This is a genomic window from Pseudomonas sp. Irchel s3f10, from assembly GCF_900187515.1.
In the GTDB taxonomy this organism is placed as follows: domain Bacteria; phylum Pseudomonadota; class Gammaproteobacteria; order Pseudomonadales; family Pseudomonadaceae; genus Aquipseudomonas; species Aquipseudomonas tensinigenes.
The window spans coordinates 286,226-334,532 of sequence record NZ_FYDZ01000007.1 but is presented as its reverse complement, the minus strand read 5'-3'; the positions used below and the strand labels follow the sequence as shown (position 1 = coordinate 334,532).

Annotated in this window: 46 protein-coding genes and 1 pseudogene; 22 read left to right on the top strand and 25 right to left on the bottom strand. The window is 56.0% G+C overall.

The window, feature by feature from the left end; translation table 11 throughout:
- The coding region (locus CKW17_RS17805; RefSeq protein WP_141234576.1) for an IS4 family transposase at positions 1-662 on the top strand (662 nt) is incomplete at its 5' end.
- 45 nt (positions 663-707) lie between these two features.
- Here the strand turns inward: CKW17_RS17805 and CKW17_RS17800 are convergent.
- From CKW17_RS17800 to CKW17_RS17775, 6 genes are all read right to left on the bottom strand, one after another.
- On the bottom strand, positions 708-1,187 hold the full coding sequence (locus CKW17_RS17800; RefSeq protein ID WP_095120818.1) for a helix-turn-helix domain-containing protein: 480 nt from the start codon (positions 1,185-1,187) through the stop codon (positions 708-710).
- 131 nt (positions 1,188-1,318) lie between these two features.
- Positions 1,319-1,591: a type II toxin-antitoxin system RelE/ParE family toxin gene (locus CKW17_RS17795; protein ID WP_095120817.1), complete on the bottom strand. Its 273-nt coding sequence runs from the start codon at positions 1,589-1,591 to the stop codon at positions 1,319-1,321.
- A complete protein-coding gene (locus CKW17_RS17790) occupies positions 1,591-2,034 on the bottom strand; it encodes a hypothetical protein (RefSeq protein WP_095120816.1) in 444 nt (147 codons plus the stop codon). The genes CKW17_RS17795 and CKW17_RS17790 overlap by 1 nt, the downstream gene beginning before the upstream one ends.
- Before the next feature lie 156 nt (positions 2,035-2,190).
- On the bottom strand, positions 2,191-2,490 hold the full coding sequence (locus tag CKW17_RS17785; RefSeq protein ID WP_095120815.1) for a hypothetical protein: 300 nt from the start codon (positions 2,488-2,490) through the stop codon (positions 2,191-2,193).
- Positions 2,491-2,855: 365 nt separating this feature from the next.
- Positions 2,856-3,998, bottom strand: a complete 1,143-nt coding sequence (locus CKW17_RS17780; protein WP_095120814.1) for a hypothetical protein — start codon at positions 3,996-3,998, stop codon at positions 2,856-2,858.
- 108 nt (positions 3,999-4,106) lie between these two features.
- Entirely contained in the window at positions 4,107-4,367 is a 261-nt protein-coding gene (locus CKW17_RS17775; RefSeq protein WP_095120813.1) for a hypothetical protein, read from the bottom strand.
- 303 nt (positions 4,368-4,670) lie between these two features.
- Here CKW17_RS17775 and CKW17_RS17770 point away from each other — a divergent pair, with 303 nt between their 5' ends.
- The 4 genes from CKW17_RS17770 (at position 4,671) to CKW17_RS17755 (ending at position 9,372) form a co-directional block, all read left to right on the top strand.
- Complete coding sequence (locus CKW17_RS17770; RefSeq protein ID WP_095120812.1) at positions 4,671-5,174, top strand: polysaccharide deacetylase; 504 nt, start codon at positions 4,671-4,673, stop codon at positions 5,172-5,174.
- A gap of 182 nt (positions 5,175-5,356) precedes the next feature.
- A complete protein-coding gene (locus CKW17_RS17765) occupies positions 5,357-7,285 on the top strand; it encodes an ATP-dependent DNA helicase RecQ (RefSeq protein ID WP_095120811.1) in 1,929 nt (642 codons plus the stop codon).
- 213 nt (positions 7,286-7,498) lie between these two features.
- Positions 7,499-8,725, top strand: coding sequence for a 3-hydroxyacyl-CoA dehydrogenase (locus CKW17_RS17760; RefSeq protein ID WP_095120810.1), 1,227 nt, complete (start codon positions 7,499-7,501; stop codon positions 8,723-8,725).
- Between the two features lie 221 nt (positions 8,726-8,946).
- Positions 8,947-9,372, top strand: coding sequence for a thioesterase family protein (locus CKW17_RS17755; protein WP_095120809.1), 426 nt, complete (start codon positions 8,947-8,949; stop codon positions 9,370-9,372).
- A gap of 68 nt (positions 9,373-9,440) precedes the next feature.
- On the opposite strand, the gene CKW17_RS17750 is transcribed toward CKW17_RS17755, so the two are convergent.
- The 4 genes from CKW17_RS17750 to CKW17_RS17735 all read right to left on the bottom strand — a co-directional run bounded on the left by CKW17_RS17750 (position 9,441) and on the right by CKW17_RS17735 (position 14,378).
- On the bottom strand, positions 9,441-9,923 hold the full coding sequence (locus CKW17_RS17750) for a glycine zipper domain-containing protein (protein ID WP_095120808.1): 483 nt from the start codon (positions 9,921-9,923) through the stop codon (positions 9,441-9,443).
- A 290-nt stretch (positions 9,924-10,213) separates the two neighbouring features.
- The gene (locus CKW17_RS17745; RefSeq protein WP_095120807.1) at positions 10,214-12,562 is read right to left on the bottom strand and encodes an FdhF/YdeP family oxidoreductase; all 2,349 of its coding nucleotides are present in this window, start codon (positions 12,560-12,562) and stop codon (positions 10,214-10,216) included.
- On the bottom strand, positions 12,559-13,398 hold the full coding sequence (gene fdhD, locus CKW17_RS17740; RefSeq protein WP_095120806.1) for a formate dehydrogenase accessory sulfurtransferase FdhD: 840 nt from the start codon (positions 13,396-13,398) through the stop codon (positions 12,559-12,561). Before fdhD ends, CKW17_RS17745 begins: the two co-directional genes overlap by 4 nt.
- A gap of 92 nt (positions 13,399-13,490) precedes the next feature.
- On the bottom strand, positions 13,491-14,378 hold the full coding sequence (locus tag CKW17_RS17735; RefSeq protein WP_095120805.1) for a LysR family transcriptional regulator: 888 nt from the start codon (positions 14,376-14,378) through the stop codon (positions 13,491-13,493).
- A 138-nt stretch (positions 14,379-14,516) separates the two neighbouring features.
- Between CKW17_RS17735 and lysM the strand changes: the two genes are divergently transcribed.
- Positions 14,517-14,957 (top strand): peptidoglycan-binding protein LysM, encoded by a 441-nt coding sequence (gene lysM / locus CKW17_RS17730; protein ID WP_016986405.1) that lies wholly within the window; start codon positions 14,517-14,519, stop codon positions 14,955-14,957.
- A 100-nt stretch (positions 14,958-15,057) separates the two neighbouring features.
- Here lysM and yrfG read toward each other — a convergent pair whose 3' ends face one another.
- Entirely contained in the window at positions 15,058-15,720 is a 663-nt protein-coding gene (gene yrfG / locus CKW17_RS17725; RefSeq protein WP_095120804.1) for a GMP/IMP nucleotidase, read from the bottom strand.
- 89 nt (positions 15,721-15,809) lie between these two features.
- On the opposite strand from yrfG, the gene nudE reads away from it, so the two are divergent.
- Both nudE and cysQ read left to right on the top strand, forming a co-directional pair.
- Positions 15,810-16,376 (top strand): ADP compounds hydrolase NudE, encoded by a 567-nt coding sequence (nudE, locus tag CKW17_RS17720; RefSeq protein ID WP_034151897.1) that lies wholly within the window; start codon positions 15,810-15,812, stop codon positions 16,374-16,376.
- An 11-nt stretch (positions 16,377-16,387) separates the two neighbouring features.
- A complete protein-coding gene (gene cysQ / locus CKW17_RS17715; protein ID WP_095120803.1) occupies positions 16,388-17,215 on the top strand; it encodes a 3'(2'),5'-bisphosphate nucleotidase CysQ in 828 nt (275 codons plus the stop codon).
- A 205-nt stretch (positions 17,216-17,420) separates the two neighbouring features.
- Here cysQ and CKW17_RS17710 read toward each other — a convergent pair whose 3' ends face one another.
- Genes CKW17_RS17710 through rfbC form a run of 4 tightly spaced genes read right to left on the bottom strand, consistent with a single transcriptional unit; the run spans position 17,421 to position 21,648 of the window.
- On the bottom strand, positions 17,421-17,876 hold the full coding sequence (locus tag CKW17_RS17710) for a YiiD C-terminal domain-containing protein (RefSeq protein ID WP_095120802.1): 456 nt from the start codon (positions 17,874-17,876) through the stop codon (positions 17,421-17,423).
- A complete protein-coding gene (locus tag CKW17_RS17705; protein ID WP_095120801.1) occupies positions 17,873-19,255 on the bottom strand; it encodes a sigma-54 dependent transcriptional regulator in 1,383 nt (460 codons plus the stop codon). Before CKW17_RS17705 ends, CKW17_RS17710 begins: the two co-directional genes overlap by 4 nt.
- Positions 19,252-21,060, bottom strand: coding sequence for an ATP-binding protein (locus CKW17_RS17700; RefSeq protein WP_095120800.1), 1,809 nt, complete (start codon positions 21,058-21,060; stop codon positions 19,252-19,254). The genes CKW17_RS17705 and CKW17_RS17700 overlap by 4 nt, the downstream gene beginning before the upstream one ends.
- 42 nt (positions 21,061-21,102) lie before the next feature.
- Positions 21,103-21,648, bottom strand: coding sequence for a dTDP-4-dehydrorhamnose 3,5-epimerase (rfbC, locus tag CKW17_RS17695; protein WP_095120799.1), 546 nt, complete (start codon positions 21,646-21,648; stop codon positions 21,103-21,105).
- Positions 21,649-21,814: 166 nt separating this feature from the next.
- Between rfbC and CKW17_RS17690 the strand changes: the two genes are divergently transcribed.
- The 4 genes from CKW17_RS17690 to CKW17_RS17675 all read left to right on the top strand — a co-directional run bounded on the left by CKW17_RS17690 (position 21,815) and on the right by CKW17_RS17675 (position 27,470).
- On the top strand, positions 21,815-24,727 hold the full coding sequence (locus CKW17_RS17690; RefSeq protein ID WP_095120798.1) for an aminotransferase: 2,913 nt from the start codon (positions 21,815-21,817) through the stop codon (positions 24,725-24,727).
- 293 nt (positions 24,728-25,020) lie between these two features.
- Positions 25,021-25,899, top strand: coding sequence for an N-carbamoylputrescine amidase (gene aguB / locus CKW17_RS17685; RefSeq protein ID WP_095120797.1), 879 nt, complete (start codon positions 25,021-25,023; stop codon positions 25,897-25,899).
- 5 nt (positions 25,900-25,904) lie between these two features.
- Positions 25,905-27,011: an agmatine deiminase gene (gene aguA, locus CKW17_RS17680; RefSeq protein WP_095120796.1), complete on the top strand. Its 1,107-nt coding sequence runs from the start codon at positions 25,905-25,907 to the stop codon at positions 27,009-27,011.
- A 246-nt stretch (positions 27,012-27,257) separates the two neighbouring features.
- Complete coding sequence (locus CKW17_RS17675) at positions 27,258-27,470, top strand: hypothetical protein (protein WP_016986304.1); 213 nt, start codon at positions 27,258-27,260, stop codon at positions 27,468-27,470.
- A 174-nt stretch (positions 27,471-27,644) separates the two neighbouring features.
- On the opposite strand, the gene CKW17_RS17670 is transcribed toward CKW17_RS17675, so the two are convergent.
- The gene (locus tag CKW17_RS17670; protein WP_095120795.1) at positions 27,645-29,738 is read right to left on the bottom strand and encodes a TonB-dependent siderophore receptor; all 2,094 of its coding nucleotides are present in this window, start codon (positions 29,736-29,738) and stop codon (positions 27,645-27,647) included.
- A 254-nt stretch (positions 29,739-29,992) separates the two neighbouring features.
- Between CKW17_RS17670 and CKW17_RS17665 the strand changes: the two genes are divergently transcribed.
- The 6 genes from CKW17_RS17665 to CKW17_RS17640 all read left to right on the top strand — a co-directional run bounded on the left by CKW17_RS17665 (position 29,993) and on the right by CKW17_RS17640 (position 34,708).
- Entirely contained in the window at positions 29,993-30,661 is a 669-nt protein-coding gene (locus CKW17_RS17665) for a DsbA family protein (protein ID WP_095120794.1), read from the top strand.
- 297 nt (positions 30,662-30,958) lie between these two features.
- Positions 30,959-32,263 (top strand): OprD family porin, encoded by a 1,305-nt coding sequence (locus tag CKW17_RS17660; RefSeq protein ID WP_093430007.1) that lies wholly within the window; start codon positions 30,959-30,961, stop codon positions 32,261-32,263.
- A 232-nt stretch (positions 32,264-32,495) separates the two neighbouring features.
- Entirely contained in the window at positions 32,496-33,242 is a 747-nt protein-coding gene (locus tag CKW17_RS17655; protein WP_095120793.1) for a 2OG-Fe dioxygenase family protein, read from the top strand.
- Positions 33,243-33,321: 79 nt separating this feature from the next.
- Positions 33,322-33,699 carry a GNAT family N-acetyltransferase gene (locus tag CKW17_RS17650; RefSeq protein ID WP_008080517.1) on the top strand — a complete coding sequence of 126 codons (378 nt, stop codon included), beginning with the start codon at positions 33,322-33,324 and terminating at the stop codon, positions 33,697-33,699.
- Positions 33,696-34,412 carry an AzlC family ABC transporter permease gene (locus tag CKW17_RS17645; RefSeq protein WP_095120792.1) on the top strand — a complete coding sequence of 239 codons (717 nt, stop codon included), beginning with the start codon at positions 33,696-33,698 and terminating at the stop codon, positions 34,410-34,412. Before CKW17_RS17650 ends, CKW17_RS17645 begins: the two co-directional genes overlap by 4 nt.
- On the top strand, positions 34,391-34,708 hold the full coding sequence (locus CKW17_RS17640) for an AzlD domain-containing protein (RefSeq protein ID WP_007952614.1): 318 nt from the start codon (positions 34,391-34,393) through the stop codon (positions 34,706-34,708). The genes CKW17_RS17645 and CKW17_RS17640 overlap by 22 nt, the downstream gene beginning before the upstream one ends.
- Here CKW17_RS17640 and CKW17_RS17635 read toward each other — a convergent pair.
- Positions 34,625-35,551: a LysR family transcriptional regulator gene (locus CKW17_RS17635; RefSeq protein ID WP_095120791.1), complete on the bottom strand. Its 927-nt coding sequence runs from the start codon at positions 35,549-35,551 to the stop codon at positions 34,625-34,627. The two genes, CKW17_RS17640 and CKW17_RS17635, sit on opposite strands and share 84 nt — an antisense overlap.
- Before the next feature lie 333 nt (positions 35,552-35,884).
- Between CKW17_RS17635 and CKW17_RS17630 the strand changes: the two genes are divergently transcribed.
- Together CKW17_RS17630 and CKW17_RS17625 are read left to right on the top strand one after the other, a co-directional pair.
- A complete protein-coding gene (locus CKW17_RS17630) occupies positions 35,885-36,292 on the top strand; it encodes an MbcA/ParS/Xre antitoxin family protein (protein WP_095120790.1) in 408 nt (135 codons plus the stop codon).
- 11 nt (positions 36,293-36,303) lie between these two features.
- Entirely contained in the window at positions 36,304-36,969 is a 666-nt protein-coding gene (locus CKW17_RS17625; RefSeq protein WP_095120824.1) for an RES family NAD+ phosphorylase, read from the top strand.
- Positions 36,970-37,012: 43 nt separating this feature from the next.
- On the opposite strand, the gene CKW17_RS17620 is transcribed toward CKW17_RS17625, so the two are convergent.
- Positions 37,013-37,294 (bottom strand): DUF3077 domain-containing protein, encoded by a 282-nt coding sequence (locus tag CKW17_RS17620; protein WP_064388945.1) that lies wholly within the window; start codon positions 37,292-37,294, stop codon positions 37,013-37,015.
- Positions 37,295-37,767: 473 nt separating this feature from the next.
- On the opposite strand from CKW17_RS17620, the pseudogene CKW17_RS17610 reads away from it, so the two are divergent.
- Positions 37,768-37,878, top strand: a pseudogene (locus CKW17_RS17610) (transcriptional regulator); the annotation flags it as partial.
- Positions 37,879-38,539: 661 nt separating this feature from the next.
- On the top strand, positions 38,540-40,279 hold the full coding sequence (locus tag CKW17_RS17605; RefSeq protein WP_095120788.1) for a hypothetical protein: 1,740 nt from the start codon (positions 38,540-38,542) through the stop codon (positions 40,277-40,279).
- 391 nt (positions 40,280-40,670) lie between these two features.
- Here CKW17_RS17605 and CKW17_RS17600 read toward each other — a convergent pair whose 3' ends face one another.
- The 7 genes from CKW17_RS17600 to CKW17_RS17560 all read right to left on the bottom strand — a co-directional run bounded on the left by CKW17_RS17600 (position 40,671) and on the right by CKW17_RS17560 (position 48,171).
- On the bottom strand, positions 40,671-42,587 hold the full coding sequence (locus tag CKW17_RS17600) for an AAA family ATPase (protein ID WP_095120787.1): 1,917 nt from the start codon (positions 42,585-42,587) through the stop codon (positions 40,671-40,673).
- Positions 42,580-43,071 carry an ABC-three component system middle component 5 gene (locus tag CKW17_RS29960; protein ID WP_368943263.1) on the bottom strand — a complete coding sequence of 164 codons (492 nt, stop codon included), beginning with the start codon at positions 43,069-43,071 and terminating at the stop codon, positions 42,580-42,582. Before CKW17_RS29960 ends, CKW17_RS17600 begins: the two co-directional genes overlap by 8 nt.
- Positions 43,071-43,667, bottom strand: a complete 597-nt coding sequence (locus tag CKW17_RS17590; protein WP_218274246.1) for an ABC-three component system protein — start codon at positions 43,665-43,667, stop codon at positions 43,071-43,073. The genes CKW17_RS29960 and CKW17_RS17590 overlap by 1 nt, the downstream gene beginning before the upstream one ends.
- Positions 43,668-43,673: 6 nt before the next feature.
- On the bottom strand, positions 43,674-44,018 hold the full coding sequence (locus CKW17_RS17585; RefSeq protein WP_095120785.1) for a hypothetical protein: 345 nt from the start codon (positions 44,016-44,018) through the stop codon (positions 43,674-43,676).
- Between the two features lie 608 nt (positions 44,019-44,626).
- Positions 44,627-45,607, bottom strand: coding sequence for an integrase domain-containing protein (locus CKW17_RS17575; RefSeq protein ID WP_095120783.1), 981 nt, complete (start codon positions 45,605-45,607; stop codon positions 44,627-44,629).
- Between the two features lie 898 nt (positions 45,608-46,505).
- Positions 46,506-46,835, bottom strand: a complete 330-nt coding sequence (locus CKW17_RS17565) for a hypothetical protein (protein ID WP_038445259.1) — start codon at positions 46,833-46,835, stop codon at positions 46,506-46,508.
- A 1-nt stretch (position 46,836) separates the two neighbouring features.
- Positions 46,837-48,171: an integrase arm-type DNA-binding domain-containing protein gene (locus CKW17_RS17560; protein WP_095120782.1), complete on the bottom strand. Its 1,335-nt coding sequence runs from the start codon at positions 48,169-48,171 to the stop codon at positions 46,837-46,839.
- Positions 48,172-48,307: the final 136 nt, after the last annotated feature.

The window sequence follows — 48,307 nt, the reverse complement described above, 5'->3', positions numbered from 1 at the left end:
CAGGTGTCGAACGCCACTGGCTGATGCCGCTGAAAAAAGGCTCGCAGTACGAGGTGATCCAGCGTTTGGGGCGCCAGGATGCGATTGTTTTGCTGAGCACTTCGCCGCAGGCCCGCAAGCAATGGCCTGGGCTGCCGGAGCGGCTGACCGCGCGACTGCTGAGCAAAACCGTCAAGGGCAAGGTGTGTCAGATTCTGACCTCGATGGCTGACCCACTGCGTTTTCCTTCCGACGAGATCGTTGATCTGTACAGCCAGCGCTGGGAAATCGAATTAGGCTTTCGGGAAATGAAGCAGACGCTGCTCAACAGCAGCTATACGCTGCGTAGCAAGACACCCGAGATGATCGAGCAAGAGTTGTGGGGCGTGTTGTTGGGCTACAACTTGTTGCGCTATCAGATGGTGGAAATGAGTCGCCACTGTCCTGGCATTTACCCGTGCGAAATGAGCTTCACCGCGTGTACCTGGGCGATTCTCGGGTTTATCAACAGCGTCTCGGCCGACCGTTCCGGGAACATCCCCAAGTATTTGGCCGAGCTTCATGCTTCAGCGCCGCACTACGTTCTGCCGCATCGACGTGAGGAGCGCGTTTATCCTCGGGCGATTCGGCTGAAATCGCCGAAGTATCCGATCAAAAATAAAAATGCCAGTCAGCTTAACTGACTGGCATTACCCTTCGGGGCGGCTTTTTTGTGGGCGTTTTTCTTGCTATGTGCCCTGCGAGGGCTTTCGCGTCAGCAATTCAGACAGCGAGTGAGTATTCATTGGGAAGTTCTTGAGTTTGTCTTCACTCACATATGCGGCTTCGATAACGCTCGTGTGTGAAGTCGGTAGTTTTCTTTGTTTTGGAATATCGAGACTCGGTTCACTCGCTGATTTTTTGCCGAGTGAAGTCTTAGAGGAAAGAAGCCTGGAGTCCTGCAGTCGGTAACCGAGTTCATCCGTGGAACCCAGAAGATTCAGATCTTGCTCGAGACCTAGTACGTGCATCACTGACAAGTACGCTCCCATTGTGACGCCTGCACTACCTGCTTCCAGTGAGCGTAATGTCATGACTGACATTCCAGCCCTTTCAGCGACTAGTTTTGCAGTGAGTCTGCGCCTAAGACGGGCCAGTTTCAGGCGCTCACCAAGATCGTTCAAGAGTCGTGCAACCTTCGGAAGTAGCGGCGAGGTTCTCCTGGCCATAAAGCTAAAATTCCTTCACTTTTGGGGTGATAACAACGGAATAATTACAGTTGACCGGGGGGCAAGGAGTTACGTTTACCCTTGGGTCATTCAACCTTCTGAGCGCCCCATCACTCAACTGTCTGACGTGATCACGGCCATTGTTGCCTGGCATGCATCACTCTCAATACTTCCACACATTCGTTTTTGATCGTGTAAACGATGACGTAACTGGGGGTTGCGACGATTTCCCGTGTTCCTTCAACTCTGCCCTTTCTGTACAGCGTTGGACGCTGTCGGGCGAGCTCCCCTTTTGATTCAAATATCTCATCGAGGTCAGCCGCTGCTTCAGGGTTGTCCTGACTAATACGATCCATAATCCGCTCTCGGTCAATATGCGTCTCCGGACGCCAAATCAACTTCATTAGCGTACTCGTTTACGCAGGGCATCACGCTTGGCGGCAAATATTCGGCGGGTTTCTTCATCGCTAATACTAGGTCTTGGATCGTCAATACTGGTCTGAACCTGCCGTTTGAACCATTCGTCATATGCGGCTGCCTCATGCGCTTGTTTCATTGCTTCGGCGCGATCAGGACGAGCGTATGTTTTCATTTGCGATGGGTCATAGCTGGAAGCGTCAACATCGAACTGGCTGATACCCAGTCCTCTCAAATAGGTCACCAGTGTTTCAAGCCGTTTGAACAGGCGCACCTGGCCACTCCGTTGCGCTGTTAGCGTATGTTCTTCATTGCCATGCTGAATTTGAATCGTCCAGCCACCAGGCTTGGCGACGATACTTGTGCTTCTTACAGAGCCGTTTTCAATCAGGCGACTGAGAGTGCTGTGATCAATGGTTTCAGTGGTCATGGAGGCAAACTCTTGGCTGAACAGTGGCGTCCATCGTACGCAATCAATAGTAGTTTGCAAAATTCAACTCCTGGCAGTAGACACCGAGTGTCCAAAATTACGTTCGTTGGTGAGGCAGGCGATTCTTGTCGGAAACACACCTGCCTGAGATTGTTTTCAGGCTGGATCCTTCCAATTGAGCATTCGCTGCTGCGCAACCTGCAGCAGGTCACAGCCATCCTGCGTCAGCAGATAGAGGGCGTGGGTGATGTGGGGGATGTCTTCGACGTCGGCTTGTTTGAAGCTGAGGCAGTAGAGGGTTTTTAGCAGGTCGCTTGAAGCGCGCAGGCGCTGGACGGCGCATTCTAGGATGTCTTGCGGGTTGGCGGCTGTGTCGATGAGTAGAGGCTTGGTGTCGGTGAGGTTGGATTCGAGTGGGCGGTAGCGATCAGGAGTAAGCGGGTTCCATGCTTTCATTGTTCTTCTCTCTATAGGCTTTTCAATAGCCGCCGCCATCATGACCAAACGATGGGAGGCGACTGTGTTCGGGTTGGTCAACCAGAGAGAGAGAACTCCGTGTACGCCGAAGCGTCCCAAACACAGCCGCCATAAAGCATGCCGCACAATAGATGGCGGCAAGCATACAAGGGCATGCGCAGTTTCTCTCTCTCAATTTCAGGTGACCAAACCCGAGTCGCTGATTTGGCAGCGACAGTCACGACTATAGATTTGACTTACCAAGCCGCGATAGGCGGCAAGGGAGTCTGGGTTTGTAGGAATGGGACGAATAGCGGATAGGCCATTACTGTAGGTTTTTTCGTCCGTTCACGCGCCCACGGCCTTCAACCAATAACCCGATACGCCGCCACATCCAGCACACTCGTCGTCAGCCCCGTCGCAGGCGCGTAGATCGTGCCTTTCACCGCCGAGAACGGCACGCCTTTGCTGCCCAGAGACACGTAGCGTTCGCCTTTATCCAGTTCGGTGAAGTAGGTGTAGGAGATATTGTGCATCCGTTTGTACCGGGCTTCATCGCGGACGATGCCGTTGGTGAGGTTTTGCAGGTCGGTCTGGGTCAGGTTGAGGGTTTTGTTCAGTTGTACGCCCCAGCGCTTGAGGCACGTTTCGGCGTAGTGACGGACCACGCGGCCAGGTTCCACCAGGGTTTTCAGGTCGCTTGCGCTGGCAGGCACGCCACCGTCAGCTGTGGCGTTGCCGGCCATGGTCGCGTGGCGGCCGGCCATGGGGTAGACGCTGGTTTTGGTGCCGGTGGCGGTCTGCGGGATCACGCAACTGAAACCCTTGGAGCGTTCATCGCGGGCATAGAAGGCGACATATTCTTTGACGTTGGTGCCGAGTTTGACCCGGTTTTCCTGGAAGTTTCCGATACCCGGAACAGGGTCCAATGCAAAGATGTTCACCGGAATGTTTTTAAGTTGGCTGTCCTTTAACATCGCATTGGCCAGCATGTGGCAACTTATGCCGCCTCGGCTCCAACCCACCAGATTGACGCGGGTGGGAATAATGCCATCTTTGCGGAACGTTCTGATGATCCCTTCCTGTAACTTCTGTTGAGTGATGCTACGGTCGCCGTAGTTGTACTTTCGCCACATCCACGAGCCTTCGACTTTGACATCGTCAATAGGAATACCGGCGGCTTTGAGGCGGTTGTATTCGGCCTCGGTGAGTTGTACGCGCTGCCAGTCGCATTTGCCCTTGATGATATTGATGGCGTGCCGCACGTTTTCTTCCCAGCCTTTGCCGAACAGTGTGCCGGACACGCCGTACTCCTTGGTCTTGGTGAACAGGTCGTCAGCTTGCAGGTTGCCGCTGCCGGGTCCGTCGACGACGATCCATTCGGCGAACTCGCGGCCGGTATGGTTGGCAGCCAGTGTGGAAACCAGTTCGCCGTCCCAGAAGTTTTCATGGGCGGTATCGAACTTGTTGGAGCCAGTGCCGCAAAAAAATATAGTTAAAACTGTCATGGTGTTGCTCTCGTTTATTTGTAAGAGCGAACAAGTTAGTGTGAGTTGCATGTACAAATAAAGAGTGTTGGTGTTTCCGTATTTGTAGAAGAGTTAGTTGTGTGTTGTTTATGATGGTTTTTGTTTGGCGACTTCAAGCAAGTCGCAGCCATCCTGAACAAGCAGATAAAGCGCGTTAACGATGTTGGGAATATCTTTCACGTCAGCCTGTTTGAAACATAGGCAATAGAGCGTTTCCAGCAAATCTCCGGCCGCGCGTAAACGCTGATCGGCGGCATTGATCAGGTCAGTCTGGCTGGAGTGGCTGTCGATAAGCAGCACCGGGTTTTCGCTGTAGCAGGTCTTGAGTGGGCGATAGCGGTTGATCATGGTGAGGCGTGTCCTGTTCGAAGGCGCTGGGGCGGGCCGGCAGAGTGTTTGCAGCCGCGCCGGCCACTATAGAAGGGCGTTTCTCTGTGGGACAAGACAGCCGCAATGGACAGTATTCGTAGGGGTTTTTCCGTGGTTTGAGGAAATGCCCTACGTGTTTTCGCAGCTTTTTCAGGCCAAAACCCTTAGGCGTAATAATTCCTACTTGTTTGTCAGGCGATTCGGGCTAAAGCGCTGTATCGTGCGCGCCAGAATCTGTAGGGCGTTTCCAAACGTCTGACACGCGCTTAAAGGGAATTAGGTATGCACTGGCTACGAATGGCCGCGATTTTATTGCTCGGGCTGAGCACTTACCGTTTGACCATGGCCTCGGACGTTGGCAATGCATGGGTGCTGGATCGTCTCGATCGCACCGATTGGCCGGAGGCACTCATCAGCCAGGCGAGCATGGACACGGCGTCGCGTGGTGAAGTGTTGATGTTCGCCAAAGCGCTGTTGGCCAGCGAAGCGCTGGATGAAGAGGGGCTTGAGCAGCGACTCGGTGTGCCCCACGTGCAGCTGAAGTCGATTCGCCACGTGCGCGACGGCCTCTGGGAGGGATTGCTGAGCACCTATCGCAACGCCAGTCAGAGCTGTGATGAGCAACCGTTCTGCCCGCGTGTGCGCAGCGTCGCTGATCTGCGTCAGTTGGCGGCAGCGTTCACTGGCGACATCAGTCCGGCCCATGCGCTGTGGGCGAGCAAGAGCCAAGGTGTGCATGAGCAGATGCTCAATGAGCAGTTGCGGGTGGCGGTGTTGCGTCCCTGATTTTTTAAGCTTTGTGGTGTGGCGGCTGGCCTCTTCGCGAGCAGGCTCGCTCCCACAGAGTGCCACGGTGTTCGTGGCATCCGCTGTATCATTCCGAATCGATTTGGCCCCGACCTTTTCTCGACTCGCTGCGATCGCCCGCTAGGCTGTTGGCATGGCAGCAGTCAATGGAGTGACAGCGAATGCACAACACCCTGGAACAGGTTTTTGGTTTTCCACAGTTTCGACCCGGACAAGAGACGGCGATCAGCGCGGTGCTGGCCGGGCGTTCGGCGGCGGCGATTTTTCCCACCGGTTCCGGCAAGTCGATTTGTTATCAATTGCCGGCGCTGATGCTGCCGCACCTGACGTTGGTGGTCTCGCCGTTACTGGCGCTGATGCAGGATCAACTGGCCTTCTTGCAGCGTCATGGCATATCCGCAGGCAGCATCGATTCTGCGCAGAGTCGCGATGATGCCAATGACGTGATGGCCCGCGCCCGTTCGGGTGAATTGAAGATTTTGATGATCTCGGTGGAGCGCTTGAAGAACGAGCGCTTTCGCAACTTTTTGCAGCAGGTGCCGATCTCGTTGCTGGTGGTGGACGAGGCGCATTGCATCTCGGAATGGGGCCACAACTTCCGGCCCGATTATCTCAAGCTGCCGGACTATCAGCGCCAGTTCAACATCCCGCAAACTTTGCTGCTGACAGCCACTGCAACGCCGAAAGTCATCGCCGACATGCAGGCCAAATTTTCGATCGCCGCCGCCGATGTGGTGACCACAGGCTTCTATCGGCCCAACCTCAACCTGTTGGTCGAACCGGTGCGCGGCCAGGACAAGCGGCGGCGTCTGGTGGAATGGATGAGTGATCGTCCGGGGCAGCCGAGCATCGTCTACGTGACCTTGCAGAAAACCGCCGAGCACATCGCCGAACACCTTGAGCGCAACGGCATTCAGGCCGAGGCGTATCACGCGGGTTTAGCCCACGACAAACGCGAGGCGATCCAGAAGCGCTTTATGGCTGGGCAGTCCAATTGCATCGTTGCGACGATCGCTTTCGGTATGGGTATCGACAAGAGTGATATCCGCAATGTCGTGCACTTCGACCTGCCCAAATCCATCGAAAACTACAGTCAGGAAATCGGCCGTGCGGGGCGCGACGGGCAGCCGTCGGACTGTCTGGTATTGGCCAATCGCGACAGCCTCAACGTGCTGGAAAACTTCGTCTACGGTGATACGCCGGAGCGTGATGGCATCCGCTATGTGCTCGACGAACTGAAGGCCTCGGTGCCGGAAGGACAGTGGGAGTTTCTGCTCGGGCCATTGGCGGATCAGAGCAATATTCGCTCACTGCCGCTGAAAACATTGCTGGTGCAACTGGAGCTGCGCGGGTTGATCGCGCCGCGCTATGCCTACTACGCCGAATACCGTTTCAAATATCTGCTGGAACCGGAAGCGCTGCTTGAGCGTTTTGACGGTGAGCGCAGGGAGTTCGTAGCCGCGATCATTCAGACCTCGACGCGCGCGCGCACCTGGGCCACGGTGAATTTCGAGGCGATGTATTCGCAATATTCCGCCGAACGCAATCGGGTGGTGAAGGCGCTGGATTACTTTCAGGAAAAGGGCTGGGTCGAGCTGGAAAGCAAGCAGATGACCGAGGTCTACAGCCTGCTGAATAGTGACTTTGACAGCGATGCCCTGAGCGCTGAGCTGCATGACTATTTCACCCGACATGAGCAGGCCGAAGTGGCGCGCATCCACGCGATGCTTGAAGTTTTTGCCACCGAGCGTTGTCTGGGTTATCGCCTGGCCGAGTATTTCGGGGATCGCAATGCGCCTGAGCGGTGTGGGCATTGCTCGGTGTGTCATGGCCAGGTTGCACGGTTGCCGGCACCACCGGAGTTGCCCGCGCTTGTGGATAAAAACTTTGCGGCGTTGTGTGGCGATTTTATCCACAGGCATGAGCAGCACACCGGGGTCATCCCGACAGCGGAGCGGGTAACGCGGTTTCTGTGCGGGATCAGTGTGCCGCTGTTTACCAAGCTCAAGGCGCGAGCGATTCCCGGGTTTGCGGCATTGGAGGAATATCCCTACGCCGAAGTCCGCAACTGGGCGCAAGAGCACCTCTGATCGTTGTAGGAGCTGCCGAAGGCTGCGATCTTTTGATGTTGATTTGTTCAAGATCAAAAGATCGCAGCCTTCGGCAGCTCCTACATTAAGTGTCATCAAGGCGGGGGCTCTATCCATCCGCTGAATGTCGATCATCACGGTAATAAACTTCAAAAACCGTCGTTGGCTGACTATGGTTGAGGTCTGTCTTTGGATCGCCAACAAGAGAACAACATGAGCCAGACATCCTTCGATATTCAGCAGGCCGCGGTGATCGGTGCGGGCACCATGGGCCGGGGCATTGTCATGTGCCTGGCCAACGCCGGTGTGACGGTGCAGTGGGTGGATAACAATCCACAGATGCTTGAGCAGGCACTCGCCACCGTGGCCGAGACTTATGCACATAACGTGCGCCAGGGCCGGATTGATCAGGCCGAGGCGGATGCGCGTCTGGCGCGAGTCAGTGCGGCGGCGGATTATGCGGCGATTCGCAATGTCGATCTGGTGATCGAGGCGGTGTACGAAAATCTTGAGCTGAAGCAGAAGATCTTTCGTGAGCTGGATGGTTTGCTCAAGCCTGAGGCGCTGTTGGCGAGTAATACCTCGGCGCTGGACATCGATGCGATTGCTGCCGCGACAAGGCGCCCGGAGCAAGTGTTGGGCCTGCATTTCTTCAGCCCGGCACACATCATGAAGCTGCTGGAGATCGTGCGCGGCGCGCAGACTTCGCCGGCCGCTCTGGAAGCAGCGCTGGCGCTGGGCCAACGCATGGGCAAGGTCAGCGTGGTGTCGGGCAATTGCCACGGGTTTATCGGCAATCGGATGTTGCATCCGTATGTGCTGGAGGCGCGCAAGATGTTGCTTGAAGGCGCTTATCCACAGCAGGTCGACGCGGCGCTGCAAGGTTTCGGTTTTGCCATGGGGCCGTTCCGCATGTACGACGTGGTCGGCATCGATCTGGAGTGGCGTGCACGCGAGTTGGCCGGCAAGGGGCAGGATGCGCCAGAGGTTCAGGTAGATAACCGTTTGTGCGAGATGGGCCGGTTTGGGCAGAAGTCCGGCAACGGTTATTACCATTACGAACCTGGCAGTCGTCAGGCTGAGCACGATCCTGAGGTCGATGCGCTGGTATTGCAGGTCAGCGAAGGGCTGGGCTTCCAGCGCCGCGAGATTGGTCCGGAGGAGATTCTGGAGCGCAGTTTGCTGGCGTTGGTCAATGAAGGCGCGAAGATTTTGCAGGAAGGCATTGCCGAGTCGGCACACGACATCGATCTGGTGTATCTGAACGGCTACGGCTTCCCGGCGGACAAGGGCGGTCCGATGGCGTGGGCGGATCAGCAAGGGCTGGCGGATATTCATCAGCGCTTGCTGGCGCTGGAGACGCGGCAGGGCGATCAGTGGAAACCGGCGCGGTTGATTGGTGAGTTGGCGGCGCAAGGGAAGGGGTTTGCTCAAGCTTAGTGTTACGGCGAAAATCTATCCCCCTCACCCCAGCCCTCTCCCCCCAAGGGGGCGAGGGGGAAAGGGAGCCGATTTTCGTGTGTTTCAGAATTTGAGTTCGAATCGAAAGCCTCAGGTCGGTGTATTCCGAGAAAACACCTCGGTCAGTCCCCTCTCCCTCTGGGAGAGGGCTAGGGTGAGGGCTAGCGGCCTCACTGAAAAACAGGAGAATCAGCCCAACCATGTCCACCCCTCAGCGCACCGACTATCCGCACTTCCAGCCTATCACCACGCGCTGGCACGACAACGACGCCTATGGTCACGTCAACAACGTCACCTACTACAGCTTCTTCGATACGGCGGTGAACACCTACCTGATACAGGTTGGTGGTCTGGACATCCATGACGGCGAGGTGGTGGGGTTTGTGGTCAGTTCGGCGTGTGATTACTTCGCTTCGATCGCCTTTCCGGACCTGATCGAGATCGGTCTGCGAGTCGGTAAGTTGGGCAACAGTTCAGTGCAATACGAGCTGGCGGTGTTCAAGGTCGGCGAAAGCGAGGCGTGTGCGGCCGGGCGTTTCGTGCATGTGTTCGTTGACCGGGCGAGCAATCTGCCAGTGCCGATTCCTGCCGAACTGCGGCAGGCACTGGAATACCTGGTGGTGTAAACGGCAAAAAAAAATCGCAGCCCTTGGGCTGCGATTTTGCTTTACCGGCCAGCGAGGTGTTTGAGGCCTCAGTCGCGATGGTATTTGTGATGCTTGCGGTGGCCGTAAGCGTGGCCGCGGCCCGGGTGACGGTCGCGGTAATAACCACGGTCACGATCACGACCGCGATCATAATGACGATCATCGTCATCGCTCTTGTTGCCCATGTAGTTGCCCAGCGCGCCACCGGCGCCGCCACCCGCTGCGGAGCCGATCAGGCTGCCGGTGGTGCCGCCCATGCTGCGGCCGACTACGTTACCGCCGGCTGCGCCCAGCGCACCACCGATGGCGGCTTCGCCACGGCTGCGTTTGTCGGCACCAACCGCACTACCACCCGCGCCGCCCAGGGCTGCGCCGATGGTGGAACCTGTATTGCCGCCTAAGGACTGACCGACGACCGAGCCAAGAACCCCGCCCAATGCGCCGCCCACACCTGCTTCGGTGGTGCCGCCTGCGGAAGCAAAACCACTGACCAGGCCAAGGGACAACAAGAGAATCGAGGAGAACTTCATAGATGAGCCTCAAAGGGATGACGGCGCCGATCCTGAGGCTGTGTGACAAGCGTGACAATCGAAATCCGACGAATAACACGACTTGTATACAACTTTGCAAGTTGCTGTTTTTTCACCGGAACTTAACTGTTTTTTGCCGGTCTTTAGCTACTTCGGACAGGCCGTTTTTGTGAAAAAACGGCCTTTTTTGTGGGCGGTTGAAAAGTAGAAGCGAAAAGATCGCAGCCTCCGGCAGCTCCTACAGGAGCCGGTGTAGGAGCTGCCGGAGGCTGCGATCTTTTGATTTTGAATTAAGCAGATTTGGCCATGATCAATCCAGTCTCACTCGCCGCTTCCAACCGAATCGCAATGAACTTCGACGTCGGCGTATGGCTGCCATCCCCGGTGCTCTCCAATGGCACCAGCGGATTCACTTCCGGGTAATAAGCCGCCGCTTGCCCGGCCGGAATATCAAACGCCAACAAAGTGAAGCCTTTCACCCGACGTTCACGACCATCGTCCCATATCGAAACAATGTCAGCCTTCTGCCCCGGACGGAAGCCCAGACGAATGATGTCGGCCTCATTGGCGAACAGCACATCACGCTGGCCCTTCACTCCGCGATAACGGTCGTCGAGACCATAAATCGTCGTGTTGTACTGATCGTGAGAGCGCATCGATTGCAGGATCAGATCCGGCAATTGCCCGGTGGCGCGGGTGCGTTCGTGTACCAGATCTTTCGGCAGCATGTTGGCGCGGAAATTGGCCCGGCCTGATGGCGTGTTCCACTTGCGTGCGCCAGCGCTGTTACCGAGGTAGAAACCGCCCGGGTTCTTGATCTTCTCGTTGAACTCTTTGAAGTTGGGAATGGTGTCGGCGATCAGTTCGCGGATGCGCCCGTAATCGGCCACCAGCCAGTTCCAGTCCACCGGTTTGCTGCCCAGTGTGGCAGCAGCGATACCGGCGATGATCGACGGCTCGGAGCGCATCTGGTTCGACAGTGGCTGCAACTGACCGTTGGAGGCGTGAACCATGCTGAACGAGTCTTCCACGGTGACCGCTTGCGGGCCTTCGGTCTGGATGTCGATGTCGGTACGACCGAGGCACGGCAGGATCAGCGCGTCTTTACCGTGAGCGAGGTGGCTGCGGTTGAGTTTGGTGCTGATCTGCACGGTCAGGTCGCAATTGCTCAGCGCTGCGAACGTGCGCGGGCTGTCCGGCGTGGCTTGGGCGAAGTTGCCGCCCAGACCGATAAAGACCTTCGCACGACCTTCGGCCATCGCATGGATCGCCTCGACCACGTTGTGGCCGTTGTGGCGCGGCACCTTGAACTGGAAGCGTCGCTCCAGCGAGTCAAGGAACGCCACCGGCGGACGCTCGTTGATGCCCATCGTGCGGTCGCCCTGCACGTTACTGTGGCCGCGCACCGGGCACAGGCCGGCGCCCGGTTTGCCGATATTGCCGCGCAGCAGCATCAGGTTGGCGATTTCCTGGATGGTCGGCACCGAATGGCGATGCTGGGTGATACCCATCGCCCAGCACATGATCACGTTCTTGCCCTTGGCGTACATGCGCGCAGCTTGCTCGATTTCTACGAGGGTCAAGCCGGATTGCTCGACGATCTGTTCCCACGGCGTGTCATCGACCACGCCCAAGTACTCGAGGACGTTGGCGCTATGGGCGTTGAGGAAGTCGTGATCGAACACAGCAGGTTCGCCAGCCTTCTGCGCATCGCGCTCCCATTGCAGAAGGAACTTGGCCATGCCGCGCAGCAGCGCCATGTCGCCACCGAGGGCCGGACGGAAATAGGCGGTGTTGGTCGGTTTATCGCCGTTGGTGAGCATTTCAATCGGGTGTTGCGGGTGCTGGAAACGTTCCAGGCCACGCTCTTTCAACGGGTTGATGCACACCACTTGCGCGCCGCGCTTCACCGCTTCACGCAGCGGTTCGAGCATGCGCGGGTGGTTGGTGCCCGGGTTCTGGCCCCAGACGAAAATTGCGTCGGCGTGTTCGAAATCGTCGAAAGTCACGGTGCCTTTGCCGACGCCGACACTTTGCGCCAACGCCACACCGCTGGCCTCGTGGCACATGTTCGAGCAGTCAGGGAAGTTGTTGGTGCCGTAGGCGCGCACGAACAGCTGGTACAGATACGCCGCCTCGTTGCTGGCGCGACCCGAGGTGTAGAACTCGGCCAGATCCGGGCTCGGCAGGCTTTGCAGGTGCTTGGCGATCAGCGTGTAGGCGTCGTCCCAGCTGATCGGCTTGTAGCGATCGGTTTCGGCGTCGTAGACCATCGGCTCGGTCAGGCGGCCCTGATATTCCAGCCAGTAATCGCTCTGCTCCAGCAAGGAGGTCACGCTGTGTTTGGCGAAGAACTTGGCGTCGACACGACGCTTGGTGGCTTCCCAGTTAACCGCTTTCGCGCCGTTTTCGCAGAACTTGACCATGCCGCTTTCCGGCGAATCACCCCACGCGCAACCCGGGCAGTCGAAGCCGCCGTTCTGGTTGGTCTTGAGCATCATGCGCAGGTTTTTCAGCGCGTTGTCGCTGGTCAACCAGGCCTGAGCCACACTGATCAGGGCACCCCAGCCGCCGGCGGCGCCTTTGTATGGCTTGTAGCGCGGGACAGGTTTCTGGTCGGCTTGATGATGTTGGCTCACGCTTGATTCTCCATCGCGGGGCTATACACCCGCGGCGCACTTTTCTGCGGCAGGTGGATGAGATTGAGGTTGTGTCGACGGGCCCATTGCACGGCAAGGCCCGTGGGCGCGGACAGGCTGACTAAAGTCTGGATGCCGGCGCGCAAGACTTTCTGGATCAATTCGAGGCTGCAACGGCTGGTGACAATCGCCAGGCCGCCGTCTGTGGATATCTTTTGCCGGATCAGTCCGCCGATCAGCTTGTCGAGGGCGTTGTGCCGGCCGATGTCTTCGCGGCCGAGCAGCAATTCGCCGCAGGCATTCATGAACACCGCCGCGTGCACCGCACCGCAGTACTGGCCCAAGGGTTGAAATGCACTGATGCGCTGACGCAAACCGTCGAGCCATTCAATCGGCGGCAACGGCGCACCGGGCAGGACTTTCAGATCAGGCAGCGCCTGTTCCACCGCTTCGACACCGCACAACCCGCAACCGCTGGTGCCGGCCATTTGCCGGCGCTGTTGCTTGAGGTTCCAGAACGCGCGATTGGCGATAGTCACTTGCGCGTATTGCGCCGAGCCTGCGCCGGTCAGTTGCAGGTCATAAATGTCGCTGGCGTCGATGATGATGCCGCTGCCGAGGCTGAAGCCGACGATGAAGTCTTCCAGGTCGGTCGGCGTCACCAGCATCACCGCCTGGCTGATGCCGTTGTAGGCGATCGCCAACGCAACTTCCTCGGCCAGCGCAGTGCTGGCCGATTCCTCGCGGGGCAAATCGCTGTAACTGTAGGTCTGGCTGGCGGCAGGCGCGGGCGTTTCGATTACTGGCGCCGCGCAGGCTGGGCGCTTGGCGTTCATGGCATCACCGACGGTTTGATCAACGTTAAGACTAGGCGCGGCAAGTTGTCGCGTCTAATCGCTAGTGTCGATCTATCGATAGAGGCCGTCGATCACGAAGCCTCTGGTGATTTTTGATACAGCGCGAAACAGGCCTCGGCCAGCGCCGAACGCGGGGCGCTGCGGCGCATGATCAAGCCCAGCGGGGCGAGGGTCTGGGCGTTTTCGATGGGTTGCAGGCGCAGGTGATCGGTGAGTTTTTCCAGACCACCGTCGAGCGGCATGATCGCGCAGCAAAAGCCGCCGTGTACTGCTTGTAACAATTGATGCACGGCGTCGGTTTGCAGCAAGGGTTGCGGGGTCAGGCCACGGCTGTGGAAGTTGTGGTCGATGGACTGGCGAAAATGCATGCCGCTGGTGAGCATGCCCAGCGGCAGTTCGATCAGTGACTGCCAGCTCAACGGAGCCTCGCCAAAGGTGAAGGTGCGCTGGTCGTAGAGCAGGCCCATGCGGGTTTCGTTGAAGGTCAGTGATTCGAAGCGTTCGTGATCCAGGCGATCAAGATAGGACACGCCGATGTCGATGCGGTTGTTCGCCAAATGTTCGAGGATCTGTTCGGAACTCAGCGCCGACATTTCGAAACGCAGATCCGGGTGTGCGGCATGCAGGCGTTGCATCAAAGGCAGCGGATCGAAACTCGACAGTGGCACCACGCCCAACCGCAACGTGCCGATCAGGTTGCCGCGACACGCCGCTGCTTCAGCGTGTAAACCGTCATAAGCCGCCATTACCGAACGTGCCCACGCCAGCACACGCTCGCCGGGTGCGGTGAAGCCTTCGAAACGCTGGCCACGGTTGACCAGCGGCAGGTCGAGTTCTTCTTCGAGGCTGCGCAGGCGCATCGACAGGGTTGGCTGGGTAATGTGGCAACGCGCGGCGGCCTGGCCGAAGTGGCGGGTTTCGTCGAGGGCGATGAGGAATTTCAGCTGCTTGATGTCCATCTTCGCTCCGGGCGCTGGCAGGGGTGGCCGATTCTACCGCTTGCGCGGTGGCAGGGTCATTGGTCGGCTTGGAACCGGGTTTGTCTGCGGTGGTCTAGGCTTGGACGACTGACCCTTTATTCCATGGAGAGAACCACGATGAGTCTTTTAAGTTTTGTAAAAGAAGCCGGTGAAAAGCTGATCGATCTGCTGACCCCGGGCAACGCCAATGCCAGTGAGCAGTTGAAGGAACACATCAGCAAGGTCGGCCTGGGCAATCCGAATGTGCAGGCGACGGTGGATGGCGACAAAGTGACCGTCACCGGAGAAGTCGCGAGTCAGGAAGAGAAAGAGAAGATTCTGCTGGCGGTGGGCAATATTGCCGGGGTTGGCAGCGTGGATGACCAGATTACTGTGAGTGGCCCGGTTGTCACTGCCGCACAATTTGTCGTGGTCAAGTCGGGTGACACCCTCAGCGCTATTTCTCTGCGTGTGTACGGGGATGCCAACAAGTATCAGAAAATTTTCGATGCCAACAAACCGATGCTCAAGGATGTGAACAAAATCTATCCGGGGCAGACTCTGCGTATTCCTGAGTAACACAAAACACCTGTAGGAGCTGCCTCAGGCTGCGATTTTTTGACTTTGATTTTTAGAAACCAGATCAAAAGATCGCAGCCTTCGGCAGCTCCTACAAAGATCAAAGACCAGCGATCAAATCCCGATAATCCTCAACCGCCGCAAACTCAGCCGTGTCCTTTGGCCCCTTGCGACTGTCCGGCTCTTTCACCGCCAACAGATGCGCCACACCAAAATCCCGCGCACTGCGCAGAATCGGCAAGGTATCGTCGATAAACAGGCTACGCGCCGGATCAAAGCCGATATCGGCCTGCAAGGCATCCCAGAACTGCGGATTTTCCTTGGGAAAACCGTAGTCATGCGAGCTGATCAGCCGTTCGAAATACGGCGCCAGTTCGATCCGCTCAAGCTTCAGCGACAGTGAATCGCGGTGCGCGTTGGTGATCATGATCACCCGTTTGCCGGCGCGTTTGATCGCCGCCAGAAAGGTATCGGCATCCGGTCGCAAGGCAATCAGATGCGCAGTTTCCAGCTTCAATTCCCGCACCGACAACTTCAGCTCGGCACTCCAGAAATCCAGGCAATACCACTGCAACTGACCGGCATGGCGTTCGAACAGCGGCTGCAATTCCATCTCGGCCATGGCCCGGCTGACCCCGTGCAGTTCGGCGTAACGCTGGGGCAGGTGTTCCAGCCAGAAATGATTGTCGAAGTGCAGATCCAGCAGCGTGCCGTCCATGTCGAGCAGAACGGTATCGATGTCGGACCACGGTAATGAAGGCATGGCAACGTCTCGAAACGGTAGAAAGATATCCGACATAAACAATCGGGAAAGCCGCGTTATAGTAGCGCGTTCACGCCAAGGAGCTTTGCATGCGCCAGAAACCCACCGTACTTGCCCGCGAGATCGTCGCCACCAGTCGCCTGTTTTGCGTTGAAGAACTCAAACTGCGTTTTTCCAACGGCGTGGAGCGCACGTACGAGCGTCTGGTTGGCAAAGGTGCGGGCTATGGCGCGGTGATGATTGTAGCGATGCTGGATGCCGAGCACGCGGTGCTGGTCGAAGAGTATTGCGGCGGTACTGACGAATATGAGTTGTCCCTGCCCAAAGGCCTGATCGAGCCCGGCGAGGATGTATTGGCAGCGGCCGAGCGCGAACTCAAGGAAGAGGCTGGTTTTGGTGCGCGGCAACTGGAGCATCTGACCGAGCTGTCGTTGTCGCCCGGTTACATGAGCCAGAAGATTCAGGTGGTCCTGGCCACTGATTTGTACGAAGAGCGTCTGGAAGGCGATGAGCCTGAGCCGATGCGCGTCGATAAGGTGAACCTGCGCGAACTGTCGTCGCTGGCGCTCAATCCGCAATTTTCCGAAGGTCGTGCCCTGGCCGCCCTGTATTTGACCCGCGATCTGCTGACCGAGCGCGGGTTCTTTCCAGCATGAGTGAGATATCGATGACGTTTCCCCACCCGTTGATGGCGCCGGTCGTTGAGCTGGCATTGCAGGCCGGCGAGGCGACTTTGCCGTTCTGGCGCTCCGGCGTTGAAGTCACGGCCAAGTCCGATGACTCGCCCGTGACGGCGGCGGATCTGGCCGCGCATCATCTGATTGTCGCCGGGCTGACGGTGCTGGATCCGAGCATTCCAGTGTTGTCGGAAGAAGACGCCAACATCCCTCAGAGCGTACGCGCCGGCTGGCAGCGCTGGTGGCTGGTGGATCCGCTGGATGGCACCAAGGAGTTCATCAGCGGCAGTGAAGAGTTCACTGTGAATATTGCGCTGATCGAAAACGGTCGTGTGGTGTTTGGCGTGGTGTCGATGCCAACCAATGGTCGTTTCTACGTGGGAGGCGCCGGTCTTGGTGCGTGGCGCTGCGACAAGGGCGGCACGCCGGTTGCGATTCAGGTGCGTGATGTGCCGGCACCGGGTGAGGCATTTACCGTGGTGGCCAGCCGTCGTCATTCGAGTCCCGAGCAAGAGCGTTTGCTGGCGGGGTTGAGTGCGAGTCTGGGCGAGTTGCAATTGGCCAATATCGGCAGCTCGCTGAAATTTTGCCTGCTGGCGGAAGGCGCGGCGGATTGCTATCCGCGCCTGGCACCGACTTCGCAATGGGACACGGCGGCGGCGCAAGGTGTGCTGGAAGGGGCGGGCGGTGAGGTACTGGATCTGCGTGGGGCGGCGTTCTGCTATCCGGCGCGGGAATCACTGCTGAACGAGTTCTTTTTGGCGCTGCCGGCGAAGGCGGCGTGGCGTTCCAGATTGTTGGAGTTGGCTCGGGGTTAAGTGGGCTGATCCGCAATCCCCCTCACCCCAGCCCTCTCCCCCGGGAGAGGGAGCCGACCACAGGATATTTGAGAGCTGCGCCGACCTGGTCGAGCTTTGCTGAATCCACAATCGCTGCGGTCTTTCAGGTCGATGTATAACGCAAGACACCTCGGTCAGTTCCCTCTCCCTCGGGGAGAGGGTTAGGGTGAGGGGCTCTTGATCTTCAGCGGTGCAAAACGTACTGCCCGGTAAATGTCACGGCGTCTTCTTCGCTGCCCTGATTGACGATCCGCGTATCGAGCGCCAACCGCGCCCGCCCATAACGCCGATACATCGCCAGAAACTTCTTCCACACCGCTGAATCCGGCGCCGGGCAAATCGCCACGGCATCTCCAGTGACCGGAAGCGGATAACTGATCTGCCCCTCCTGAATCACGATGTGCCCGTCGGTGATGCCTTCTTCCTTCAAGCGCAAATGCAACCACCCCCAACCGGCCAGCACCGCGCCGCAGTAAAGGCTGCCGCCGAACATGGTGCTCTTGTGATTGACGTTCGGATCGAGGGGCAGATGCAGACTCAACTGCTGTTCATGCCAGGCAAGCACTTTCAGCCCCATGTCCCGGGTCAGGGGAATGTCGTGATGCAGAACCGACTCCAGATAGCGACTGTCTGTGCTCATTCGTTCTCGTCCCCATGGCTACTGTCGCCGAAGTTGAGGCCATGCTTGCGCAATTTGTCATGCAGGGTTTTGCGCGGAATGCCCAAGGCTTCGGCGAGGCTGCGCACTGAACTGTGGGAGCGCCCCAGTTCGGCCGCGATCAAGGATTTTTCGAAATTTTCCACCTGCTCGCTGAGACCGCCGCCAGTGACTTCCACGGTGGCGCCGGCACCTTCGGCGCCGCTGTGATCCAGCGCCAGTTCCAGTCCAAGAGCAAAGCGTTCGGCGGCATTCTGCAGTTCACGCACGTTGCCCGGCCAGGTGTGGCGCAGCAGCAAGGCGCGTTGCGCCGGTTGCAGTTCATGCGGCGGTAAACCGTGGCGGGCGCTGGCTTCATCGGCGTAATGCTGGAACAGCACCAGCGCATCTTCGCCGCGTTCGCGCAGCGGCGGGATGCGCAGTGGCGCGACGTTGAGGCGGTAATACAAGTCGGCGCGGAAGCGGCCTTGATCGGCGGCCTGGCGCAGGTCTTCCTTGGTTGCGGCGATCACGCGGATGTCCAGCGGGATCAGTTGATTGCCGCCCAACCGCTCGACGACGCGCTCCTGCAGCATGCGCAGCAACTTCACCTGCACGTCCATGCTCATGCTTTCGATTTCATCGAGAAACAGCGTGCCGCCATTGGCGAATTCGAACTTGCCGATCCGGCGTTTTTGCGCACCGGTGAACGCGCCGGGCTCGTGGCCGAACAGTTCGCTTTCGACCACTGACTCGGCCAGTGCGCCGGCATTGATCGCCACGAACGGGCCGTTACGGCGGCTGGACAAATCGTGCAGCGCACGGGCGACCACTTCTTTACCGGCGCCGGTTTCGCCGAGGATCAGCACGTCAGCCTTGGTCGCGGCGAGCGCGCCGATCTGCTCACGCAGGCGCAGCATCGGTGTCGAATGGCCGACCAGTCGCGCGCTCAGTTCATTGCGGTCACTCAGTGCCAGACGCAAGCTGCGGTTGTCGAGCACCAGCCGGCGCAGGGCGAGGGCACGGCGCACGCTGTCGAGCAGTGCGTCGCTGGCGAAGGGTTTTTCGAGAAAGTCATAAGCGCCGGCACGCATGGCTTGCACCGCCAGCGGCACATCGCCGTGCCCAGTGATCAGCAGCACGGGTAATTCCGGATCCTGCGCGTGCAATTCGCTGAGCAATTCCAGTCCGTCCATGCCCGGCATGCGAATGTCGCTGACCACCACGCCGGGCCAGTCACGCTCAAGCTGCGCCGCCAGACCCTTGGCTTCGGACAGCGGCAGAATTTTCAGACCGGCCAGATCCAGTGTCTGGCCGAGGGCCTGACGCAGGTGCGGATCGTCGTCGATCAACACCACCTGAATGCGATTGTCGATGGTCATGCACTTCGATCCTCGGACGGTTGCAGGCTGACCCCGGGCGCACCGGCGCGCAGCCGCAGGGTAATCAAGGCGCCGCCTTGCTTGTGGTTGGCAAACGACAGTTCACCACCGAAGGCGCGCATCAGCGTTTCACAGATTGCCAGCCCCAAACCCAAGCCCTGAGTGCGGGTCTTGGTGGTGTAGAAGGGCTCGCTGGCGCGGCCGAGGGCTTCCATGCAGAACCCTGGGCCGTTGTCGCGAATGTACAGATTGACGCCCTCGGCGGTGGATTCGGCACTCAACCACAGTTTGCGTGGCGGACCTTTTTCGGTGAGGGCATCGAGGGCGTTGGCCAGCAGATTGCCGAGCACCTGACGCAGGCGCGTTTCCCCTGCCTCGACCCACAGAGTCGCGGCTGGCAGATCGCGAATCAGCTCAACCTCCATGCTGCGGCGCCGTTTGGCGAGCAAGGCCAGCGCATCGTCGAGCGCCGGTTGCAGGGCAACGCTTTCCGGCGCGTGGCGATCGCGGCGGGCGAAGGCGCGCAGGTGGGCGATGATCGAGGCCATGCGCCCGGTCAGTTCGCTGATCAGTTTAAGGTTGCCGCGCGCATCGTCGGTGCGCTGATGATCGAGCAACACCTCGGCGTTTTCCGCGTAGCTGCGGATCGCTGCCAGCGGCTGATTGAGTTCGTGGCTGATGCTCGCTGACATGGTCCCCAGTGCCGACAACTTGCCGGCCTGGACCAGATCGTCCTGGGCGCGCACCAGTTCCTGCTGGGCTTGTTCACGCTCCAGTACTTCTTCTTTCAAACGCCGGTTGAGGCCTTCGAGGTCGCTGGTGCGCTCGGCGACGCGGCCTTCCAGTTCGCGGCGTGCCTTGGCCTCGAACGCGATGCGTTCCAGATAATGCCGACGGCGCTGCATCATCAGACCGAGCAATAGCATCAGTACCAACAACGTGGCGCCGCCGATGGCAACCACGGTCCGCACCGGGCGATCAATCAGCGTGCGCGGGGCGAGGATGCTGACGCTCCAGCCTGTTTCGGCAATGTCGTGGGTCTGGATCAGCCACGCCGTCGGACTAAGGTTAAGCGGGCGCGGATCGCGGGTCGGGTAGGGCTGGATGGCAGTGATCGCCGAGCGTTCGCTGTCGCTCAAGTTACGGGTCGAGCGAAAGCGCCATTCGGGGCGCGAGGTGAGGATGACCACGCCGTTGTGGTCGGTGACCAACAGTTGTTCCGGGGTTTTACCCCAAAGGCTTTCGGTGTGGTCGAGGTCGACCTTGATCACCAGCACGCCGATGATCTTTTCGCCGTTACGCACGGCGGCGGCGAAGAAATAACCGCGTTTGGCCGACGTGGTGCCGAGGCCGAAGAAGCGCCCTAGACGTCCGGCCATGGCTTCGCTGAAGTAGGGGCGGAAAGAAAAATTGCGGCCGACAAAACTGTCATGCTTGTCCCAGTTCGACGCCGCCAGTGTCTGGCCGCTGGTGTCCATCAGGTACATGACTTCGGCGCCAGTCTGCGCGGCAATGTTCTTCAGCAGGCGATTGGCATTGCCTTGGGTGACGCCGTCGTCCGGCGCACCGAGTACCGCGCGCAGCGCCGGCAGGTCGCCGAGGATTTGCGGCAACACTTCATAGCGGTGCAGGGTGCCCAGCAGGTTGGCGACGTACAGGTCGAGGGTCTGGCGGTTCTGGCCGGCCAGTTCGCTGCGGTAATAGCGCTCGGCGAGATGTTCCAGCGGCCACAGCAGCGGCGCCAGGCACAGGGCCAGCAGCGCGAGACTGCGCCAGCGGGGTCTGGGGGGAAGGGTTGGTTTCATGAGCCAAATGCGCCTGTAGGGACAGACGCATTATGCCCGGCCTCAGGCGAAGACGTCAGCGTCCTTGAGCAGGGCTGCGGCCTGATCCTTGGCGGACAGCTTCGGCGCTTCGTCCAGCTGCCAGTCGATGCCCAGAGCCGGGTCATCCCAACGAATGCTGCGCTCGGACGATGGATCGTAGTAGTTGGTGGTCTTGTAGAGGAATTCAGCGAACTCGCTCAGCACCACGAAACCATGGGCGAAACCTTCCGGCACCCACAGTTGACGATGGTTTTCCGCTGAAAGGCGCACCGCCACCGATTTGCCGAAGTGCGGCGAGCTGCGGCGAATATCCACGGCCACATCCAATACTTCGCCAACGGTCACGCGGACCAGTTTGCCCTGGGTGTTTTGCAGTTGGTAATGCAGGCCACGCAACACGCCTTTTTGCGAACGCGAGTGGTTGTCCTGGACGAATTGCGTGTCCAGACCGGTGGCGTCCTGGAACGCTTTGGCATTGAAGCTCTCGTAGAAAAAGCCGCGCTCGTCACCAAACACCTTCGGTTCGATGATCAGGACACTGGGCAGGTCGGTGGTGATTACATTCATGGGGACTTCCATAGGCTGGTGTGAATGGCCGACATTCTTGCGCAAAGTGCCGGAGGGTGCGAGTGCTGGAAGACAAATAGCCCGTATACCTTTGCGCGGTTGGGGGTTGCGGATCCCGTCCAGCAATGGCGATATAGGCGCCTAATAACATTTCAGGGGTCGTTTCATGCCGCTCGCCACGTTGATTCATCGTGCCAGTTTGCCCAGCCCGCAGGTGTCTGCCGAGCAGGCCCGGCAATGGCTGGCGGAGCATTACGGGCTTAGCGGCACGTTGCAGGCTCTTGGCAGTCAGCAGGATCTGAATTTTCGCGTCGACAGCCCACGCGGGCGCTTCGTGCTGAAAATCTGCCGAGGCGATTACGCCCTGGTGGAGCTGCAAGCCCAGCATGCCGGACTCAAGTATCTGGCCGAACACTGCGCGGTGACGGTGCCGCGGGTGATCGCGGCCAATAACGGCGAAGACCTGCTGTCACTGGAAGTCGGCGGCGAAACCGTTCATGTGCGGCTGCTGGATTACATCGAGGGCCAGCCGCTCACGCATCTCGAACACTTGGGGCGCGACGTGGTGGCGGGGTTTGGCCGGCTCTGCGGCGAGATGGATCTGGCGTTGGCCGGGTTCGACCATCCGGGACTTGAGCGCACGTTGCAGTGGGATGCCCGCCACGCCAGCGCACTGATCAGCCACCTTCTGCCGGTGATCAGGGATGAGCAGCAACGCACATCGATCGCCGACGCCGCCGCGCAGGCCGAGCGCCGCTTGCAGCCGTTGCTGGACAAGCTGCCGGTGCAGGCGATCCACATGGACATCACCGATGACAACGCTGTCTGGGCGCGCCATGCCCAGCGTCACTGGCAGTTGCAGGGTGTGATCGACTTTGGCGATCTGGTGCGCACCTGGCGCATCACCGATCTGTCGGTGACGTGTGCGGCGTTGCTGCATCACGCCGATGGTGAACCGTTTGTCATCCTGCCGGCGGTGCAGGCCTACCACGCGGTCAACCCGCTGCAACATGAGGAGCTGCAAGCACTGTGGCCATTGATCGTCGCGCGCGCGGCGGTATTGGTGCTTAGTGGCGAGCAACAGGTCAGCATCGACCCGACGAATACTTACAGCCGCGACAACCTCAGCCATGAGTGGGAAATCTTCAGGGTGGCGACATCGGTGCCACAGGCGCTGATGGAAGCGGCGATCCTCACTGCCGTCGGTCACGCATTGCCGGCGATCGACAGCGCAGGTTTTGCGCCATTGCTGCCCGGTCTGGTCGGGCGCGAGTTTGCGCTGATCGATCTCGGTGTCCTGAGTCCGCATTTCGAGGCCGGCAACTGGGAGCAGGAGGGTATCGATCAGCACCTGTTGAACGAAGCGGCGGCGGCCCATGGTTTGGCGGCGAGCCGTTATGGTCAGTACCGTTTGTCGCGCACTCGTCCCGACTGTGCCGTTGAACCGGACACCTTCCCGCTGCACGTGGAATTGCGTGTGCCCGATGGTACCGCCGTGGAGGCTCCGTTCGCTGGCGTCGTGCATCAGGCAACTGACGGTGTGCTGCAACTGGATGGCCCGCAACTCAGCGTGCGCCTGTGGGGCGTGACACCGTCGCTGCACAGCGGCGCGGCGCTGGTCAAAGGTCAGGTGCTGGGCGCGGTCAGCGGCCCGTTGCAGGTGCAGTTGTGTCGGGGCGCGCAGCTCAATGCGCCGCTGTTTTGCCCCCCGGCGCATGCCGCGGCTTGGCAGGCGCTGTGCCCATCGCCGGCCGCATTGTTGGGGCTGGCCTGCGATGCCGAGCCGGAGCTGGACGCGAAAACGTTACTCGAACGCCGCGATGCCAGTTTCGCTCGTACGCAAAAACACTACTACGCCGATCCGCCGCGTATCGAACGTGGCTGGCGCAATCACCTGATCGACATGCAGGGCCGTTCCTATCTGGACATGCTCAACAATGTTGCGGTGCTCGGTCATGGTCACCCGCGCATGGCAGCGGTCGCGGCTCGCCAGTGGTCGTTGCTCAACACCAATTCGCGGTTCAACTATGCGGCGGTGGCGGAGTTTTCCGAGCGCTTGCTGAAGCTGGCGCCGGAGGGCATGGATCGGGTGTTTCTGGTCAACAGCGGCAGCGAGGCCAACGACCTGGCGATTCGTCTGGCGTGGGCCTATAGCGGCGGTCGCGACATGATCAGCGTGCTCGAGGCCTATCACGGCTGGACCATTGGCGCCGATGCGGTCTCGACGTCGATTGCCGACAACCCGAAAGCCCTTGAAAGTCGCCCGGACTGGGTGCATCCGGTATCTGCGCCAAACACTTATCGCGGTGAATTCCGCGGTCTCGATTCAGCGCCGGATTATGTGCGCAGCGTTGAGCACCACCTGGGGAAGCTCGCCGAGCAGAAGCGCCAATTGGCCGGGTTTATCTGTGAGCCGGTGTATGGCAATGCCGGCGGTATCTCGCTGCCGCCGGGATATTTGAAACAGGTGTACGGGTTGGTGCGCGCGCAGGGCGGCGTGTGCATCGCCGACGAAGTGCAGGTCGGGTACGGGCGCATGGGCCATTTCTTCTGGGGCTTTGAAGAGCAGGGCGTGGTGCCGGACATCATTTGCATGGCCAAGGGCATGGGCAACGGTCAACCGCTGGGTGCGGTCATCACGCGGCGGGAAATTGCCGAGGCGCTGGAGGCCGAGGGCTATTTCTTCTCATCGGCGGGCGGCAGTCCGGTGAGCTGCCAGATCGGCATGGCGGTGCTCGATGTCATGGAAGAAGAAAAACTCTGGGAAAACGCACAGGTGGTCGGTGGCCACTTCAAGGCGCGGCTCGAAGCGCTGATCGATAAACATCCGCTGGTGGGCGCGGTGCACGGTTCCGGGTTCTATCTCGGGCTTGAGCTGATTCGTAATCGCGAGACGCTGGAGCCGGCGACCGAGGAGACCGCGCTGCTGTGCGATCGCTTGCGTGAATTGGGGGTTTTCATGCAGCCGACCGGTGATGATCTGAACATTCTCAAGATCAAACCGCCGATGGTGACGTCGCGCCAGAGCGTGGATTTCTTTGTCGACATGCTCGACCGAGTCCTCACAGAAGGCCTGTAACGCTGATCACGTGTAGGAGCTGCCGAAGGCTGCGATCTGTTGATTCTGCTTTTTAAAATCAAGATCAAAAGATCGCAGCCTTCGGCAGCTCCTACAGAAAGTGCGACAATAATTCGATTTATATCGGCTTTTGTTTGGTTTATTTAGACGAAAGGCATTTAACAAGCTACTAAAGCCGATATTTATCGGCTATAAAGTCGCCATTGCTCCGGCATGGCGATCTCATGTCCGGTGCGCGCGTTTTCTTTTCGGTCGAATTGTCGACCGCCAAAGCACTTGCCCGGAGATGATTCATGAGCCGTATCGTTACCGTTGCCGCCACTCAGATGGCCTGTTCCTGGGATCTGCAAGCCAACCTCGAAATCGCTGAAAGGCTGGTGCGTGAAGCCGCCGCCAAAGGCGCACAGATCATCCTGATTCAGGAGCTGTTCGAGGCGCCGTACTTCTGCCAGAAGCCAAACCCGGACTACCTGCAACTGGCGACGACGGTGGAAGAAAACGTCGCGATCAAACATTTCCAGAAAATCGCCAAAGAGCTGCAAGTGGTACTGCCGATCAGCTTCTACGAACTGGCCGGCCGCGCACGTTTCAACAGCATCGCGATCATCGATGCCGACGGCAGCAACCTCGGGATTTATCGTAAAAGCCACATCCCGGATGGCCCGGGTTACCACGAGAAGTACTACTTCAACCCGGGCGACACCGGTTTCAAAGTGTGGAACACCCGTTACGCGAAGATCGGCGTGGGCATCTGCTGGGATCAGTGGTTCCCGGAAGCTGCACGCAGCATGGCCCTGCAAGGCGCGGAAATTCTGTTTTACCCAACCGCAATCGGCAGCGAGCCGCACGACAAAACCATCTCCTCGCGCGATCATTGGCAGCGTGTGCAGCAGGGGCACGCCGGCGCCAACCTGATGCCGCTGATTGCCAGCAACCGCATCGGCAACGAAGAACAGGACGGCTACGACATCACGTTCTACGGCTCTTCGTTCATCGCCAACCAGTTCGGCGAAAAAGTGCAGGAGATGAATAAAACCGAAGAAGGTATTCTTGTGCACACTTTCAACCTCGACGAGCTCGAACACATTCGCAGCGCGTGGGGTTCATTCCGTGACCGCCGTCCGAACCTGTACGGTGCGTTGAAAACCCTCGACGGTTCCCTGGAGTCCTGATCCCGATGACCACCTTGAAAAGTACCCCGCGCGCCGACGGCTTTCACATGCCGGCCGAGTGGGCGCCGCAAACGCAAACCTGGATGATCTGGCCCGAGCGCCCGGACAACTGGCGTCTGGGCGGCAAACCGGCGCAAGCCGCACACGCTGCGGTGGCCAAAGCCATCGCGCGTTTTGAACCCGTCACCGTGGCCGTTTCCGCCGGCCAATACGAAAACGCCCGCGCGCGCCTCGACGTGCCGAATATCCGCGTGGTCGAGATGTCCAGCGATGACGCCTGGGTACGTGACAGCGGCCCGACCTTCGTCATCAACAACAGCGGCGAAGTGCGCGGTGTGAACTGGGACTTCAACGCGTGGGGCGGTTTCGATGGCGGTCTGTATTCGCCGTGGAATCGCGACTCGCAGGTCGGCGGCAAGATCCTCGAGATCGAGCGCAGCCCGCGTTATCGCACTGAAGGTTTTGTGCTCGAAGGCGGTTCGATTCACGTCGACGGCGAAGGCACGCTGATCACCACCGAAGAATGCCTGCTCAACCGCAACCGCAATCCACATCTGGGCCGCGAAGAGATTGAAGCGGTACTCAGCGCCAATCTGTCTGTGGATAAAATCATCTGGCTGCCGGACGGTTTGTTCAACGACGAAACCGACGGCCATGTGGATAACTTCTGCTGCTACGTGCGTCCGGGCGAAGTGCTGCTGGCGTGGACCGACGACCCGCAGGATCCGAACTACCCGCGCTGCCAGGCTGCGATGAAAGTCCTGCAAAGCAGCACCGACGCCAAGGGTCGCCCGTTCACGGTGCACAAAATGCCGATTCCGGGGCCGCTCTACGCGACCGAAGAAGAGTGCGCCGGTGTCGATCCGGTGGACGGGACGCAGGAGCGCAATCCGTCTGTGCGCCTGGCCGGTTCCTACGTGAATTTCCTGATCGTCAACGGCGGCATCATCGCGCCGAGCTTCGACGATCCAATGGATGCCCCGGCGAAAGAGATTCTGCAGAAGCTGTTTCCGCAGCACGAAGTGGTGATGGTGCCGGGCCGTGAACTGTTACTGGGTGGCGGTAATATCCACTGCCTTACCCAACAGCAACCCGCGCCGCACAAAGAGTGAGTTGAGTCGTAACAGCTTGAGTTGATTAACAAATCGGCCGAGCAATGATTAGCTCGCTATGCATGCACACAAGCCCGCAGCCCGGTTGGACTGCGGGCTTCTTTGTATCCGCTTGTCGACAACAGCGAAACATTGGCATAGCTCTTGTATTCATCACTCGTGCACTAGGGAGGGAGGAGAACTTCAACAGTTCTGTCATAAACCTTGGATAACGTAGCCGCTCATGAACGGGGAGAGAGCGCTGAAATGAACGCCGAAGTGAACGTAGTCAGCGAGCGGACGTTGCATCCCATGGCCGTTAACGGCGAATCGCTCCAGATTGTCGCGCACTGGTTGAAGTCCAATGGAACGCGTCAGATCAGGCAACCTGATCCGCGCCGGATGATGATCGAGCGTTACCCCGCTGACCTGTTCAGCGAGGCCGAACTGGACGCGTTGTGGGCTGTGATGGAGGGATAAGAACAACAACAGGGATTGGTCAAAGCGCTGCCGGGATGGCGGCGCTTTTTTATGCCCGATACAAAACCATTGTAGGAGTGAGCCTGCTCGCGATAGCGGTGTGTCAGTTGATATTGATGTCGACTGACACACCGCTATCGCGAGCAGGCTCACTCCTACAGGTTTTGCGTTGAATCAGAAGGAATAGGTGCCGGTCATCACGACGCTACGCGGCGCACCCGGCTGGATTTGATACTGGCTGGTCGCCGACGCGTAATATTCGCGATCGGTGATGTTGTTCAGCGCCGTACGCAAATCCCAATCCTTGAAGCGGTAACCGACCAGCGCATCCCAACGGCCGTAACCCGGCAACACGGTGGTGTTGGCGTTATCGGCATAACGTTGGCCAACCAGGGTCAGACCGGTTTCGCCGTACCAGCCCATATCCGGTTTCCAGGTCAGGAACAGGCTGCCGTTGTGCTTGGCGACGTTGTTGATGCGTTTGCCTTCCAGGCCGTTGTTGTCCTTCTCGATCTTCGCATCCTGCACACCGACGCCACCGCGCATGTACCAGTTGCCGACGATGTTACCGGTGGCGGTCAACTCGATCCCGCGCGAACGTTGCAGACCGGACATCACGGTCAGCGTCGGGTCATTAGGATCGCTGGTTCGGCGGTTGTAGAGCTCCAGGTCATAGATCGCCAGCGTGGTACTCAAGCGGTCATCAAACCAGTCGCTCTTCACGCCGATTTCTTTCTGCTTGGTCAGCTCGGGACTGAGGTCGTTGGTGTTGCCGGCCGCGCCCGGGGTGATGCCGATCAAGCCGCCGCCCACTGGTGAAAATGTCTTCGACCATGAGGCATAGAACGAATGGTTTTGCAGCGGCGTCCAGACCAGGCCCACACGCGGGCTGGTGCTGTGGCTGTCGCGATCTTCAGAAATGTTGCGCAGCTTGTTGGTCGACTCGATATCGAAAGTGTCGTAGCGCAGACCGGCGAGCACTTGCCATTGATCGTTCAGGCGCAGTTGGTCCTGGACGTACACCGCACGGCTTTCGACTTCGGTGTGGCTGCTGCTGGAGACCTGCATGCTGCCGGTGTGGCGCAGATCGCGATTCGGGTTGTACAAGTCGAGCGACGGCACCGGCTGCGCGCCGGGCGTTCTGCCAGTGGCGGCGTTGTACAGCGTCGGATCGCGGCGCTGGCTGCCGATCTCGACGCCCGTGAGCAAGCGATGCTCAAGCCCGAAGGTATCGAATCCACCTTCCAGTTCGAGGTTGTTATAGACGTTGCGGGTGGTCAGATCCTGCTGCCAGTGCTGGCGCGTGACCTTGTTGGTCGCCGGCGTGTAACCGGTGAGGTAGGTGTTGTCGAAATCACTGTCGAGCTTGAACACGCCGAGGGTCTGGCGCAGTTGCCAGTTGTCGTTGATTTCGTAAGTGAGTTTCGAGCGCAGCGATTGCGACTTGTCGTCGATGAAGTCGTGATCGTTGCCATAGGTCGTGTCGCGACCGACATCCGCCGGGCGTCCGTTGACGCCGGGGATGCCGCGATCCGGGGTGCGGTTGTAACGGCTGTATTCGTACTGCACCAGCCAGTTCAGGTCCGGCGTCAGTTGCCAGCTCATCGACGGCGCGAACAGTTGGCGGTTGCCACTGACGCCATCACGGAAGCTGTTTTCATCCATGTTGCCCATGTTCAGGCGCAGGCTGATGTTTTCGCTCGGATCAGTGCTGAGGTCGGCGTAAAGGCTACGCAAATCTTCGCTGCCAGCCTGGGCCTCGATGGTCGAGCGGCGGCCGAACTCGGGCATTTTGCTCACGCGGTTGACGATCCCGCCCTGACTGCCACGGCCATACAGCACGGCGGCCGGGCCTTTGAGCACTTCGACGCGTTCGATGTTGTGCAAGTCGCGCTTGTATTGGCTGTCGTCGCGGATGCCGTCCAGATAGAAGTCGTTGCTGGCATCGAAACCGCGAATACGCAGGCTGTCGAAGCGGGTGTCGGCGCTGCTGCTGACGTTGGGCATGCCGCTCAAGGCGTCGCCGATGTCATTGGTGCCGTAGTTGGCGACGTTCGAGGTCTTGATCGAATCAATCGCCTGCGGCACATAACGCACCGGCGTTGAGGTGCGCGTCGCGGTGCTGCTGAGCTTCACGCGCGGATCATCGGCTTGCGCTTCGGCACTGATCGCGGTGGCGGGTAATTCGGTCGCCGAATAGGCAAAACCACTGGACAGAAAAGCAGAAAGCCCAAGGGTGACGGGCGTAAGACGGAACGGGGCAGGCATTGAACAGCGCATCCGAAAGGGTAGAAGAATTCGATCGCGCGAATGGTAATGCTTTGCATTTACTTCCGTTAATTATTCCTTATAAGTACCCTTGTCTGATTGTTTCAATTTGTGTCCGGTTCGACACAATCTGACCGGTCGGCCAATTCGACCGATTCGTGAAACAGACTGAAAGCCATTCCAGCGTTTTTCCGCATGAGTGCGGGGACTAATCTGCCGCCATCGATTTTCCTCACTTTTGCCGGAGTTTCCCCATGATTCTTCATTACATCTACGACCCGCTGTGTGGCTGGTGTTATGGCGCCAAGCCGCTGATTGAATCCGCACAACAGGTGCTGCCAGTGATTGCCCATGCCGGGGGCATGATGAGTGGCGCCAACCGCCAGCCGGTTTCCTCGCAACTGCGCAATTACGTCATGCCCCACGACCGACGCATTGCCGAGTACACCGGCCAGCCTTTCGGCGAGGCGTATTTCGACGGCTTGCTGCGCGATCACTCGGCCGTGTTCGATTCGACGCCACCGATTGCGGCGGTCATGGCGGCCGAAGCCATCGACCGAGGCGGCCTGCGCATGTTGGGGCGGTTGCAGACCGCGCACTATGTGGAAGGGCGACGCATTGCCGATTCAGCCGTGCTGTTGGAATTGGCCATGCAGATGGGCTATGCGCAGGAAGATTTCCACATTGCGTTTGAGTCCGTTGATAGCGAGGGGCACATCAAAGCCAGTCGCCAGTTTTTGGCTCAGTTGGGCGGTCAGGGTTTTCCTACGCTTGCTCTGGAGCAGAATGGCACGTTCCAGTTGATCGACATCAGCCCTTGGCTGGGCAAGCCGCAGGCATTTGCCGATTGGTTGCAACAGGCAATCGTCCTCGATGAAACCGGTAAAACTTCTGCATTTTGTTCTATCGATGGTTGCGCCTGATACGCGCTGGATTCACTGGCTGTTTGCATTTCCCAGCAAGGAGTCAGCGCAAAATTTACGTTTCTTAGACGATTTTTACCTATTTAAAGACGATTCTTGAAATTGACACATTGTTGAGGGCGCGGCTACGATTCGGCCCAACGCCTGTGGCCAACCGCCATGACTCAAAACAAGGAGCAGGCCCGCCATCACTTTATCGTGGGCGGGCCTTTTTGTTTCGGGGTGAATAAAAGAGTGCAAAAGCGCCGTTTCCGCCGTTCGACACAGCGCGTTTCAACCCGTAATAAGGAAAACAAAATGTTGAACAAGCGAATCAGTCTGATCGCACTGGGGATGTTGAGCGCCACTCAGGCCATGGCTAACGACCAGGCCGAGTCCAAGGGTTTTGTTGAAGACAGCAGCCTCAAAGTGCTGCTGCGCAATGCCTACATCAATCGTGATTACAAAGACGGCAACAAAGACAAGGCCGAGTGGGGCCAAGCGGCCATCGGTACGTTCTCGTCCGGCTTCACCCAGGGCACCGTGGGTGTCGGTGTCGACGCTTTCGGTCTGTACGCACTGCGTCTGGACGGCGGCAAGGGCCGCAGCGGCGCCGGTGGTATCGATTTCTTCAAGCAGGAAAATGACGGTCGCGCGAACCATGACATAGCGAAGGGCGGTGCCGCGGTGAAGTTCCGCTTCTCCAACACCGTGTTGACCTACGGCGACCAGATGCCGGCCCTGCCGGTGCTGAGCTACGACAATGTGCGTCTGCTGCCGGAAAGCTACACCGGTACCCTGATCACTTCCAAAGAGATCAAAGGCCTAGAACTGAACGCCGGTCGTTTCACCGCCGAATCGCGCAAGAGCGATGAAGGCCGTGACAGCGGTGGTCTGAAGTCGATCAACGTGTTGGGCGGTAGCTACCAGTTCACCGAGAACTTCAAAGGTGCGTTGTACGCTTCCGACGTCGAAGACGTATTGAAGAAACAATACGTAAACGCCAACTACGTGTTGCCGTTCAACAAGGATCAGTCGCTGACCCTGGACTTCAACGGCTATCGCACCAAGCTCGACAGCTCGTACGTTCGCGAAAACACCGTTCCGGGCGAAAGCATCGTGACCGGTCGCGACAACAAGATCTGGAGCCTGGCCGCGACATTCGCCACTGGCCCGCACTCGTTCACCGTGGCGCACCAGCGCTCCACCGGCGACAGCAACCTGGGCTACGCCTATGGCGGTTACCAGAAAGATCAACACCGCGTCGGTGACGGTGGTAACTCCATCTACCTGGCCAACTCCTACTGGTCCGACTTCAACGCTGAAGACGAGCGCAGCTGGCAGTTGGGCTACGGCCTCGACTTCGGCGCTTTCGGCGTACCGGGTCTGAGCTACAACTTCGCTTACGTGCGTGGCGACAACATCACCACCTCCACCAGCGAAGGCGGCACCGAGCGCGAGATCTTCAACCAGTTCAAATACGTCGTGCAATCTGGCCCGGCCAAAGACCTCAGCGTGAAACTGCGTAGCTCGATCCTGCGTGTTTCGCAGAAATCCAGCGAGTACAACGTCAGCGGTAACGAACTGCGTGTATTCGTGGACTACCCGATCAACATCTTCTGATGCCTGATCAAGTGTAAGAAACATGAGAAAAACCCCGACTGGTTCGGGGTTTTTTTTCGACGGTTTTTCGATGAAAACCAGAAAAAACCCGTGTTTTTGTCATGTAAAAGTTGTTTTTGAGGCGCTGCAAACTCCGTTTCAAACAGGGCTTTAAATGCCTGAAATTCTTTCTCATGGACGCAAATTCTCCACCTAATAGATTAGGCCGCTCAACGCAGCGGAGAATTTGGTAATGATCGTTTTGAACAGAGAAGTGGGCGAATCGCTACGGCGCGACAAATATGTCAACGTCCAGGGTGGTGACTTCAATCTCTACGGTCATTTTGCCGACTTCGTCAGACTGACCAAAAGTTGGGAAAACATGGAGCCTGACAGTTACTACGGTCAGGCCGAAGCCGGCATGCGTTACCGTCGTTACAGCGACTTTGAGTACAACCCGAAAACCCGCGAGCTCAAGCAACTCGAGCATCGCGCGTACGTGCAGTCGAAAGAGAACAACGCCTATGTTGGCGGCCTCGTGCGACACTTTCAGGACTTCTCCGATGAAATAATTACTTCACCGGTGATGCGCAGCCTGATCGACACCGATTTCGAAGTGTACAAAAGCGTGCTGCCGGAAGAGCTGCACGATGAAATCTGGCAGTGCCAGATCCATCAGATCCGCATCGAAATCAAACCCGGCAAGCAACTGGAAATCACCCCCGAAGGCATTCACTGCGACGGCTATCCGTTCAGCGGTGTGCACTTCTGGGGCCGCAATAATGTCGAGGGCGCGGAGAGTCGTTTGTACGACATCCACGAGCATCAGCTGGCGTCGACCACCTACGAGGAAATTCTCGATACCACCTACTTCCTTGATCGCGACATGCGCCACTACGTGACCCCGGCGCGCAACACGCACACGCATGCGATGGCGTACCGGCAGATTCTGGCGATTTCCTTCTCGCGGCCCGGGACCGCTTTCGACATTGTTCGCTAATCAGATCACCCCAATCGACGGCGTCGAGTGCTCGACGCCGGTGGTGCTGCGCCGCGCCACGGCCAAGGATGCGCAGCGCATGGAGCGCTTCTTCCGCCAGTTCGACGAAGTGTCCTTCTGCGAGTGGCAGGACGCGAAGTGCCTGCGCGGCGTGCTGATCCAGAAAACCACCACGGCCTATCTCGCCTTCGACGTTGCCGGCGAAATCGTCGGCGCGGTGCTCGGTGGCATGCTCGGCAGTCGCGGCACCATCAATCATTTGGCGGTCAGCCCGCGCTATCGTAGCCAGGGTGTCGGTCAACGACTGGTTGAAGCGGCGTCGTCCGATATGAAACGGGTCGGAGTGTTGCGGATGTTTCTGTTCGTCGACGATGCTAACCTCGCGGGCAAGCGTTTTTGGACCGCCCAAGGTTTTTGCGAGCCTCATGGCGAACGGACATTTGAGAGGGATCTATGAATGAAACGTCCGGCAGTGCGCCGCTGATGGCTGCCCATCAGCCGTCGCGCACGTTCGCCGAAGCCAGTCCGGTGGTCGCCGGATATTTCACGGTGTCATTTGTGTTCGGGCTGATGGCCGTCAACGCCGGCCTGCCGATGTGGTTGCCGGTGGCGATGTGCTTGTTCGTGTATGCCGGCGCCTCGCAATTCGCCGCGCTGGCGCTGATCTCCAGCGGTGCTTCGCTGACCACCATCGTGCTGACCACGTTCCTAATCAACGCGCGCCACATGCTGATGTCGGTGTACATGGCCAAGGCCCTGCGCGCGCTGGGTTTGAGCCGCATGGAGCGTTGGGCTTACGCCGGTGGCCTGACGGATGAATCCTTCGCGTTCCACAGCGTTAAACTCGGCACGGGTGCGCCGGTCAACGTGCGTTACCTGATCGGCTTCAACCTGTTCTGCCACACCTCTTGGGTGCTCGGCGGTTTGCTTGGCGCGGTCTGCGCACAGTACGCGGCGCACCTGATCAAATACCAGCTCGACTATGCCCTGACGGCGATGATGCTCTACGTGCTGGTGTCGCTGTGCAACACCCGCAACAAACTCATCGCGGCCGCTGCTGCGGTGATTTGCATGGGCGCACTGAGCCTGGTCGGCAGCTCGCCGTTCAACGTTTTCATCGCCACGTTTGTGGGCTGCGGAGTGGGTGTATGCCTGACCAAACGTTCCTGATTCTGGTGGTCGCGCTGATGATGGCCGTGACCTTTCTGCCGCGCGCCTTGCCACTGCAAGTGAATACCGAGCACTGGCCGCCGTTTGTTGCGCGGGCGCTGGAATACTTGCCGGTGGCGATCGTCGCTGCGATCAGCCTGACACCCTTGTTGATCAAGGATCAGCACATACAGCTCGATCGCCCGGAATTCTATGCCGCGATTCCGACGTTGTTATGTGCGTATTTCAGCAAAAACCTCTTTCTCAGTGTGGCGGTTGGGACGGCTGCGTACATTGCGCTCGGCTCGTTCATGTAGCGGCAGATCGACGACATCGTTCAACGCCTGGCTCGACAACTCCGGATTGTTCACCGCCAGGCGCACTTCGAGGAAATCCTCGAAACCGGGGAAAATCGTCAGGCCGTTCTTCTGCGCGGCCTCCCGCGAAACCATGCCGACCGCGTCCATCTGCGTGATCAGCGACAGCGTCAACGTTTCACTGCACGAATAAACCATGCGCTGGCCGTTCTCGTGATTGCCCAGCCCGGCGTCGAGAAAACGCAAAAAGCTGTGGGAATACGGACAATCTTCCGCAGGACGAACCTGAAACTTGTTACCCAGCAACGTCAGCGGATCGTTCTCCTGCCCGCAATGCGCGCCAACCACCTGCACCTGTACATCGGGCAGGACGATGCTCGGCAACCCCGGACGCTGCGGGCCTATCAGAACCGCGAGGTCGAAGTCTTCGTTCTTCAGCTTACTGAGGTTTTCCATCGACTCGGCGTAGCTGAATTCCATCTGATAATCGGGAAAAACCTCAATCAGGCGTCCGATCATTCGCCGGTTGAAATCCGGCGACAAGGTGTTGTTCAACGCAACCTTCAACGTGCGCTGGCCCGGCACCTTCAGCGCCTCGACCTTTTCTTCCATCTGTCGCGTGGCAATCAGCACTTTGTCCATATACGGCGTCAGCTCAGTGCCTTGCGGCGTCAGCGTCAGCCCTTTGTTGGAACGTCGAAACAAGCGGAAACCGAACTGCTCTTCGACCTTGTTCAACTGCGCGGCCAACGCCTGCACAGTCAGGCACGAATGCTCGGCTGCGGCCGACAACGAGCCGGTCTGCACGATGCGCATGAGGTTGCGTAAGGTTCTGCTATCCATGGGTAATGCCCTCTGAAGTGGGCTGGGTATTGTTGTTTACGAGACTGCCGGTCAGGCGCCATATGCTGGCTATATTCCTGTACCTGAGCATAGTTGTCGCGGGTTTAGTAGCGAATTGATGTCCTCGCCGATGGCTGGAGGCTGACACAGGATCGGGGTTTTTGGTGACGTGGGGGTGATGGGGGTCAAAAAAAGTGCGTGGTTTTGGTGCGTGAGATGGGTTTTTGTCGACGGTTTCTGGCGAAACTCTCATTCGTTTATGTATTAAAGATTAATTTGTATCCGTATCTGTACTAGGCTCATATTCAGGTACCTAATCAAGGAGGCGGCTCCATGCCCACCTCATCGCAGGCCATAAGCCCTCGTGAACAACTCGACGTCCCCGAAGCGGGCCGCGTCGCGCTGAAGTTCTTCTTCAACCTCATGGAACGTTGGGGTTGCAGCGCCGAGCAGCAACGCACGCTGCTGGGCGGCGTCGGCAACACCACTTTCTACAAATACAAACACCTGCCGAACATACGTCTGCCTAACGACACTCTTGAGCGCATCTCCTATCTGATGGGCATTCACAAGGCGTTGAGCATCATCTTCAGCAATAGCCACGACCGCGCCTACACGTGGGTCAGCAGCCCGAACACTGCCGCGCCGTTCAACGGGCAAACGGCATTGGATTACATGCTTGCCGGGCGCGTGGTCGATATCGCCGACGTACGCCGCTACCTCGATGGGGTGCGCGGTTGAAGGCGCCCGATTTGGTTGATGTGCCGTGGCCGCGAGCCTACCGGATCGTCAACAGCAGCTTCCCGCCGATTGCGCTGTTCGAAGACGTGCTCGATCCCGAAGACCTGGAAGTTGCCTACGCGATTGAAGCGCTGACCAATGATCGGCTGATTGAACAGGCTGGGGTTCTCGCCCGAGTGCGTCCCGAAGATCGACTTTCCGGTCCCGGCTCGACTCCGGTGATGGCTGCGTTTACCCACATCGGCAAACGCAGTCGTTTCTGCGACGGCACCTTCGGCGTTTACTACGCCGCGAGCAGTCAGGCTGCTGCCATCGCCGAGACCTGTTATCACCAGGAACGATTTCTTGTGGCGACTCAGGAAGCGGATCTTGAGCTGACCATGCGGACTTACGTCAATCGGGTGGTTAAACCGCTGCACGATATCCGCCACGATCACCCCGAGTTGCACAATCCAGATCCTGAGGCTTACGGGCCGTCTCAGCTATTCGCCCGGCAACTGCGCGAAACCGAGTCATGGGGACTGCTCTACAACAGCGTTCGCCTGCCGGGCCATGAATGCGTCGCCGCATTTCGACCTCCAGCGGTATCGATTCCGAAGCAGGGCAAGCATTTGCGGTATGTGTGGAGTGCGAGTCAGCAGAAGATTTCGTTTGTGCTTGAGATTAGTCAGGTCTGAAACGCAAAAAGCCCTCGCATCGGCGAGGGCTTCACGTGGCTGATTACATCAACGGCTTGTCCGGCGGCGCATCCATCACTTTCACTACATCATCGATCAGCGCCTTGCTCAATTCCTGCAGATACTGCGAGGCATAAGCGTGAAGATCAGGGTCGCGAGAGACTGAAGTGTCCGCAGTGAGCAGTCGTGAAATGTGAAGCAAGTGTGAGGCATGGGAAAGGGCGGCGATTACCGGCACACCACGGTTGGTGCGGAACATTGCTTGATTGGAGTGGAAGGAAAAGTGGGTGAGGCCGAGGGTTTTCAGATCTTGAGAATGGGTCATTTCGCTTCACCTTCCGTTCGTGATGGACGGGCGTGAAGTGACCGGTGTGCTGACGGATCAATGGCTTTCATTTGTGAACTCCCTGTATCAAATGAGAGCTGCCATTTCGTTCTCAGGCGAAAGGGTGGCAGCTATGCGCAGGCTGAGAAACCGGAGATACAGGAACCCGGCAGACCCGAAGGTCTCCCACGCACAGCCGCCATTACACGTGAATGCGGACACAAAAAACGCCGGCAATCGTGGGGGGGGGGCGCTGTTGCGCCTGTATCTTACGCGGGTTCTCAGGCCCGGTCGCTGAATTGGCAGCGACGAACTGAACGGTAGCTTGAGGGAGAGCCGATGCACAATCGTGGCCAGTAGTGGCTTTGCCTGGCTTCTCGTTACAACAAATTTCTCAGAGTTTCGCGCCATGCGTTTTGTCGGTCATGATTTGTCCTTAGCCTTTTCTAAGCAATAAAACGAGGAGATCAGCGATGTTCGATGAACTGGAGCAATTCCAGCAGGACTTACTGGAGTCTGTACGTCAGATGAAGGCCGGTGAGGCCGCGCGCGTAACGCAGATGCTGCTCTCGGCGGCGGAGGAACAAAGTGTCGAGGCATCAAGCACTCTTGGGCTGGACAGCCGGGTTGCCATTGACTCCGCCGGTTCAGTGCGCTGAGAAACCCTGCTCATGCAATTACACTTTGTTATGGGCACGCCATAATTATTGCCAGTTCATAATTTGGCATAAAAGCGGAAGTTTGAGCGTTTTGGTTAAAAGTCGTGCTTTTTGGGAGAAGGGCGTCTGGCAATTAGATCGACGTGTGCGGAGGACAGGCGCTATCTCTACTGAAACTGAAACGCGGTTAAAGATATAGACGCCCAAAAACAACAAAGCCCCTGCATTTCAGCAGGGCTTTGTTTTGTATGGTGCGGCACCAGGAGTCGAATTTAAGCTCAATCTATTGTAAATAAAGAGTTTATTTAAACTGATATTTTTTACTACCTCAAAGCTTACCCTCCAGTTAAAAATTCACCCCGTAGATAAATTAATAATCAGTGCCAGCATTGATTGAAGCGTGAACCGTCATGGTTTATGTAGTCAAATTTTTGGCGAGTTTTAGCTGATAGTGAGTGGGGAGTCTGACCCTCTTGCGGCCCACCGCCGCTATTGGAAACCGCGAAACTGATTGGCACTCGCGTTCATGGCTATGTGCTATCCTCAATAAGCACTCACAAGTTGCCCACCGGTTAGGGATAATCAGATGGATCAGCCAATTACACCTATTTCCCTTCAAAATATCTCCCCTTTCTTTCAGATTCTTGTTTTTTCGAAAGATACATATAGCAGAAGACGATTTAGCGAAGCCTTATATAAAAGAATAGAAAGTCTAAAGAAAGAAAAGAAGTATGCTGTAATAAAATGGCATTCTAGTACAGATAAAGTTTATGCGTTATGGATCTCATTTAGAGAATTTCCATCATGGCTTGATGCTACTCAAAAAATCGATCCGAATAAAGTTGCTTATTTGGAGAATGTCGAAAATGTATTGGTGTTAATCGATGATTCAAATGAGCATGTTTTCGTACATGCAAGCGATTCTAAGGTTGAGGAAGTTGTAAAGTCTATTTTTTATAAGGATTGGTCTCAATCTAAGGTCGATATAAAAAAGATATTCAGGGCGCTTGCTGAATCTGAATTGTTAATAAAAAGCCTGGGTATAAATAACACCTTTGGCGCCGGCGGTACTGCAGCAGAAGCAAAATCTTATTTTAGTAAGAACGCAAAGCTCTCGTTGACACCATCCTTTGACGCAGGTTATAGCTTCAGCTATTGCTTAGGTAGTCAAATAGATCAAAATGGAAATATTAAGGTTTTTGGTTGCTCGGCAAAGAAAAGGAAATTCTGGGGGACTTGGACTGATGGAGTACGTTCGTTTAGTACACAGTGTTCTAATATAGAGGCGGCACTTTCGGCGCAAAATGATGGAGACTTCATAGCTTTTTTGGTGAGTCCAGTTGAGGTCCAAGATCCGGGCTCACTAATAATGCTTGGATTTTACCTAGATTATGTAGTCTCTAGTAAGGGGGTGGTCCTTTTAGAAATCAATAATTCAATTTTGGGAGAGTGGAGTTGCTCTGTTATTGGGAATGGGGTAATTCGTGTTGGTAATGAGCTGTGCTTTATTGAGTTTCGGGTGGATAAAGTATCTAACAGTCACATCGAAATTAGTTACGTTAATCCAGCCGATAAGGCCTCTGTGATAATTACGAATGATGAAAATAACTTAAGGCGTAAGAAAAGATTTGATTTTGTAGAGTATTTGCTAGATGAAGAGAATTACACGATTTTATTTGAGGAAGGGTACGCTTATCGCGAGCATTCTTTTTGGAAAGATAATCGGCTAACTACGCCGTTTGAAAGGGATTCATATACAGATATAGACTGGAGCCAAGTAGACATTCGCAAGGAAGCCTCTCAGCCTGACGATGCAACAAAAATTTGTATCGCTGAACAGACTGAATTGTATTTGTACGACCGGATAGAAGAATTTGGTATCGTAGCCATTATTAAAGATGATGGTGCGAATGAAGCTGCTGACCACCTAGTGGTGTGTAAAGATCGATTAATTCTGGTGCATGAAAAATTTTCAATGCGTTCGCAAAAAGGTCTTCGTATTGATGATTTGCAGGTGGTGGCCTCGCAGTTAATTAAGAATATTCGGTATCTTTTTCCAAGCGCGCATGCGGAGCGGTCTCAGCGCTTTTTTGATAACGCTATATATCTAACTTCTGGTTGCAACTCTCCTGAAAATCTTGTGAAACTTATTACTGTTGCTCTTTCGGATATTCAAGTTCAAAATGAGTGTTGGATCGTTCAGCCTGGAATATCCAAGGCTAGGCTGGACAGAAGTGTTAGGAATAAAATGCATGTTTTGCTATCTCACTTGTCCAGTATTTGTTCTTCAAACAACACTAAGTTTAAATTGTTTTGTAGTACTTAGTCGGTCTTTTGGTTTGGCCAACTCAGGAGTTTCTCGATTTGCCAGCTGATCTGTATTTAAGTTGTCAGATTTAATGGAGAATTGCTGCTAGATTAAACTGCCACTAGTGTTGCGGCGTAAATTCATGGTTTTTCGAGCTCTGCGTAAACTCATAGAATAATCATCCAATTAAAAACTACGAATTTCTATGACTGGAGCGCAACTGGTTCGACGCTGGCGCATTGAAGAGGTAGAAAGCTATCAATGCTTTGGGCCGCGTTCACTGTGGGGCAAGGGCGAGATTAATTTTCGCAAGTGCTGCTTTGACTGGCGATAAATCAATCTGCCCCCATAGCTTAGAATCTCAGCCGATAGTATTGTAAGTTACTACTGTCGGTATGCTAACGGGATCTCATATATTTAGAACATTTCCGGAGTAGTAAGGCCCGACGCCAAACTTTTGATTGTTTAGCTCATCCAAAACCATGGAAGTACAGAATATGAGTTGGAAGTCATTTCTGCCTTCAAAAGAACTTATCAGTGCACGTTGAAAATTATGGCTACGAAACTCTTTCATTCCTCCGTTTTCGATGGCGTCAACCATGAGGAATCTGGGGAGGCGATAGTTGATATCGTCGAGCGACTCCAATAGAGCTGAGATGTGTAGTGAGTTTTTCTTGATGTAGTTAGAACTGCCGGAAAACTTTACTCTGCCATTTATTAACATCCGATCCTTAGCAAAGTCAATTTCCACTTCGGATGTATTCGCACCCGCAAATTCTTCTTCATAAGGCTCGCCATTCGCACGACGCTCTGGCTGAAGTATGCCCACTACATTTTCTGCAATTCCACTATATACAGCTTCTCGCCGTCTTTTGTTGGACGCGGAGGCGCTAAGAATAAGCTCTTTAATCTTGGAAATGTCTGCAATTAAGTCTAGTTTTTTGAGTTTGTAAGAATCTAGTTCTGTTACTACCCTTATTTTTTTCTCTTGATTTATATTTTCGGATTCAAGAAATCCTATTTTTTTTGCTCGTTCAAGTGCAGCGTGTGAGGCGGGATCAAATAATCCCACAAACTCGGAGATTTTACTTTGTGCATTAGCCAGGTTAGCTTTTGCCACTTCAATTGCAGATTCTAGTCCTATTTTGTGCTCTATGTTATCTTGTAGGACTTTGGTGTTGCTATTTAGTTGAAAGTCTAATTCGTTTAAAATCTCCATGTAGTTTGACGTATGTTTGTTTTTTTCAACAGGGGACTTGCATAAGTGGCAGGTGTCACCGCTATCTAAATTATCTGATTCAGCGACTTCTCCAAGGCAGCAGGGACATTGGGAATATCTTAGGAAGCCCACGGAGTCATATGCTGCTTTAGATTCTAATAGTGACTTTTTTCTGTAGCGTAAAGATTTTTCAAATAGTTGGCAGTCTACGATTTCACCATTTATCGAAAAAAGGTCTGATTGGAAGCGTTGTAGTTGTTTGCTGTACGTTTCAATGTCAGATTTGATTTTTTTGTATTCTGCTATTCTTATCGATTTAATATCGGAATCTATTTCAACTTCAGGCGGCGAATCTCTTAGCCTTATTATCTCTTCTACATTCGATGCAATGCTTACTCGGAGTGTCTGTAGGGTTACTCCTGAATCCTCCCCTAGAATCCTGTACATTGCGGAGAGATCGGCTGAAACGCGATCGAACTCTCGTTCCGCGATCAACAATTCTTGGCGTAATTGGTGGGTATCTAAGTTATCGAGTCCGAGCAAAAATTCAGCAATTGCTAGGCGTGTTCCTTCGCTATCCGATCTTTGATTATCTTCGGCTCTGAAAATTTTGGTAGAGGCAGTTTCTTGGTCAACGTATAGAAACCTTAAAATCTGATGCATCGTCAGATTCGCATAGTCTTCTGTTTTATGTCCTTCCCAGCCTAGAAGTTCAAAAAACTTTTGTGAAAATGACATTTTCTCGTCGCTTCGACGAGGGCCATAAGTACCCCAAGACTCTACGTTTTCTCCCTCTTCATCATAAGTGCCCGAGCGTATAGATATTGGGGGGATTTTACCTTTTTCTATTTCACGTTTTATCGTGAATGGTTTGTCATTGATGCTCAGTTGACAGCAGACATAGTCGCATTTGTCTGCCGGATATAACCACTGATTATCTTTGATTTCTCCTCCAAGCACGTAAAAAAGTAATTCGAGTATTGTGGTTTTTCCGACGGAGTGATCTCCTCGAATTACATTTATACCTCTGTGGAATTTCTCATCATATACACTGAACCCAGATTTTTTTACGATGAAACGCTCAATAAATAAGGTCGACTTAATCATAACGATATTCCATTAATCCACTTTTGCTTTTGAATCCATTCTTGCCTTCCAACTTCATCTGTGGAAATGCATCGACTAATCCACGAAAGAGTTCAGAGTTTGCGAAGGTGTCGTCTTTGAATGATTCTAGAAGATTGGGCGGTAGAGAGTCTATGAAGAGTGCAACAGTACCCGCTGTAAGCTTAATCATCGATTTTTGTTGTAGGGCAAGCATGGCTGAATCTTGAATGCGAGAAAGCTCATAGAACAAACTTCGAGGATTTGGTGTTACTTCAAAAGGATCAGGGGTTTCGGAAATTATTTTTTTATAGCGACTCAGGGGTCTCGGAAGATTGACGGTTTTTAGCAAGTGCGGATAGAGATAATAGAAGTCCATCAGTCGTAATGCGTCTTTAGAGATTTCGTGATCATCTACCGAGCTTAGAAGATTTAGAACTCTATATACGCAGTGATGCACATCGTATGCTGGATGATAAATAACCATCACGCCCACTCCACGTGACATTTTTCAGTTAAGAAATATAGCATGCCCTCAACAAGGTCACTTGTTACAAAGCCGCCGGCCATCACCACTTCTTGATAAAGAGGTTCAATTATAGTGGCGTTTATTGCTGATCGAATTATTATATCATCGCGCCCCGATCTAAGCAGGGGAAGTATGTGGGCGTTGAATCTGGTTAGGATAAGCCCTAGCAAATGATTGAATATAATCTGGTATGATTTGAGGTGCTGAAATTTTGAAATCATTTTCGCAGCTTTCTGGCTCGAAACCAGTGCTTGGTGAAGGTAAACTTCACGCCCCGCGATTTCTAGCTTTGCTTCTAATCCAATGACACTTCTGGAGGGCGCGCTTTTGATCTTGCTTTCCAACTCCTCAAGTACGATCTGATAGATAGGATCGCTTTCTTTCAGGCGTTCATGCTGTTCTATCAACTTCTTTAAGGCTTCTGCTCCTACAGCAACATTAAAAGAAGGGAGCTTTATTACAGTTGATCCGATGTAGAAATCACCTTTTACGTCGTTATTGGAAATTTCATTTCCGGAAATTGATACCATCTCGCGGCTCCCTTCCTCGCTCATGGTTTATTACTCTTTACCGCCGATATTAAGATCGCCGTTAACTTTATTTTGCAAGATTTTATTGTCGATGATGTCTAGGCTTTTTCCGATGTTGAGACTGCCACCTACTTCGTTTTTTGTAATTTCATTATTTTGGAATCCTTTCTTTTGGACGTCTTTTTTGCCACTTCGTATCCAGAGCCATCCCATACATAAGCAAAATGTAAAGATTGCCAGAATAAGCAAAATGTTGAGAGTCAAACTATTTTTAAATAGCTCGGATTTGTCTAAGTATGTGGTAATTAAATACTGAAAAACAAATGCCGCAACAATGGATGGCCCGCCTATTTTAAGCGCATTTCCCCAGTTCAAAATATTCCCCTAATTTAGTGTTATTTATGAAGTTGCGGACATAGCTACGCTGGGCGAGCTAATAAGCCTTCGGAAGTGATTTTGATCGATTAAAAATAAATTCGAACTACTATTGCTTAATAGTCTTTTATCGCTTGTCGCTGTCTGATGCTGTAAGCCAAGGAATTGATGCGCAGTGTTGTTTTTTTCTACAGCGTCGTAAAATCGATCCTTCATGACTGTCGCTCCTTTGGCACAGTGCCAGCATCGATAATCTAGCCTTTGGACACGGTTTAGTAAATAAAAAGTCTTGCCAGCAGACCTTTAGAACGTTTTCTCCAGATGAGGCCCCGGTGTGCGTTCGACGTGACATCAACGACGTGCAAGGCGGAGAGCAATCAATTTTGCTGTCAACGAATAGTAATAGATGGTCGCCTCCGAACGGCCCCCAGCCCCGTATCTAAGGAACCATTGGAGATGTTTGCTCTGCCAGGACCATGGGTTTTCTAGCCTCCAACGCTTGGCGATGGCAGATTGGATCATTACCGCCTGCCGCACATGACGTCGACGGGTCGCAGGTGATCCGGTTAGAACCCCACTTAAAAACAATTCCATATTGAATGCCTTTTTCATGCTTGGCCTCCAATGTAAGCGGACACCACTTCGATACGTTCATGCCCCAGCTCATGGCTGATTTGGGAGCAGGCCTTTCGATAGAGTTTTGGATTTAGCTTGTTGCACTTGCCACCGTTGATGGGCGCTAGGTGGAGGGTAATCTGCTCATAGCGTTCGCACGCATAAGCTGCTCGCAGTTCGTGGAAGCCTTTTAGGTTGTGTGCATGAAGAATGTCCCGGGCTGGACGGACGATTCGCTTTTGGAAATCGAGGTAGCTTTCGTTCGGTGCAAGCAGGTTGCGGCTGCCGTCAGGCGAGACTTGAACGGCGAATGCCAGTGCGTCGCGGATGTGATCATCCACTGTTATCCACCTAGGGGCCGACGCTCCCGAGCGACCACCTTTGGTGCCGTCCTGGATGTTGATCTTGCCGAATTGTTCTGCCTCACGTTTTAGACGCGGAAAGTCGGCCAAAATCGCCTCACGCAAGCGCATGCCGGTGGCTCGCGCTAACTGAGCGATGGCCGCAGCGCGCGGCTGCTGATGTTCGCAAAGCTCGTCAACGATCCGCTTCACGTATTCGCGGTCTTGGCCTTGCGGCACCGAGTGACGCACGCTGGTACGCCGCATTCCCAACACCGTGCTCGGACTCGGCACTTTCACATACTGATCACCGCGAAGCGCGGCCATGGTTCGGTTTACGCTGGATAACCGGTTTTGTGCGGTGGCGATGTTTATAGCCCCATGTTCAACTTGTTGCCGTAGATGTCCGGCATAGTCCAATAAGATCTGCCGATTTATCTGCCGCGCATCGTTAAACCCCGGCCCATCGTCCGACCGGCACCACCGCACAAACGCCTGCCAGCGATCACCGTGCGCCTTCACCGTGCCGTAATGCCCGCCGCCAAACAGATCACGTAGCGCCTGCGGCCCGGCATAACTCATTTGTCGGCCATAGCCAAAATTTCGTCCATCCCGTCTACCTACCAATGCCATGATCAAACTCCTCTCGAACCCAAAACCTTTGAAACTTTCCCCACGTCATCCCGCCAAGAATGTTGAGTGTTATCAGGGATCAAGGCCCCTGCGACCTGTGAGGGTTGTCCACTAACGCGGGACTCGCGGCTCCTTACGACCAAGAGCTTGGGCATCTCATGATCTGGCCTCCTGAGCACTTCCGAAGAAGTGGGCGGGTGGAGGCTGCGCTAGCTGACGAGACCAGCGCCGCGAGATCCTGAGTCGGGTGAAGGCAGTAATGCGATGACCGGGGCATGCCTGACTGTCAGTCAGGTGCGGTCCAATCCGTGGGCTGCGGCACCATCATCTGCATCGCTGTTGCTGGTGACTTTTCGGTGTTTGTCACGCCGATTGTCACGAGGGGGAATGCCGCAAAGCCTTGTACGAGTTGGGCTGCAGCAGCGGTAGGAGCGCCCGTCTCTTTCCGGAAGAAAGAGACGGGCGCAGGTTGGCGCAAGGAAATGGCCAAGCGGATAGGTTGCTGCAGGGCAGCTATGAAAGGGGATGAGTTGCCGCAGTGGGCACACTGATAAAAGTAGGCATCCATCACATCGCTGTGGCCGTGCGAGCCGCCGGACGCTAATCGCACTTTGGGAGAACCACCACGGTGTGGCGTAGCCTTAAAGGTTCTGGCTACCTGGGTTGCTGTCTACGACAGCGCTTTGCCCGATCTTTTCTACGCCTGTGGATAATTCGGGTCAAGACTCCGATTTTGGGGGTTCTGCGGCTGTGGATGAAATTATCCACCGGTGGAAATCTGTGGTTTTCCACAGACAGTTGCGTGGGCTTTAGATTTTTTAAGTGAGGTCCATCCAAGCAGGGCGGCTTTGCAGCCCTGTTTGGATGGACCCGCGTGGCAGAGCAGATTGCGAGAGTCTTACGGATGTACGCTTACTTTACTGCGGCACTTTAAAAGCCAAAGCAGTGTTAGCACCGTCGGCCAAAACAACGTATTGAGAACGTCGTGAGCGCTTGCCTGCCAGCGCCAGTATCCGAAGCTTCCAATATCGTCTCGCCGATCTACCCACTCGCCTGCACACGCAATGATGAAAACAACCAGCCAGCCAAGGTATGGCCTGAATCGTCGGGTGCCAACGATCAACGTCAAATAGACCGCCATGCCCAAATAGATATGCAGCGCGTCTTTTGACAGTCCGGTTGCCGACACAATGGCGAGCTTGATGCTTTGTGCGGTTGAGATATCCATATCAATTTCTCCTCTCTGCGCCAGCGCCAGGCTTCGCCTTCATCCGAGTAACGTTAACTCCAATCTGGTTGGCGAATTCGTGTGGAGTTACATGCTCCTGCCGGTTGGCCTCCAGGTACCGGCTCCACCAGTTCATGATCAGCCTGCGCTCCTCGATGAACTCGGCCTTGTGGATGTAAGCGGCGCGGACGTTGTTGCGTTCCTTGTGGCTCATCTGCCTTTCAATGGCTGTCTCCGACCATAATCCTGACTCGATCAGTGCGCTGCAGGCCATCGAACGAAACCCATGTCCGCAGATATCGGTTTTGGTGTCGTATCCCATCGTCCGAAGCGCGTTGTTCACGGTATTTTCGGACATGGGCTTCCAGGGTTTGGCATCCCCTGCGAAGACCAATGCGAATTTGCCTGTGAGTGCATGGATTTTTTCGAGTAGCGCCACTGCTTGCGGCGATAAGGGTACTAAATGGATATCCCCTGCCATCTTCGTACCCCTTGTGGAAAAGGGTACTCCCTCCAACGCTGGCCGAGTGTCGGGTATCTCCCAGGTGCCGCGCTTAAGGTCGAACTCGCTCCAGCGGGCGAAGCGCAGCTCACTGGAGCGGACAAACACATGCAGCGACAGCATCACCGTCAGACGGGTAAGTGCCCGGCCTTTATAGGTGTCGATCCGCTCCTGCAGTTCCGGCAGTCGCGATAAGGGTAGGGCGGGGCGATGTACCACCCGCGGGGCTTTGATCGAACCTTCGAGATCGTAAGCAGGGTTTATGGTGATAAGCCGGAGGCGTTTTGCCTCGCGCATGATGCTCTGCAGGTAGTTTTGTACCCTTAAAGCAACGTCTATCGTTCCGCGCTTCTTGATCGCTTCCAAGGGCTGCATGAGGTCATGGGTGTCGAGGTCGACAATGGCGCGGGCGCCGATCAGCGGGAACACGTGGGTTTTGAGGCGGCTCATCACAGTCTTGGAATGGCCTGGTGCCCACTTGGCCGACATTTCCGTGTGCCAGTCCAGCGCAACGCTTTCAAAGGTTCTGCCTTTGATTACGGCTTCCGCCTTGGCTTGGTGCTTGGCCTCTATGGGATCAATGCCATCCGCTAGCATTCGCTTGACCTCCAGGCGCTTGCGGCGCGCGTCGGCGAGGCCAATGACGGGGTAGTTGCCGAACGAGGTCAGTCCTTCGCGTCCGTCAGGTTTGACGTAACGGAGCCGCCAGCCTTTGCGGCCATTGGGTTGGACTAGGAGATAGAGGCCATCGCCGTCGAAAAGCTTGTAGGCGCGGTCTGTAGGTTTTGCCAAGCGGCAAGCTGCGTCGGAGAGCGGAGCTGTGGTGCGCGACATAAGGGTACTCCCTTTTATCGAAGTGACCTGTATCCCAAACTCTACCCTTAAAACGGTTGGAATCCACCAGTTTCTGACGGAAACCGATGGAACGCAAAAACGAAAAAACCCGCCGGAAGGCGGGTTTTTCGGGGGT

Excerpts from the sequence above, each read along its gene's own strand:
- CKW17_RS17800 (WP_095120818.1), bottom strand. The coding sequence starts at position 1,187 with ATGGCCAGGAGAACCTCGCCGCTACTTCCGAAGGTTGCACGACTCTTG.
- CKW17_RS17795 (WP_095120817.1), bottom strand. The coding sequence starts at position 1,591 with ATGAAGTTGATTTGGCGTCCGGAGACGCATATTGACCGAGAGCGGATT.
- CKW17_RS17790 (WP_095120816.1), bottom strand. The coding sequence starts at position 2,034 with ATGACCACTGAAACCATTGATCACAGCACTCTCAGTCGCCTGATTGAA.
- CKW17_RS17785 (WP_095120815.1), bottom strand. The coding sequence starts at position 2,490 with ATGAAAGCATGGAACCCGCTTACTCCTGATCGCTACCGCCCACTCGAA.
- CKW17_RS17780 (WP_095120814.1), bottom strand. The coding sequence starts at position 3,998 with ATGACAGTTTTAACTATATTTTTTTGCGGCACTGGCTCCAACAAGTTC.
- CKW17_RS17775 (WP_095120813.1), bottom strand. The coding sequence starts at position 4,367 with ATGATCAACCGCTATCGCCCACTCAAGACCTGCTACAGCGAAAACCCG.
- CKW17_RS17770 (WP_095120812.1), top strand. The coding sequence starts at position 4,671 with ATGCACTGGCTACGAATGGCCGCGATTTTATTGCTCGGGCTGAGCACT.
- CKW17_RS17765 (WP_095120811.1), top strand. The coding sequence starts at position 5,357 with ATGCACAACACCCTGGAACAGGTTTTTGGTTTTCCACAGTTTCGACCC.
- CKW17_RS17760 (WP_095120810.1), top strand. The coding sequence starts at position 7,499 with ATGAGCCAGACATCCTTCGATATTCAGCAGGCCGCGGTGATCGGTGCG.
- CKW17_RS17755 (WP_095120809.1), top strand. The coding sequence starts at position 8,947 with ATGTCCACCCCTCAGCGCACCGACTATCCGCACTTCCAGCCTATCACC.
- CKW17_RS17750 (WP_095120808.1), bottom strand. The coding sequence starts at position 9,923 with ATGAAGTTCTCCTCGATTCTCTTGTTGTCCCTTGGCCTGGTCAGTGGT.
- fdhD (WP_095120806.1), bottom strand. The coding sequence starts at position 13,398 with ATGAACGCCAAGCGCCCAGCCTGCGCGGCGCCAGTAATCGAAACGCCC.
- CKW17_RS17735 (WP_095120805.1), bottom strand. The coding sequence starts at position 14,378 with ATGGACATCAAGCAGCTGAAATTCCTCATCGCCCTCGACGAAACCCGC.
- lysM (WP_016986405.1), top strand. The coding sequence starts at position 14,517 with ATGAGTCTTTTAAGTTTTGTAAAAGAAGCCGGTGAAAAGCTGATCGAT.
- yrfG (WP_095120804.1), bottom strand. The coding sequence starts at position 15,720 with ATGCCTTCATTACCGTGGTCCGACATCGATACCGTTCTGCTCGACATG.
- nudE (WP_034151897.1), top strand. The coding sequence starts at position 15,810 with ATGCGCCAGAAACCCACCGTACTTGCCCGCGAGATCGTCGCCACCAGT.
- cysQ (WP_095120803.1), top strand. The coding sequence starts at position 16,388 with ATGACGTTTCCCCACCCGTTGATGGCGCCGGTCGTTGAGCTGGCATTG.
- CKW17_RS17710 (WP_095120802.1), bottom strand. The coding sequence starts at position 17,876 with ATGAGCACAGACAGTCGCTATCTGGAGTCGGTTCTGCATCACGACATT.
- CKW17_RS17705 (WP_095120801.1), bottom strand. The coding sequence starts at position 19,255 with ATGACCATCGACAATCGCATTCAGGTGGTGTTGATCGACGACGATCCG.
- CKW17_RS17700 (WP_095120800.1), bottom strand. The coding sequence starts at position 21,060 with ATGAAACCAACCCTTCCCCCCAGACCCCGCTGGCGCAGTCTCGCGCTG.
- rfbC (WP_095120799.1), bottom strand. The coding sequence starts at position 21,648 with ATGAATGTAATCACCACCGACCTGCCCAGTGTCCTGATCATCGAACCG.
- CKW17_RS17690 (WP_095120798.1), top strand. The coding sequence starts at position 21,815 with ATGCCGCTCGCCACGTTGATTCATCGTGCCAGTTTGCCCAGCCCGCAG.
- aguB (WP_095120797.1), top strand. The coding sequence starts at position 25,021 with ATGAGCCGTATCGTTACCGTTGCCGCCACTCAGATGGCCTGTTCCTGG.
- aguA (WP_095120796.1), top strand. The coding sequence starts at position 25,905 with ATGACCACCTTGAAAAGTACCCCGCGCGCCGACGGCTTTCACATGCCG.
- CKW17_RS17675 (WP_016986304.1), top strand. The coding sequence starts at position 27,258 with ATGAACGCCGAAGTGAACGTAGTCAGCGAGCGGACGTTGCATCCCATG.
- CKW17_RS17670 (WP_095120795.1), bottom strand. The coding sequence starts at position 29,738 with ATGCCTGCCCCGTTCCGTCTTACGCCCGTCACCCTTGGGCTTTCTGCT.
- CKW17_RS17665 (WP_095120794.1), top strand. The coding sequence starts at position 29,993 with ATGATTCTTCATTACATCTACGACCCGCTGTGTGGCTGGTGTTATGGC.
- CKW17_RS17660 (WP_093430007.1), top strand. The coding sequence starts at position 30,959 with ATGTTGAACAAGCGAATCAGTCTGATCGCACTGGGGATGTTGAGCGCC.
- CKW17_RS17655 (WP_095120793.1), top strand. The coding sequence starts at position 32,496 with ATGATCGTTTTGAACAGAGAAGTGGGCGAATCGCTACGGCGCGACAAA.
- CKW17_RS17650 (WP_008080517.1), top strand. The coding sequence starts at position 33,322 with ATGGAGCGCTTCTTCCGCCAGTTCGACGAAGTGTCCTTCTGCGAGTGG.
- CKW17_RS17645 (WP_095120792.1), top strand. The coding sequence starts at position 33,696 with ATGAATGAAACGTCCGGCAGTGCGCCGCTGATGGCTGCCCATCAGCCG.
- CKW17_RS17640 (WP_007952614.1), top strand. The coding sequence starts at position 34,391 with ATGCCTGACCAAACGTTCCTGATTCTGGTGGTCGCGCTGATGATGGCC.
- CKW17_RS17635 (WP_095120791.1), bottom strand. The coding sequence starts at position 35,551 with ATGGATAGCAGAACCTTACGCAACCTCATGCGCATCGTGCAGACCGGC.
- CKW17_RS17630 (WP_095120790.1), top strand. The coding sequence starts at position 35,885 with ATGCCCACCTCATCGCAGGCCATAAGCCCTCGTGAACAACTCGACGTC.
- CKW17_RS17620 (WP_064388945.1), bottom strand. The coding sequence starts at position 37,294 with ATGACCCATTCTCAAGATCTGAAAACCCTCGGCCTCACCCACTTTTCC.
- CKW17_RS17605 (WP_095120788.1), top strand. The coding sequence starts at position 38,540 with ATGGATCAGCCAATTACACCTATTTCCCTTCAAAATATCTCCCCTTTC.
- CKW17_RS17600 (WP_095120787.1), bottom strand. The coding sequence starts at position 42,587 with ATGATTAAGTCGACCTTATTTATTGAGCGTTTCATCGTAAAAAAATCT.
- CKW17_RS29960 (WP_368943263.1), bottom strand. The coding sequence starts at position 43,071 with ATGGTTATTTATCATCCAGCATACGATGTGCATCACTGCGTATATAGA.
- CKW17_RS17590 (WP_218274246.1), bottom strand. The coding sequence starts at position 43,667 with ATGAGCGAGGAAGGGAGCCGCGAGATGGTATCAATTTCCGGAAATGAA.
- CKW17_RS17575 (WP_095120783.1), bottom strand. The coding sequence starts at position 45,607 with ATGGCATTGGTAGGTAGACGGGATGGACGAAATTTTGGCTATGGCCGA.
- CKW17_RS17565 (WP_038445259.1), bottom strand. The coding sequence starts at position 46,835 with ATGGATATCTCAACCGCACAAAGCATCAAGCTCGCCATTGTGTCGGCA.
- CKW17_RS17560 (WP_095120782.1), bottom strand. The coding sequence starts at position 48,171 with ATGTCGCGCACCACAGCTCCGCTCTCCGACGCAGCTTGCCGCTTGGCA.